Source organism: Mesorhizobium sp. M0938 (assembly GCF_040319125.1).
Lineage (GTDB): Bacteria > Pseudomonadota > Alphaproteobacteria > Rhizobiales > Rhizobiaceae > Mesorhizobium > Mesorhizobium robiniae.
In genome coordinates this window covers 57,672-115,342 of the sequence record NZ_JAMYNS010000001.1, presented here as the reverse complement: position 1 = coordinate 115,342, position 57,671 = coordinate 57,672, and the positions used below count along the sequence as shown (strand labels likewise).

The 57,671-nt window shown below is 62.9% G+C and carries 52 protein-coding genes, 1 tRNA gene and 1 pseudogene (2 of these 54 cut by a window edge); 33 read left to right on the top strand and 21 right to left on the bottom strand.

Annotated elements, in window-relative coordinates; genetic code table 11:
• Positions 1-292, top strand: the end of a protein-coding gene (locus NKH73_RS00515) for an intradiol ring-cleavage dioxygenase (RefSeq protein WP_352926548.1). 440 nt of this gene lie to the left of the window's left edge; 292 of the gene's 732 nt are visible here — the last part of the coding sequence; its start codon lies off the left edge, out of view; the stop codon is at positions 290-292.
• 220 nt (positions 293-512) lie between these two features.
• A complete protein-coding gene (locus NKH73_RS00510; RefSeq protein ID WP_095484383.1) occupies positions 513-983 on the top strand; it encodes a MarR family winged helix-turn-helix transcriptional regulator in 471 nt (156 codons plus the stop codon).
• Between the two features lie 16 nt (positions 984-999).
• Here NKH73_RS00510 and NKH73_RS00505 read toward each other — a convergent pair whose 3' ends face one another.
• A complete protein-coding gene (locus NKH73_RS00505) occupies positions 1,000-1,878 on the bottom strand; it encodes an AraC family transcriptional regulator (protein WP_352926544.1) in 879 nt (292 codons plus the stop codon).
• Positions 1,879-1,913: 35 nt separating this feature from the next.
• On the opposite strand from NKH73_RS00505, the gene NKH73_RS00500 reads away from it, so the two are divergent.
• The 5 genes from NKH73_RS00500 (at position 1,914) to NKH73_RS00480 (ending at position 6,040) form a co-directional block, all read left to right on the top strand.
• On the top strand, positions 1,914-2,321 hold the full coding sequence (locus NKH73_RS00500) for a DUF2000 family protein (RefSeq protein ID WP_352926541.1): 408 nt from the start codon (positions 1,914-1,916) through the stop codon (positions 2,319-2,321).
• A gap of 234 nt (positions 2,322-2,555) precedes the next feature.
• Positions 2,556-3,440, top strand: a complete 885-nt coding sequence (locus NKH73_RS00495; RefSeq protein WP_352926539.1) for a DMT family transporter — start codon at positions 2,556-2,558, stop codon at positions 3,438-3,440.
• A gap of 123 nt (positions 3,441-3,563) precedes the next feature.
• Positions 3,564-4,586, top strand: coding sequence for a LacI family DNA-binding transcriptional regulator (locus tag NKH73_RS00490; RefSeq protein ID WP_352927637.1), 1,023 nt, complete (start codon positions 3,564-3,566; stop codon positions 4,584-4,586).
• Positions 4,583-5,566: a 2-hydroxyacid dehydrogenase gene (locus NKH73_RS00485; protein WP_352926536.1), complete on the top strand. Its 984-nt coding sequence runs from the start codon at positions 4,583-4,585 to the stop codon at positions 5,564-5,566. Before NKH73_RS00490 ends, NKH73_RS00485 begins: the two co-directional genes overlap by 4 nt.
• 84 nt (positions 5,567-5,650) lie before the next feature.
• Positions 5,651-6,040, top strand: coding sequence for a hypothetical protein (locus NKH73_RS00480; RefSeq protein WP_352926533.1), 390 nt, complete (start codon positions 5,651-5,653; stop codon positions 6,038-6,040).
• Positions 6,041-6,059: 19 nt separating this feature from the next.
• On the opposite strand, the gene NKH73_RS00475 is transcribed toward NKH73_RS00480, so the two are convergent.
• Complete coding sequence (locus tag NKH73_RS00475) at positions 6,060-6,833, bottom strand: gamma-glutamyl-gamma-aminobutyrate hydrolase family protein (RefSeq protein ID WP_352926530.1); 774 nt, start codon at positions 6,831-6,833, stop codon at positions 6,060-6,062.
• A 289-nt stretch (positions 6,834-7,122) separates the two neighbouring features.
• On the opposite strand from NKH73_RS00475, the gene NKH73_RS00470 reads away from it, so the two are divergent.
• Complete coding sequence (locus tag NKH73_RS00470) at positions 7,123-8,232, top strand: TRAP transporter substrate-binding protein (RefSeq protein WP_352926526.1); 1,110 nt, start codon at positions 7,123-7,125, stop codon at positions 8,230-8,232.
• Between the two features lie 64 nt (positions 8,233-8,296).
• Here the strand turns inward: NKH73_RS00470 and NKH73_RS00465 are convergent, their stop codons facing one another.
• From NKH73_RS00465 to NKH73_RS00450, 4 genes and pseudogenes are all read right to left on the bottom strand, one after another.
• Complete coding sequence (locus NKH73_RS00465) at positions 8,297-9,319, bottom strand: zinc-dependent alcohol dehydrogenase family protein (RefSeq protein WP_352926523.1); 1,023 nt, start codon at positions 9,317-9,319, stop codon at positions 8,297-8,299.
• A gap of 19 nt (positions 9,320-9,338) precedes the next feature.
• Entirely contained in the window at positions 9,339-11,108 is a 1,770-nt protein-coding gene (locus tag NKH73_RS00460; protein ID WP_352926520.1) for a TRAP transporter large permease, read from the bottom strand.
• Positions 11,105-11,689 (bottom strand): TRAP transporter small permease subunit, encoded by a 585-nt coding sequence (locus tag NKH73_RS00455; RefSeq protein WP_352926518.1) that lies wholly within the window; start codon positions 11,687-11,689, stop codon positions 11,105-11,107. Before NKH73_RS00455 ends, NKH73_RS00460 begins: the two co-directional genes overlap by 4 nt.
• Before the next feature lie 240 nt (positions 11,690-11,929).
• Positions 11,930-12,836, bottom strand: a pseudogene (locus NKH73_RS00450) (branched-chain amino acid ABC transporter permease).
• A gap of 98 nt (positions 12,837-12,934) precedes the next feature.
• On the opposite strand from NKH73_RS00450, the gene NKH73_RS00445 reads away from it, so the two are divergent.
• The 11 genes from NKH73_RS00445 (at position 12,935) to NKH73_RS00395 (ending at position 26,798) form a co-directional block, all read left to right on the top strand.
• Positions 12,935-13,546: a CGNR zinc finger domain-containing protein gene (locus NKH73_RS00445; RefSeq protein WP_352926515.1), complete on the top strand. Its 612-nt coding sequence runs from the start codon at positions 12,935-12,937 to the stop codon at positions 13,544-13,546.
• The gene (locus tag NKH73_RS00440) at positions 13,539-14,078 is read left to right on the top strand and encodes a hypothetical protein (protein WP_352926513.1); all 540 of its coding nucleotides are present in this window, start codon (positions 13,539-13,541) and stop codon (positions 14,076-14,078) included. The genes NKH73_RS00445 and NKH73_RS00440 overlap by 8 nt, the downstream gene beginning before the upstream one ends.
• A gap of 219 nt (positions 14,079-14,297) precedes the next feature.
• On the top strand, positions 14,298-17,777 hold the full coding sequence (locus NKH73_RS00435) for an indolepyruvate ferredoxin oxidoreductase family protein (RefSeq protein WP_352926511.1): 3,480 nt from the start codon (positions 14,298-14,300) through the stop codon (positions 17,775-17,777).
• A 143-nt stretch (positions 17,778-17,920) separates the two neighbouring features.
• Positions 17,921-20,233 carry a putative bifunctional diguanylate cyclase/phosphodiesterase gene (locus NKH73_RS00430; protein ID WP_352926509.1) on the top strand — a complete coding sequence of 771 codons (2,313 nt, stop codon included), beginning with the start codon at positions 17,921-17,923 and terminating at the stop codon, positions 20,231-20,233.
• Positions 20,234-20,450: 217 nt separating this feature from the next.
• Positions 20,451-21,164, top strand: coding sequence for an N-acyl amino acid synthase FeeM domain-containing protein (locus NKH73_RS00425; protein WP_352926506.1), 714 nt, complete (start codon positions 20,451-20,453; stop codon positions 21,162-21,164).
• Positions 21,165-21,352: 188 nt separating this feature from the next.
• The gene (locus tag NKH73_RS00420) at positions 21,353-21,502 is read left to right on the top strand and encodes a DUF3096 domain-containing protein (protein WP_065006071.1); all 150 of its coding nucleotides are present in this window, start codon (positions 21,353-21,355) and stop codon (positions 21,500-21,502) included.
• Positions 21,503-21,705: 203 nt separating this feature from the next.
• The gene (locus tag NKH73_RS00415; RefSeq protein WP_352926501.1) at positions 21,706-21,930 is read left to right on the top strand and encodes an aa3-type cytochrome c oxidase subunit IV; all 225 of its coding nucleotides are present in this window, start codon (positions 21,706-21,708) and stop codon (positions 21,928-21,930) included.
• 85 nt (positions 21,931-22,015) lie between these two features.
• Positions 22,016-23,299, top strand: coding sequence for a Re/Si-specific NAD(P)(+) transhydrogenase subunit alpha (locus NKH73_RS00410; RefSeq protein WP_352926497.1), 1,284 nt, complete (start codon positions 22,016-22,018; stop codon positions 23,297-23,299).
• A complete protein-coding gene (locus tag NKH73_RS00405; protein ID WP_077375054.1) occupies positions 23,299-23,724 on the top strand; it encodes a proton-translocating transhydrogenase family protein in 426 nt (141 codons plus the stop codon). The genes NKH73_RS00410 and NKH73_RS00405 overlap by 1 nt, the downstream gene beginning before the upstream one ends.
• Before the next feature lie 6 nt (positions 23,725-23,730).
• Positions 23,731-25,128: an NAD(P)(+) transhydrogenase (Re/Si-specific) subunit beta gene (locus NKH73_RS00400; protein ID WP_352926494.1), complete on the top strand. Its 1,398-nt coding sequence runs from the start codon at positions 23,731-23,733 to the stop codon at positions 25,126-25,128.
• A gap of 167 nt (positions 25,129-25,295) precedes the next feature.
• A complete protein-coding gene (locus NKH73_RS00395; RefSeq protein ID WP_352926491.1) occupies positions 25,296-26,798 on the top strand; it encodes a hypothetical protein in 1,503 nt (500 codons plus the stop codon).
• 67 nt (positions 26,799-26,865) lie between these two features.
• Here the strand turns inward: NKH73_RS00395 and NKH73_RS00390 are convergent, their stop codons facing one another.
• Positions 26,866-27,783, bottom strand: coding sequence for a hypothetical protein (locus NKH73_RS00390; protein ID WP_352926488.1), 918 nt, complete (start codon positions 27,781-27,783; stop codon positions 26,866-26,868).
• Between the two features lie 208 nt (positions 27,784-27,991).
• On the bottom strand, positions 27,992-30,463 hold the full coding sequence (gene gyrB, locus NKH73_RS00385) for a DNA topoisomerase (ATP-hydrolyzing) subunit B (RefSeq protein WP_352926485.1): 2,472 nt from the start codon (positions 30,461-30,463) through the stop codon (positions 27,992-27,994).
• A gap of 342 nt (positions 30,464-30,805) precedes the next feature.
• Here gyrB and NKH73_RS00380 point away from each other — a divergent pair, with 342 nt between their 5' ends.
• Positions 30,806-32,179, top strand: coding sequence for a cytochrome P450 (locus tag NKH73_RS00380; protein WP_352926482.1), 1,374 nt, complete (start codon positions 30,806-30,808; stop codon positions 32,177-32,179).
• Positions 32,180-32,197: 18 nt separating this feature from the next.
• Here the strand turns inward: NKH73_RS00380 and NKH73_RS00375 are convergent, their stop codons facing one another.
• The 7 genes from NKH73_RS00375 to NKH73_RS00345 all read right to left on the bottom strand — a co-directional run bounded on the left by NKH73_RS00375 (position 32,198) and on the right by NKH73_RS00345 (position 38,386).
• Positions 32,198-33,172: a complex I NDUFA9 subunit family protein gene (locus tag NKH73_RS00375; RefSeq protein ID WP_352926479.1), complete on the bottom strand. Its 975-nt coding sequence runs from the start codon at positions 33,170-33,172 to the stop codon at positions 32,198-32,200.
• A gap of 134 nt (positions 33,173-33,306) precedes the next feature.
• Complete coding sequence (locus NKH73_RS00370; protein ID WP_352926476.1) at positions 33,307-33,759, bottom strand: DoxX family protein; 453 nt, start codon at positions 33,757-33,759, stop codon at positions 33,307-33,309.
• A gap of 194 nt (positions 33,760-33,953) precedes the next feature.
• Positions 33,954-34,955 (bottom strand): Ldh family oxidoreductase, encoded by a 1,002-nt coding sequence (locus NKH73_RS00365; protein ID WP_352926473.1) that lies wholly within the window; start codon positions 34,953-34,955, stop codon positions 33,954-33,956.
• An 87-nt stretch (positions 34,956-35,042) separates the two neighbouring features.
• Positions 35,043-35,849, bottom strand: a complete 807-nt coding sequence (locus tag NKH73_RS00360; protein WP_352926470.1) for an ABC transporter permease — start codon at positions 35,847-35,849, stop codon at positions 35,043-35,045.
• Positions 35,849-36,571, bottom strand: coding sequence for an ABC transporter permease (locus NKH73_RS00355; protein ID WP_352926467.1), 723 nt, complete (start codon positions 36,569-36,571; stop codon positions 35,849-35,851). The genes NKH73_RS00360 and NKH73_RS00355 overlap by 1 nt, the downstream gene beginning before the upstream one ends.
• 154 nt (positions 36,572-36,725) lie before the next feature.
• On the bottom strand, positions 36,726-37,520 hold the full coding sequence (locus NKH73_RS00350) for a transporter substrate-binding domain-containing protein (RefSeq protein WP_352926464.1): 795 nt from the start codon (positions 37,518-37,520) through the stop codon (positions 36,726-36,728).
• Positions 37,521-37,570: 50 nt separating this feature from the next.
• Positions 37,571-38,386, bottom strand: coding sequence for an ABC transporter ATP-binding protein (locus tag NKH73_RS00345; protein ID WP_352926461.1), 816 nt, complete (start codon positions 38,384-38,386; stop codon positions 37,571-37,573).
• Positions 38,387-38,599: 213 nt separating this feature from the next.
• Between NKH73_RS00345 and NKH73_RS00340 the strand changes: the two genes are divergently transcribed.
• The 3 genes from NKH73_RS00340 to NKH73_RS00330 all read left to right on the top strand — a co-directional run bounded on the left by NKH73_RS00340 (position 38,600) and on the right by NKH73_RS00330 (position 41,869).
• On the top strand, positions 38,600-39,448 hold the full coding sequence (locus tag NKH73_RS00340; RefSeq protein ID WP_352927634.1) for a dimethylarginine dimethylaminohydrolase family protein: 849 nt from the start codon (positions 38,600-38,602) through the stop codon (positions 39,446-39,448).
• On the top strand, positions 39,445-41,025 hold the full coding sequence (locus NKH73_RS00335; RefSeq protein ID WP_352926459.1) for a 5-guanidino-2-oxopentanoate decarboxylase: 1,581 nt from the start codon (positions 39,445-39,447) through the stop codon (positions 41,023-41,025). Before NKH73_RS00340 ends, NKH73_RS00335 begins: the two co-directional genes overlap by 4 nt.
• A 136-nt stretch (positions 41,026-41,161) precedes the next feature.
• A complete protein-coding gene (locus tag NKH73_RS00330; RefSeq protein WP_352926457.1) occupies positions 41,162-41,869 on the top strand; it encodes an SDR family NAD(P)-dependent oxidoreductase in 708 nt (235 codons plus the stop codon).
• 57 nt (positions 41,870-41,926) lie between these two features.
• On the opposite strand, the gene NKH73_RS00325 is transcribed toward NKH73_RS00330, so the two are convergent.
• The 5 genes from NKH73_RS00325 to aroA form a co-directional block, all read right to left on the bottom strand.
• Positions 41,927-42,196 (bottom strand): hypothetical protein, encoded by a 270-nt coding sequence (locus NKH73_RS00325; RefSeq protein ID WP_352926455.1) that lies wholly within the window; start codon positions 42,194-42,196, stop codon positions 41,927-41,929.
• Positions 42,197-42,441: 245 nt separating this feature from the next.
• Entirely contained in the window at positions 42,442-44,139 is a 1,698-nt protein-coding gene (gene rpsA, locus NKH73_RS00320; protein ID WP_352926453.1) for a 30S ribosomal protein S1, read from the bottom strand.
• Between the two features lie 208 nt (positions 44,140-44,347).
• Complete coding sequence (cmk, locus tag NKH73_RS00315; RefSeq protein WP_352926451.1) at positions 44,348-44,998, bottom strand: (d)CMP kinase; 651 nt, start codon at positions 44,996-44,998, stop codon at positions 44,348-44,350.
• Positions 44,999-45,063: 65 nt separating this feature from the next.
• Complete coding sequence (locus NKH73_RS00310; protein WP_352926449.1) at positions 45,064-45,423, bottom strand: hypothetical protein; 360 nt, start codon at positions 45,421-45,423, stop codon at positions 45,064-45,066.
• A gap of 86 nt (positions 45,424-45,509) precedes the next feature.
• On the bottom strand, positions 45,510-46,868 hold the full coding sequence (gene aroA / locus NKH73_RS00305) for a 3-phosphoshikimate 1-carboxyvinyltransferase (RefSeq protein ID WP_352926446.1): 1,359 nt from the start codon (positions 46,866-46,868) through the stop codon (positions 45,510-45,512).
• A 195-nt stretch (positions 46,869-47,063) separates the two neighbouring features.
• Between aroA and NKH73_RS00300 the strand changes: the two genes are divergently transcribed.
• From NKH73_RS00300 to NKH73_RS00285, 4 genes are all read left to right on the top strand, one after another.
• On the top strand, positions 47,064-47,450 hold the full coding sequence (locus NKH73_RS00300) for a TIGR02300 family protein (protein WP_352926443.1): 387 nt from the start codon (positions 47,064-47,066) through the stop codon (positions 47,448-47,450).
• 173 nt (positions 47,451-47,623) lie between these two features.
• Positions 47,624-47,699: transfer RNA gene (locus tag NKH73_RS00295), tRNA-Ala, on the top strand.
• A 720-nt stretch (positions 47,700-48,419) separates the two neighbouring features.
• The gene (locus tag NKH73_RS00290; protein ID WP_352926440.1) at positions 48,420-49,019 is read left to right on the top strand and encodes an ANTAR domain-containing response regulator; all 600 of its coding nucleotides are present in this window, start codon (positions 48,420-48,422) and stop codon (positions 49,017-49,019) included.
• A 2-nt stretch (positions 49,020-49,021) separates the two neighbouring features.
• On the top strand, positions 49,022-50,260 hold the full coding sequence (locus NKH73_RS00285; protein WP_352926437.1) for a CmpA/NrtA family ABC transporter substrate-binding protein: 1,239 nt from the start codon (positions 49,022-49,024) through the stop codon (positions 50,258-50,260).
• 239 nt (positions 50,261-50,499) lie between these two features.
• Here the strand turns inward: NKH73_RS00285 and NKH73_RS00280 are convergent, their stop codons facing one another.
• Positions 50,500-50,631, bottom strand: a complete 132-nt coding sequence (locus NKH73_RS00280) for a hypothetical protein (RefSeq protein WP_263781070.1) — start codon at positions 50,629-50,631, stop codon at positions 50,500-50,502.
• Between NKH73_RS00280 and NKH73_RS00275 the strand changes: the two genes are divergently transcribed.
• The 6 genes from NKH73_RS00275 to nirB form a co-directional block, all read left to right on the top strand.
• Positions 50,618-51,934 (top strand): CmpA/NrtA family ABC transporter substrate-binding protein, encoded by a 1,317-nt coding sequence (locus NKH73_RS00275; protein WP_352926434.1) that lies wholly within the window; start codon positions 50,618-50,620, stop codon positions 51,932-51,934. The genes NKH73_RS00280 and NKH73_RS00275 overlap by 14 nt on opposite strands.
• A 66-nt stretch (positions 51,935-52,000) precedes the next feature.
• On the top strand, positions 52,001-52,897 hold the full coding sequence (ntrB, locus tag NKH73_RS00270) for a nitrate ABC transporter permease (RefSeq protein ID WP_352926431.1): 897 nt from the start codon (positions 52,001-52,003) through the stop codon (positions 52,895-52,897).
• A 10-nt stretch (positions 52,898-52,907) separates the two neighbouring features.
• Positions 52,908-53,705, top strand: coding sequence for an ABC transporter ATP-binding protein (locus NKH73_RS00265; RefSeq protein ID WP_352926428.1), 798 nt, complete (start codon positions 52,908-52,910; stop codon positions 53,703-53,705).
• 399 nt (positions 53,706-54,104) lie between these two features.
• Positions 54,105-54,296 (top strand): hypothetical protein, encoded by a 192-nt coding sequence (locus NKH73_RS00260; RefSeq protein ID WP_352926425.1) that lies wholly within the window; start codon positions 54,105-54,107, stop codon positions 54,294-54,296.
• Positions 54,297-54,412: 116 nt separating this feature from the next.
• Positions 54,413-55,654 (top strand): MFS transporter, encoded by a 1,242-nt coding sequence (locus NKH73_RS00255; protein WP_502893954.1) that lies wholly within the window; start codon positions 54,413-54,415, stop codon positions 55,652-55,654.
• A gap of 19 nt (positions 55,655-55,673) precedes the next feature.
• A protein-coding gene (gene nirB, locus NKH73_RS00250; protein ID WP_352926419.1) for a nitrite reductase large subunit NirB crosses the window boundary here: on the top strand, positions 55,674-57,671 show its 5' portion. It continues 453 nt past the right edge of the window; the window shows 1,998 of its 2,451 coding nt (coding positions 1-1,998); the start codon lies at positions 55,674-55,676; its stop codon lies off the right edge, out of view.

Sequence of the window (57,671 nt, the reverse complement as noted above, 5' to 3'; positions counted from 1 at the left end):
CTCGTTCGCCACCATCTACCCCGGCTGGTATCGCGGTCGCACCACTCATATCCACTTCAAGGTCTTCCCCGATGACAATTCGGTGATGACCGGCCAGCTGTTTTTCCCCGACAGCCTGAGCGATCAGATATTCACCACTGTCGCACCCTACACCGACCGGTCCGGCAGGCGGGATACGATGAATGCCAGAGACGGTATCGCGCGGCGTGCTGGACCGCTGTCGCAGGCAGCGCTGCGCGAGGTGGCGGACGCCTACCAGGCCTTGATGATCGTCGCGGTAAAGGCTGATTGAGTTTCGTTTCATGTGTACGGCGCTCCGGCTGAAGGCTCCCACCTGCACAGATAAGTCGTTTGTCATCTAACTGAAATAAACATCTGGCATTAGCCACGGCGGACATCGCATTGCTTGCCGGCAAAGCTGTTTTGCAAAGCCGGATCTTTTTGATCGTCGATTGCCAACCGGGCGGCTGCCTCTATGCTGTCCGCACCGGTTCGGCCGAAGAGGGATGACCATGGCCAAGGCGGACAAGACTGCGACAATGAGCCGGCTGCATTCGGCGGCGCGGCTGGCACGTACTGCACTGGCGGCGCGGCTTCTAGGGCACGGCTTTTATGCCGGCCAGGACCAGATCATGCTGGCGCTCGACCGTGAAGACGGGCAGACGCCCGGCAATCTTGCAGGCCGCCTCGGCGTGCGCCCGCCGACCATCACCAAGACCATCAACCGGCTGCAGGCGCAAGGCTTCCTGGAGAAGCGCGCCTCTGCCGCCGACGCCCGCCAGGCGCATATCTTCCTGACCGACACTGGCCGCGAGATCATTCACGCGATCGAGAAATCGGTGAAGAAGACAGAGAAGCAGGCGCTGAAAGGTCTCGACAAAAAGGACCAGAAGGCGCTGTTCAAGCTGCTCGCCCGCGTTGAGGCCAATCTCTCGAACGGCGAGATGGTTCTCGTCGACGACGAGATCGACGCCGACGAATGATCTGCAGCTGACGCTGTCACGCAGCCGTTGCCGACGATCCACGGACCAGGGCCGACCAGCGGCCCGGCGTGACGCCGAACGCTTTCTTGAAGTGCCTGATAAAATGGCTTTGGTCGCTGAAGCCGGCCGCTATCGCGATCTGCGCCAATGGTTCATTCGCCTCGATCATGCGGCGTGCCCGTTGAAGCCGGCGCATCAAGAGAAAGCGATGCGGGCTGGTGGAGAAGGCAGCACGGAAATGCCGTGATAGGGCGTAGCGGTCCAGCCCCGTGATCGCCTCCAGCTCGTCGGAACGGACGATACGGAAAACATTTTCTTCCAGATAGTCGCGTGCCAGGCTGGCAGCCCGCCACGCTGTCCTTGGGATCGGTTTGGCCGGTAGGCCTGCATGCCGTGCCAGGCTTTGCATCAGCTGTGTAATGAAGTCGGCGACAAACAGATCGTCCAGCTTCTGGTCCAACGGCCCCAGCGCCGAAAGCAGCCTGGTGCGAAAGACAGGATCCGTTACCACGGCATCCCTGACGAAAGGCAGCGGTGCGCCGACCGTATCGAGGCAGTCCAGCACGATGGACGGCTCCAGATAAAGCATTCTGTAACGCAGGCCGTCTTCGGTGCCAGCACCCCCGTCGTGCAATTCGTCGGGATGCAGCACGATGATCTGGCCGGGCAGGCTGTGACGCGTCGCGCCGCGATAACGGAAGGTCTGGACGCCATGCAGCGTCACGCCGATGGCGTAGGTGTCGTGACGATGGAGATCGAAGGCGCTGCCGTGGAACCGGGCCTCGATGCGCTCCATACCGACGGAATCGGGGGCCGAGATGACGCAGTTTTCTGCCGCATCAACGCACAAACGTCCAAGACCCTGGAAGGCCTCGCCATTTAGATCGTGTGACATCGCTTCATTCGCGCCTTCGAATTGGAAAGTCTCTCATGTTAGACACGAAATTTGCAATCGTGCTGCAGGACGATCTTCCCGTCTGGCAGAAACTCAACGTCACCGCCTTCCTGACCAGCGGCATCGTCGCGCAGTATAGAGACATCATCGGCGAACCCTACCGCGACCGCGCCGGCAACATCTACAATCCGCTGTCGATCCAGCCGGTCATCGTGCTTTCGGCCGACCGCTCGACGCTCAGTGCGATCCACCGGCGGGCGCTGGAGCGTGGTGTGACGACCTCGCTCTATGTCGACGAAATGTTTTCGACCGGCCATGACGCGGCCAACCGCGCTGTCTTCGCCGAATTCGCACCCGACGACGCCAAGGTCGTCGGCATCGCGCTGCGCGCCGAAAGGAAGCTAGTCGACAAGATCACCAAGGGCGCCCGAATGCATCCCTAGCGCATCGGCCCGAAAATCTTAGTCGGGCCTGACCGGGGTGCGTACCGGTTTGGGGCGGCGACATGCAGGAACAAGACCAAGCCTGTGACGGCTGATTGTTGTGCCAGTCTCTTTTGGCTTGCCGGCAAGTGGCAATTCCCGCAAAAGTGAGCTCTATCTCACCATCCGGCCTGAAATTTGAGTCCTCCCCCAAGACAAGACGAAAGCGCGACGCCTCCGACGGCGATCCTTTGCATGCTTTCCGTCTATGTGTTTTTCACTTTCCTCGATAGCAGCAGCAAATATCTTGTCGTGGCCGGCGTCTCGGCGCTGATCGTCGCCTGGGCTCGCTTCGCCGTCCATGTCGTGCTCGTCGGTATTTTTCTGCGCGGATGGCGCGAGCCGGCGCGCTTTCGCGCCAACAATCTGCCAGCGCATATCCTGCGCGGCGCGTTCCTGTTCGGATCGACCATTTGCAATGTCATGGCGCTGCGGACCCTGCAACTGGCCGAAACCACCTCGATTTACTTCTTTGCACCGATGGTGATCACAGCACTCGCCGGTCCTTTGCTCGGTGAGTGGGCGGGCTGGCGGCGCTGGCTGGCTATCCTGAGCGGCTTCGTCGGCGTCCTCATCATCACCCGGCCGGGCGTCGGCGTCTTTGGCATCGGCCACCTCTTCGCGCTCGGCTCGATGCTATCGAATTGCTTCTATGTCATCATGACGCGGCGCATGTCGGCGACCGAAACCTCGGAGAGCCTCATCCTCTTTTCCGCGCTGGCGCCGGCCGTACTGCTGCTGCCGATGCTGCCGTTTTCGCTTTCGCTGCCACAGGATGGCTGGCACTGGTTCATCCTGCTGATGCTCGGCGTCTTCGGCGCGATCGGCCACTGGCTCCTGGTTCAGGCCTACCGTCTCGCCACCACCACCGCACTGGCCCCCTATCCCTATTCGCAGATGATCTGGATGATCATTGCCGGCTGGATTGTCTTCAACCAGTTTCCCGACCGCTGGACGCTTGTCGGAGCTGCCGTCATCGTCGCCAGCGGCCTTTATATCGTCCATCGCGAGCATCGGCTACGCGTGGGCAACCGCGCCGCTCTCGACGTCGAGGTGGAAGCGTTGGCAAAAAAACTTTGATTTGTTCCCGAAGGGTGGCATAAGGCCGCGTTTAAACTGTTTAGATCATGATCCCGCAAAGTGGAATCCGGTTTTCGCTGGAGACCATGGATCGGCTCTAGACCGTCGGGGGAGCGCAAGGCGCTGGCACAGAAGATCAAGCTTTCGACGATCGCGGATGCGCTCGGCGTGTCCACGGCCACGGTCTCGCTGGCCCTGCGCGACAGCCCGCTGGTCGCCGGAACCACCCGCGATCGCATCAAGGAACACGCCCGCGCTATCGGCTATATCTACAATCGCCGCGCCGCCAGCCTGCGCACCTCGCGTTCGGGCATCGTCGGCGTCGTTGTCCACGACATCATGAATCCCTTCTTCGCCGAGATCTTGCGCTCGATCGAGAGCGAGCTCGACCGCAGCCGGCAGACCTTCATCCTGTCGAACCATTACGACCAGCTCGAAAAGCAGCGCACCTTCATCGATACGCTGCTGCAGCTCGGCGCCGACGGCGTCATCATGTCGCCGGCCATCGGCACGCCGCCCGAAGATATCCTGATGGCCGAGGAAAACGGCCTGCCGGCGGTGCTGATCGCGCGTACCGTCGAAGGTGCCGACGTGCCGGTGTTTCGCGGCGACGATGCGTACGGCACCGGGCTTGCCACCAACCATCTGATCTCGCTCGGCCACAAGCGCATCGCCATGGTCGGTGGCACCGACCAGACCTCGACCGGCCGCGACCGCTACCAGGGCTATGTCAACGCGATGGAGGCGGCCGGGCTGGAGGTCAGGCCGTCCTGGCGCATCGCCGGCCCGCGCACCAAGCAGGCCGGTTTCGAAGCCGCCGGGCAGTTCCTGGCGCTGAAGGACAGGCCGACCGCCGCCTGCTGCTGGAACGACCTCGTTGCCATCGGCCTGATGAACGGCATCGCGCGCGCCGGGCTGGTGCCTGGCATTGACATATCCGTCACCGGCTACGACGATCTCGAGGAAGCCGCCATCGCGACGCCGGCGCTGACCACCGTCTGGAACGGCCAGCGCGAAGTTGGCCGCCGCGCCGCCAGCGCGCTGCTCGACAAGCTCAACGGGCAGGTGGTGCGGCCGTCGCAGGAACTGATCAAGCCGGAACTGCATGTGCGCCAGTCGACCGGCAAACCGGTGGAACGTGCATGACAAAAGCCGAACAGCAGCAAGCAGTCGCCATTCTGGTGCCGGGCCAATTCAACGATCATGCCGTCGGTCGCATCGACCGGACGTTCACCCGCATGGGGATCGAACGGCCTGACGCATCGCTGGTCACCGACGAGCTGCGCCGGTCGGTGCGCGGCATCGCCGCTTTCGGCGGCATAGATGCCGCACTGATGGACGCGCTGCCGAACCTCGAGATCATCGCCAATTTCGGCGTCGGCTATGATTCGGTCGATGTCCGCCACGCAGCACGGCGCGGCATTATGGTGACCAACACGCCTGACGTGCTGACCGAGGAGGTCGCCGACACCGCACTCGGCCTGCTGATCAACACCGTCCGCGATCTGCCGCGTGCCGAGACATGGCTGCGCGACGGCAGTTGGGCGCGCAAAGGCAACTATCCGCTAAGCCGGCTGACCTTGCGCGGCCGCAGCGTTGGCATTTTCGGCATGGGCCGCATCGGCCTTGCCGTTGCGCGGCGGCTGGAGGCCTTCGGGCTGCCGGTCGCCTACCACAACCGGCGCCAGGTCGAAGGCCTGCCCTACGACTATCACAAGACCCTGAAAGCGCTTGCCGAGGCGGTCGATACGCTGATCTCGGTAGCGCCCGGCGGCGCTTCGACCGAAAAGGCGGTCAACGCCGAAATCCTGTCGGCGCTGGGCCCCAACGGCGTCTTCGTCAACATCGGCCGCGGCAGCACGGTGGATGAGGCAGCACTTGCCGCAGCGCTTGCCAGCGGCACCATCGCCGCTGCTGGGCTCGACGTCTTCGCCGACGAGCCGAACGTGCCGCAGGCGCTGCTCGCCGCCCCCAACACCTCGCTTTTGCCGCATGTCGGCTCGGCATCGGAACATACCCGTCGCGCCATGGCCGATCTATGCGTCGACAATCTGGTTTCCTGGTTTTCGGAAGGGAGGGCGCTGACGCCGGTGCCGGAGACGGAAAAGGTAAAGGCGCGGAGCTGAGCGGTGACGTTTCATATTTATTAACGTCGGCTTAACGCTTTGAAATCATTCTGTATCTCTCGCCAGACGCGCGGAGAATACAGTATGAAAGCACTTCCCGCATTGATGGCGGCCGCCGTGCTATTCGGCGGCGTTCAGCTGTTTTACGGCGGCAGTGGCGGAGGAGCCAACGAGCCAACGCCGCCGTCCGGCAACTATAGGCTGGTGGCCAATGGCGACGAAGCGTCCTGCGCGGTCAAGCGCAGCACTGAGGTTTCGCACGGTCTGTCGCTGTTGACGGTCGCTGCGAATTGCCGCCGGATTTTACCCGGCATCGAGCGCGCGAAATTCTGGCGCGACCAGGACGACGGCACGGTCACCTTCAGCACGAACGGCATCGATCCGATCGTCACTTTCGCCGTCGCCGACGGCGACGGTTATGAATCCTACGCGCCGGCCCTGCCGCTGCTGTCGTTGGCGGCCAGCGGCCCCTGATTTCGGGCGATTGAGTTATCTATTCCGCGGCCGCGCGCGCGCCGGATTTCGCCGCGGCGTGCAGACGCACCGCGTCGCCGAAGGCACGGAATATCTTTACCGAGACGCTGTCCGACTTGACCCAGTATTCGGGATGCCACTGGACGCCGACGGCGAAGGCGCGGGCGTCCCGCACCGAAACCGCCTCGACGGTGCCGTCGCTGGCGACCGCCTCTATCTGCAGCTTCGGGCCGAGCCGGTCGACCGCCTGGCGATGCACCGAGTTGACCACTATGTCGCCCGCCCCGAAAACACCGGCGAGGCAGCTTCCGGGCTTGATCGAAATGGTCTGGCGGATGGCGAAACGTTCGTCCTGATTGTCGCTCGCCGGCGCGCGATGGTCCAGCGAACCCTCGCGCTCCTGGATTTCGGTCGCCAGCGTGCCGCCCAGCGCCACATTCATCTCCTGGATGCCACGGCAGATGGCGAGCAGCGGCACGCCGCGCTCTACTGCCTTGCGGATCAACGGCAGCGTCGTGGCGTCACGGGCGGGATCGTAGGGACCATTGGCCTCGCTGGCATCGCCGCCATAGAGCGAGGGATGCACATTGGACTTCGAGCCGGTGACCATGACGCCGTCGACCGATGACAGGAGTTCATCGAAATCGAGCCGGTCGCCGAAGGACGGCACCAGCAACGGGAACACGCCGGCGGCCGAAAGCGCCGCCTCCAGATATTGCTGCGGAGCGGCATGCCAAGTGTAATTGTCGAATTGGCGAACGTCAGTCGATATGGCGACGAGCGGCTGCTGCATTTTGATCCGGGTCCATTCAAGTGCAAGGATGCATTCTGCCTTTAAAATAGGCGATCCGAAGGCGCTTTGCCATGGCAAGTTTCGGTGCGTCACATGGGCCACGGAGCGGTCGTTAGACTATAGTTGCAAAGGGGGCATTCACACCGCGAATTCAGCGGAAATACTGCCAGCAAAAACCGGCTGCCATGCTGGACTCGACTTCTTGCCCGTGTATTGTTTGCCGCCAAGCCGATCCGGGAAACAGAGCATTTCCCGAACGTCGGTGTGTTGATCCAATAGGGAGGACTTCATGGATCGTCGATCATTCATCCGCAAGGCCGGCGCGACCGGTGTGGGCGCCGCCGCGGCTGCCGCAACGCTTGCCTCTCCGGCTATCGCTCAGTCCAATCCGAAAGTTACGTGGCGCCTTGCGTCGTCCTTCCCGAAATCCCTCGACACGATCTATGGCGGCGCCGAGGTTTTTTCCAAGATGCTATCTGATGCAACCGACGGTAATTTCCAGGTCCAGGTCTTTGCAGCCGGCGAACTGGTGCCCGGCCTGCAGGTCGCTGACGCTACCACCGCCGGCACCGTCGAGGCCTGCCATACGGTGGCATATTATTATTGGGGCAAGGACCCGACATGGGCGCTGGGCGCTGCGGTTCCGTTCTCGCTTAACGCGCGCGGCATCAATGCCTGGCATTACCACGGCGGCGGCATCGACCTGTTCAACGAGTTTCTCGCCACGCAGGGTCTTTTTGGCTTGCCGGGCGGCAATACGGGCGTGCAGATGGGCGGCTGGTTCCGCAAGGAAATCAATACGGTCGCCGATCTTTCGGGTCTCAAGATGCGCATCGGCGGCTTTGCCGGCAAAGTGGTGCAACGGCTCGGTGTCGTGCCGCAGCAGATCGCCGGCGGCGACATCTATCCGGCGCTGGAAAAAGGCACGATCGACGCTGCCGAGTGGGTTGGCCCTTATGACGACGAGAAGCTCGGCTTCTACAAGGTCGCGCCCAACTATTATTATCCCGGCTGGTGGGAAGGCGGGCCGACCGTCCATCTGATGTTCAACAAGGCGAAATACGAGGAGCTTTCGCCGGCCTACAAGGCGCTGGTGCACACCGCCGCACAGGCAGCCGACGCCAACATGCTGCAGAAATACGATTATCTGAATCCGGCAGCCGTGAAGCGGCTGGTGGCTGGGGGTGCCAAATTGCGCCCGTTCAGCCCGGAAATCATGGCGGCCTGCTTCGAAAAAGCGAACGAGGTCTATGCCGAGATGGAAGCCTCCAACGCGCCGTTCAAGAAGATCTGGGACTCGATCAAGGCCTTCCGCAAGGAGCACTATCTCTGGGCACAGGTGGCCGAATACAATTACGACACCTTCATGATGGTCCAGCAGCGCAACGGCAAGCTCTGACATCGGGTTACGGCGCCACCGCCTTCTTAGGACGCGTGGCGCCGTAACACTTGGATTTGCCGGATCAGCGCGGCACCACCAGCACCTTGACTTCACCTGGCGCTGGCGGATTGGCGATCACTGCGACCGCCTCTTCAAGCGTCACCTGCCGTGAGATGAGCTTGTCGATCTCGATCGCGCCCGCCGCGATGAGATCGGCGGCCCGGCGATGCGTAAACGGATTTAGGAACGACCCAAAAACCTTCAATTCTCGGAACAGCAGGTCGAAGGGTTCGAATTCTGCCTTCATGCCTTGAGGCGTCACGCCGACGACGACGATTGTGCCGCCGGCCCTGGCGAGCCGCATCGATTGCTCGACGGTTTCTCTAACGCCAGCACATTCGAACACCACATCGACGCCGCCCGGCAGCAGACCCGACGGGCCGACGACCGTGTCGATGATATCGCAAGCACTGGGGTCGACCGTCGCTGTTGCACCCAATTCTTTGGCGAGGGCACGTCGCGAGGCCTGGCGCGTCGACAGAATGATTGTGGTCGCACCGGCAAGCCTCGCCAGTTGCAGGGTGAGCAGGCCGATCACGCCGCCGCCAAGCACGGCGACCGAGGAGCCGGGCTTTATCCGGGCCAGGTCCACGCCATGCAAGCAGCAGCCAAGCGGCTCACAGAACGCGCCATGCGTCGGCTTGAGGTCTTTCGGAAGAAGGAAGGCCTGCTTCTGAGGCAGCACGACATAGTCGGCGAAGCCGCCGTCGCGGCGGATGCCGATGGCAACCAGGTTATGGCAGAGATTGACCCGGCCGGCATGGCAATGCGGGCAACGCCCGCAGACGATGTTGGGGTCGCCGGTGACGCGATCGCCGACCGAAAAGCCGGACACTGCAGTTCCAATCGCTTCGACGATCCCGGAGAATTCATGTCCGGGCGTCACCGGTGGCGTACAGGGGAATTCGCCGTGGTAAAGATGCCGATCGGTGCCGCAGACACCACACGCCTCGATCCGCACCAGGAGATCGTCCGGCCCGACGGTCGGTTTGCCGACCTCTCGTAGGGCAATGATGCCCACGCCCTCCAGCCGCACCGCTTTCATATCTGTTGCGTCTCCGGCATCAGTTGAAACTCGGTGGTTGGGACAGATCGGGTGCTGGCGCTGCCGGCTTGGCAGGCGGGGTTTCACCGAAATTCGGCGGCTGCGACAGATCCGGTGCAGGCGCAGTCGGCGCCGTGCCATCCGCCGGCGGTGCGCCAAGCGGCGACAGGCCCGGCGTTTCCGGCACCTGGTAATCGATCGTGCCCGGATCGACTGGCGTGCCCTTGTAGTGCATCACCATTTGCGGGAAGGCGATGGTCAACCCGATCATGATGACCTGGATGCAAACGAAGGGGACCGCGCCCCAATAGATCTGGCCGGTGGTCACCGGCGCGATCTGCTTGCCGGTGAGACGGTCGAGGTAAGGCACGCGGGCGGCGACCGAACGCAGGTAGAACAGCGCGAAGCCGAACGGTGGATGCATGAAACTGGTCTGCATGTTGACGCCGAGCAGTACGCCAAACCAGATCAGGTCGATGCCGAGCTTGTCGGCGGCCGGCGCCAAAAGCGGCACGATGATAAAGGCGAGTTCGAAGAAATCGAGGAAGAAGGCGAGCAGGAAGACGAGGATGTTGACGCCGATCAGGAAGCCGACTTCACCGCCCGGCAGCGATGTCAGGAGATGCTCGACCCAGATATGGCCGTTGACGCCGTAGAAGGTCAGCGAGAACACGCGCGCACCGATCAGGATGAACAGCACGAAGGACGACAGCCGCGTCGTCGACGCCAGCGCCTGCTTGATCACATCCAGTGACAGCCGCCCCTTCATCGCCGCCATGATCAGTGCGCCGACGGCGCCCATCGCGCCGCCCTCGGTCGGTGTGGCAATGCCGAGGAATATTGTGCCCAGCACCAGGAAGATCAGCGCCAGCGGCGGGATCAGCACGATGATCACCTGCTGCGCCAGCCGCGACATCATGTTGATCTTCAGGCGCTGGTCTGCGATCGCCACGACATAGATCAAGACCACGCCGATGGTGGCGCCGAGGATGTCGGCGTTTTGGCCCTGCGAGGGCGCGAGATAGCGATACGCCGCGTAGGAAATTACGACTGCCGCCAGCACCGCCGCCAGCAGCGACAGCACACCATGGCCGAGCGTGCGGGCTTCCAGCGGCAGGGCCGGCATCGACTTCGGCCGGACGATCGACATGATCACGATATACATCGTGTAAAGGCTGGTCAGAATCAGCCCTGGGATCAGCGCGCCCGCATACATGTCGCCAACCGAGCGGCCGAGCTGGTCCGCCAGAACGATCAGCACCAGCGAGGGCGGAATGATCTGGGCGAGCGTGCCCGATGCGGCGATGACACCGGACGCCACACGGCGGTCATAGCCGTAGCGCAGCATGATCGGCAGCGAGATCAGGCCCATCGCGATGACGGAAGCAGCCACAACACCGGTGGTTGCGGCAAGCAGCGCGCCGACGAAGATCACGGCATAGGCGAGGCCGCCGCGGATCGGCCCGAACAATTGGCCGATCGTATCGAGAAGGTCCTCGGCCATGCCCGATCGTTCGAGCACAATGCCCATGAAGGTGAAGAACGGGATGGCCAGCAGCGTGTCGTTCGACATCACCCGGCTGCCGTAGAAATTGTCCGGCAGCGCGTGCAGCAGCGGCCAGGCGAGATTGATCGAGCCACCTGAATAGGGCGACAGGAGGACGCCGATGAAGAAGAACACCAGGCCGTTGGCGGCGAGCGAAAACGCAACCGGGTAGCCGATCAGCAGGAAGATGATCAGCGAGGCGAACATGATGGGCGCCATGTTCTGGGCGATGAACTCGATCACGAGCGCACCTCTTCGGCGAGCGCTTTCGCCTCGATCTCGGCCTGTTCATGCACCGATATGAACGGAGTGGGATCGTCCATGTCGCCGCGCATGATGGCGATCTTCTTGATGATCTCGGAGATGCCCTGGAGCGCCAGCAGGAAAAAGCCGACCAGCAGGATCGCCTTTGCCGGCCAGATGATCAGCCCGCCGGAATTGTTCGACATTTCGCCGCTGCGAAACGACAGCGATACATAGGGAACGAAATAGATCACCATCAGTGTCACAAACGGCATCAGGAAGAAGAGGTGACCGAGAAGGTCGATCCAGTGCTGTACGCGACGCGAGAACATGCCGTAGACGATGTCGATGCGGATATGGTCGTTCTGCTTCAGCGTGTAGGCGGCGGCCAGCATGAAGGCGGCGCCGAACAAATACCACTGCAGTTCCAGCCAGGCGTTGGACGACATGTCGAACGTCTTGCGGATAACCGCATTGGCGGCGCTGACCAAGATTGCCAGCAGGATCAGCCACGACACCCATCTGCCGATGAATTCGTTCACACTGTCAATGGTTCTGGATAGAGCGAGAAGCCCTGCCATGCATTCCTCCCTTTACGCATCGGCCCCAAAATCGGTTTCGATTTTGGGAAAGCACGATGCGTGACTCAAATTGTCAGCGGCGGCCTGCTCCCGCTTGTTTTTCGTCGCGCCGCTGTGGCCCAACGGTATGCCGTGCGTGGCCCGGCGGGTCAACACAGGGCAAGCCGAGTAAAACAATCTTGTGGGATGAGGAAGGGGGGAAATAGCCGCCTGACCACGCGTCATGCAACCAAAGTCTAGTCAGACAATCTTGCTCTGGTCGCGGCCGGTGCCGATCAGCACCAGCATGGCGACCAGGAATAGATACATCCAGGCGTCGCGCCACTCGACCGGGAAATAGCCGGCCCACAGCGATTCGGCCATGCCGAAGGCGGCGGCACCAAGTGCTGCCCGCAACGGCGAGAGATAACCGCCCACCGCCAGTCACGAACAGGATTTTCAGCCCGTAGACCAGGCCGGAGCCGAAGCTGATGTTCCCATAATAGAGGCCGGCGAGGACACCGGCCAGCGCCGCGCAAAGGCCGCCGGCGAGCACCGCGTGCCGAAACACCGTACGCACGTCGACGCCGCACATGGCCGCGGCCTTGGGGTCGTCGGACACGGCGCGCCAGCGCCGGCCGAAGCTCGAATGGGCCAACGCCCAGGCGGCGAGCCCGATGGTTGCCGCGACGGTCGCACAGTCGAGCAACTGTATGAACGTCAGCGTGGCATTGAAATTATGCCCTCGCGCGAAAATGATGGGCTGGGCCAGCATTGGCGGCAACCACAGGTCGTGGGTGTTGGCGACAATGCGGCTTGCCTCCGACAGGAGCAGCAATATGCCCAGCGTCGTCACCACGATCGCATTGGGCGTGCGGTCGGCAAGTGGCTCGAAGATGCAGCGCGACAAGACATGGCTGATCAGCGCCGCATAAAGGAACGCCGCCAAAATGCCGAGCACAACGGCCGCGAACAGGGTCAGCCACAGGGCCTGGTAGCCGAAGGCGGCGGTGAGGATCATCGTCTGTCCGCAAAACGCGAACAGCGCGCCATAGGCGAGGTTCGTCCGGTGCAGGACGCCGTTGGTCAGCACATATCCGAAGGCGAGCAGCGCGTAGAGCGCGCCGGAATGCAGCCCGTTCAGGACCTGCTGGAAGAAATAGAGCATGCGAATTTCCTTGGATCGCGGAAAACCGCGCCCTGCGAGAAGATTTGCATCGGGAATCTAACTTGTCAAATGCGATTCATTGGTTAGAAATAGCGCTCATGACGGTTTCATGGACCCCGCACCGCTTCACCGGCGGCATGCTTGCGCTCGACACGGCGAATACGGTCGTGCTGCGGTGTGATCCTCAGAAAACCTTCGATCGGTTCAAGGATCCCGCCGAGATCGCCCGTTTTGCCGACGCGGCAAGCCGCTTTCGCGCCGCCGAGCTTGGCGGCAGGCGGCTCGAAGCGCCGTTGCCGGACAAAATCGCGCCGACCGTGCTGTCGATCCGCGAGACGACCGACCGGCTGTTTCGTGGTGCGGTGTTGAAAGGTGCGGTCGCCACAGCCGATCTGCCTGGCTTCCTTGAAGCCTGCGCCGCGGGTCTCGCGCACAGCCGCACCGAGATCGGTGCGCCGGGACGGCCGTTCGGCGATGCGGCGACGCCCATCGCTTTCGAGGCGGCACTGGCGATTTCCGCACTGTCGCTGCTGCAAGGCGGCACCATCGCAAGGCTGAGGATCTGCCCCAATTGCACCTGGCTGTTCGTCGACAGAAGCCGCAATTCCAGCCGTCTTTGGTGCGACATGGCGGTGTGCGGCAACCGCCAGAAGGCGAGCCGCCACTATCGACGACGCCGAACGACGGCCGGAGGGATAATCAATGTCTAGGAAAATTTTGCGCCTGGTCGTGGTCGGCGCCGCGCTCGTGGCGGCGGCAACGCTCGGCGCCTGCCGCGATACCGGCAAGGACGGCGAAGGCAGATTGTTCGAGATTTCCGGCAAGCTGTTCGTCTTCAATTACCGGCTCGCGAGGGCGACCTATGTCGTCACGCTGAGACCGTTGCGGCCGATGGAGGAAGGGCAGGTCGCCGTCGCCAGCTTTCAGAATCCGGCCGGCGGCGAGCCGCTGATTGTCGAACAGAAAATCTGGCCGAAGCTCGGCAAGGTGTCGCTGGAGAGCCCGGCACTTTTCTGCATCGTCAAGGACAAGCCCTATGCGATTGCGATCAGCATCAAGAATGGCAACGGTACGGTCCTCCAGAAGATCGACACCACGCTGATGTCGACGCAGGACCAATCGGTCCTGCCCGACCGGCCGCTGGTCATCGACCAGCTCTATACGCCCAACCCCGAGCTTGCCGGCCATCCTGACGGCAAGTTGCCGGGCGCACCTAAGCCCAACTGTTCGAAGGCCAGCTGACGCGTCACTGCCGGTATCGGCTGCGGCCGAAATTTTCGTGCGCTGTCGGGTCATCCGGTGCGCGACCTGATACGCTGCCAGCCCTTCACCGGATTGTTTGTTGCGCATCGCCTGGCATCTTCGATTTCGTTTGACCTGTCCGGCAAGGGGAGAAAGACTGATCCATCCAGCTCCGACGTTGGCCGCGCCTGAATGCGGTCTCCGCAGAGGAAGTGCCTGATGACGCTGCATGATGTCGCGCTCGACGACAAGTTCGACCTGGGAAAGGAGCGCATCTTCCTTTCCGGCGCGCAGGCGGTCATCCGCTTGCTTTTGATGCAGCGCGAGCGCGACCGCCGGGCTGGCCTGAACACCGCCGGCTTCATCTCCGGCTATCGCGGCTCGCCGCTCGGCGGCCTCGACATGCAACTTTGGAAGGCCAGGAAGCAGCTCGCCCAGTCGGACATCGTCTTCCAGCCAGGTCTCAACGAGGAACTCGCGGCCACGGCCTGCTGGGGGTCGCAGCAGGCGGAATTGCTGGGTGAGGGCACGCATGACGGCGTCTTTTCGGTCTGGTACGGCAAGGGACCGGGCGTCGACCGCTCCGGCGACGTCTTCCGCCATGCCAATCTCGCCGGCTCGTCTAGACATGGCGGCGTGCTTGCCTTGATGGGCGACGACCACATGGCCGAATCCTCGACCAACGCGCACGCAACCGAATTCCTGTTCGTCGACACGATGGTGCCGATCCTCAACCCGGCCGGTGTTCAGGAGATCATTGACTATGGGCTCTACGGCTTTGCCATGTCGCGCTTCGCCGGCACCTGGGCGGCGATCAAATGCGTCAAGGACAACATCGAATCGACGGCCTCGGTCGATGCCGCGCTCGAACGGCTTGAAATCGTCGTCCCGGACTTCGACATGCCGCCCGGCGGCCTCAACATTCGCAATGAGATCGACATGCTCGGCCAGGAGGAGCGGCTGCATGAATATAAGCGCGCCGCCGCTTCGGCCTTCATCCATGCCAACGGGCTGAACCGGATCGTCTATTCGGGTGGACGTGCCCCGAAGCTGGGCATCGTCACCATCGGCAAGAGCTATCTCGACGTTCGCCAGGCGCTGGAAGATATCGGCGTCGACGAGGCCGCCGCCAACCGCATCGGTATCAGGCTGTTCAAGATCGGCTGCCCTTGGCCGCTCGACCTGCACCACATCGCCGACTTCGCTCGCGGCCTCGACACCATCGTCGTCGTCGAGGAGAAACGTTCGCTGATCGAGGTGCAACTGCGCGAGAACCTTTACGGCACCGCCACGCAGCCGGTTATCGTCGGCAAGAAAGACGAGCGCGGCGATGGGCTGTTCCCGGCCAAGGGCGCGCTCGATCCCAATGACATCGCCATAGCGCTCGGCGAGAGAATCTTGCGAACCATCGGTCCGTCGGAAGAGATTGCCGCGCGGGTGGCGAAACTTCGCCAGTTCCAGGCAATGCTCGCCGACACGACGGACATCGCCTCGCGCACGCCCTTCTTCTGCTCCGGCTGCCCGCACAATTCCTCGACCAAGGTGCCCGACGGCTCGCTCGCCGCCGCCGGCATCGGCTGCCATTTCATGGCACTGTGGATGGACCGCAACACCGTCGGTTTCACCGCCATGGGCGGCGAGGGTGCGCAATGGGTCGGCCAGGCGCCGTTCTCGAAGCGCGACCATATCTTCCAGAATCTCGGCGACGGCACCTACAACCACTCTGGTGCGCTGGCGATCCGCTTTGCGCTGTCGACCGACGCCAACATCACCTACAAGATCCTCTACAACGACGCCGTCGCCATGACCGGCGGCCAGCCGCACGAGGGCGGCCTGACCGTGGACATGATCGCCAGGCAGGTGCGGGCCGAGGGCGTCGAGCGTATCGCCATCGTCACCGACGAGCCGGACAAATATGCCGGCAAGGTCGAATTCCCCGCTGGCGCCACCATCCATCACCGCGACGATCTCGACCTCGTCCAGCGCGAATTGCGCACGGTCAGGGGCACATCCGTGCTGATCTACGACCAGACCTGCGCCGCCGAAAAGCGCCGCCGCCGCAAGCGCGGCACCTTCCCCGATCCAGACAAGCGCGTCTTCATCAATGAACTGGTGTGCGAAGGCTGCGGCGACTGCGGGGTGCAGTCGAATTGCGTGTCGATCCAGCCGGTCGAGACCGAATTCGGCCGCAAGCGCAGAATCGACCAGTCGAGCTGCAACAAGGATTTCTCCTGTATCAACGGGTTCTGCCCGTCCTTCGTCACGGTGCATGGCGCAAAGATCAGGAAGGCCGAGGGTATTGCCGGCACGACCGACCCGCTCGATGGCGTACCAGCGCCCGCCGAATTCCCTCTCGGCGAACAAGGCTGGGCGGCGATCATCGACGGCGTCGGCGGCACCGGCGTTGTCACCATCGGCGCGGTGCTCGGCATGGCGGCCCATCTCGAAGACAAGGGCTGCGGCATGATTGACATGGCCGGCCTTGCCCAGAAGGGCGGCTCGGTGTTCACCCATGTCCGCATTGCGCGCCGCCCGGACGATATCCATGCCATCCGCGTTTCGGCTGGGAAGGCCGACCTCGTGCTTGGCTGCGATCTCGTCGTGTCGGGCGCCCAAAAGGTGCTCGCCGCGGTGCGCGAGGGCCATACGATCTTCCTCGCCAACACCGCCGAGATCATGCCCGGCGAGTTTACCCGTTCGGCGGATTTCTCGCTGCCTGTCGAGCGGCTGAAAAAGGCGATCCGCACTGCCGCGGGCGACGACAAGGCGCATTTCTTCGACGCCACCCGCACCGCCACCGCGCTGTTCGGTAGTTCGCTCGGCGCCAACATGTTCATGCTCGGCTTCGCCTTCCAGCATGGCGGCTTGCCGCTGTCGGCCGAGGCAGTCGAAAAGGCGATCGAGCTCAACGGCCAGGCCGTGGCGATGAACGTCTCAGCCTTCCGCTGGGGCCGCCGCGCCGCCCACCAGCCGGATTTCGTCCGCGGCCTCGTGGCCCAGCCAAGCAAGATTGCACAGACAGCCGCTGTCGCCGACACACTGGACGACATTGTCGCCCGCCGCGTCGCCTTCCTCACCGCCTATCAGAACGCTGCCTATGGCAAGCGCTATGCCGACAGGCTGGCCGCGCTGCGAAGGGCCGAAGCCAAGGCAGTGCCGGGTTCGACTGATGTGACCGAGGCTGCAGCGAGGAACCTGTTCAAGCTGATGGCGATCAAGGACGAATACGAGGTGGCGAGGCTCTACACCGACGGCTCCTTCGCCGCCGAGCTGGGCAAGCAGTTCCAGAGCTACGACAAACTCGAATTCCATCTCGCGCCGCCGGTCCTGGGCCGGCGCGGTAAGGACGGCAAGCCGAGGAAGTCGAGCTTCGGTCCCTGGATGATGAAGGGGTTCCGCCTGCTGGCAGCGATGAAAGCCTTGCGCGGCACGGTTTTCGATGTGTTCGGCTACAGCACGGAAAGACGCATGGAGCGACAGCTTCTTGCGCAGTACGAGGCCGATCTGGAGCTTATCGCCGGCGCGCTGGCGCCGGGCAAGGTCGAGGCCGCGGCAGCGCTTGCCTCGGTGCCGGCGCTCATTCGCGGCTATGGTCACGTCAGGCAAGCCAGTGCCGAAAAGGCGGCTGGCGAGCGGCAGAGGCTGCTCGATCGCCTGGGAAAGACGCCGGTGCGGTCGGAACTGCAGGCCGCCGAGTGAGCGATAGGCCCTGCTTACCGTGAAGAATGATCTCTTGCGTTACGCGGCTGAACTGGAATCGTGACAGGGCTCGAAACGGCCGCTCTAAACCTTTCTTAAGGCGAATGTGACACAGCTTGGCTCCCCAGGGTTGGGATTCAGGCGTGAATCTGAAGAGAAAAAACGAGATCCCGGTCGACGTCTATATCCCGTTCGTGGAAACTCTGTTTCGCGACGTGCTGACGCTGGCCATTGGATTCTCTGCCCAAACCCTGCTGGTGGTGCTGGTCTACTGGAAAACCAGGGATCCGACTTACCTCGCAGTGGCCGCCGGATTGCTGATCGTCGCCTTCCTGCGCCTGCGCAATATGAGGAAATACCGCCGCGCCCCACCACCGAAGAATTGGGAGGAGGCGCGCCGCCGCGAGAATGATTACATTCTCTACGGCTCCATGCACGGTTTCATGTTGGGTGCCTTCTGTTTCGCCGGCATCTACCTGGCGCATGACAACTATGCTGAAATAGCCGCCGTCTGCGTTACGCTGGCGTCCGCCACGGCGATAGCCGGCCGCAATTACGGCTCGCCGAGGATGGTCATGATCTTCATCATGACCATGACGTGGTCGATCTCGCTGGGCTTCATCCTGCGCGGCGATGTCTATCATGTCATACTCGGTCTGATGTCGGCTCCCTTCCTGTTCGCGATCAAGCGCTTTGCCGATGTGGTCAGGGAGGTGCTTTTCGCCGCTCTGTCAGAGGAAAAGAAGGCGAACCGCATCGCCCAGCGCTTCAATCGGGCGCTGAACACCATGTCGCATGGGCTTGTCATGCTCGGTCCCGACGGCCGGGTGGCGGTGGCCAATGCCGAAGCCGCGCATCTGATGTCGCTCAAATCGCCCGACGTGCTGCTCGGGCGGTCGATCCATGGTCTGCTGATGCGCGGCGTTGCCGGAGGCATGCTGGCGCCGAAGGACTGCCGCTACATCGAAGCCCAGCTGACACGCGCCCTGCGCGAAGGCCGCGACCGCAAGGTTCTCGTCTCGCTTGCCAACGGACAGCATTATGAGTTCTCGGCGCGCGAAGGCAGTCAGGAGCTGGGCGTCATCACCTTCGAGGATGTGACGGCCCGCGTCGAGGCGGAAGACAAGATCCGCTTCATGGCGCGTTACGACAACCTCACCGGTCTGCCCAACCGCGCGTACTTCCACGAGCTGATCGGAGAGGCGATGACCTCAGGCGATCTCGAGCGTCTGTGTGGGCTCGCCGTGCTCGACCTCGACGACTTCAAGAGCGTCAACGACACGCTTGGCCATCCGGTTGGCGACGGATTGATCTACGCCGTCGCCGAGCGGCTGGCGGCGGTCGCTGGACCAGGCATCACCGTCAGCCGTTTTGGCGGCGACGAGTTCATGATCTTCTTCGACCGCATCGAGGGCGAAAACCACCTGGTCAGCCAACTCGACGAGATTTTCGTCGGCCTGCAGGGCGAGGTCGACGTCGCCGGCCATGGACTGCGCATCCAGGCCAGCGGTGGCGCGGTGCTGTCGCGGGTCAAGGATACCGACGTCGACGCCATGATCGTCAAGGCGGATCTCGCGCTCTACAAGGCCAAGGAACTCGGCAAGAACACTTGGCGGCTGTTCGAGGCATCGATGGATGCCGCTTTCCGCAATCGCCAGCTGATGAAGGCGGATCTGCGCACCGCGGTGGAGAGCAAGGGGTTGCGGGTGGTCTATCAGCCGATCGTGGCGATGAGCACGATGCGCATAGACAGTTGCGAGGCGCTGTGCCGTTGGGACCACCCCGATCTCGGGCCGATTTCGCCCAGTGTCTTCATTCCACTGGCGGAAGAAATGGGCATTATTTCCGAGATCAGCACTTTTGTCCTGCTTGCGGCGTGCACCGAATGCGCCAAATGGCCCGCACAGACCAGTGTCTCGGTCAATCTCTCAGCCAAGGACTTCCGTAACCGCGACGTCGTCCAGAAGGTTAGCGATGCGCTCGCCAGTTCCGGTCTCGCCCCCGGTCGCCTGGAGATCGAGGTCACCGAGACGGCGCTGCTCGACGACAAGTCGCTGACGCGTCAATATATCGAGGAATTGAGGCGACTTGGCGTGCGCATCGCGCTCGACGATTTCGGCACCGGCTATTCGAGCCTGAGCTATCTCCACAAACTGCCGCTCGACAAGATCAAGATCGACCGTTCGTTCCTGATGGATGTCACCCAGAACAGCCGTTCGCTCGAACTGCTCAAAGGCATCGTCAATCTGTCACGGCCGCTGGGGCTCTCGGTCACCGTCGAAGGCGTCGAAACCTTCGAGCAGCTCAAGATTCTGGCGCTGGAGGTCAAGCCGGATCTCGTCCAGGGTTTTCTATTCGGTTCAGCGCTCAGCGCGTCCGGCATCGAGACCATGTCGAGCACGGTCTGGCCCTTCGCCAAGGACATCAAGACGGCCCGGAAGTCGACGCGTCGCTGATTTCTGCCGCTAGAAAATGTCGTACTTTAGTACAATTATCTCAATTATTAACCTTAATGACTGGTAAATGATCCCTATCTTGTTTTCATCTTTACATCGTACGACCCTGCCTTAGTGTCGGTTGCGGGGGTAGTTTGCGGGGTTCGAGTTCATGGTTGTTGAGTTGATTTCGCCTCGCCAGGCGGCGAGCGCGAACCGGAGTGATGCGTCTGACGCCATGTCTGGCTTTGCCAGGAATGTCTCGGCGATGCTCGAGCGCACCGAATACCGCCGATGTGACAAGGGCGAAGACCTCGAAGACATCTACAGGTTGCGCTACAAGTCCTATCGTCTGAGCGATATGGTCCCGGAAAATCTCGACCATATTGTGCATGATGAGCTCGACGAAGCGGCCAATTGCTCGAAATTCGGAATGTATATCGACGGCGTTCTAGTCAGCACGCTACGCATTCACCATGCCAGCGGCGCCACGCCGCAGTCGCCTTCCACGACGGTCTATGGTGACATATTGCACCCCATGCTGGCGTCTGGTGCACATTTTGTTGACCCCAGCCGCTTTGCCGCCGATCCGGACTGGTCGCGGGTCTATCCGCAGATTCCATATCTGACGCTACGCCTCGCTGGCATGGCATGTTTTTACTTCGACGCGCCTTATTGCCTCTCCACCATCCGCCCGGAACATGCAGGCTTCTACCGTCGCATTTACTGTTCCGAGCAGATCGGCGAGTTACGCGATTATCCGGGCCTGAATTACAAGGTCGTGCTCTACCGCGCCAACGTCAGCGCCATCCGCGAACGGTCTTTCTCACGGTTTCCGTTCTTCCGGTCGACACCGATGGAGCAGCGCATGCTGTTCGAAGCGCTTAGCGCCGGCGAACTCGCGCCGCTGACCATCCTGCCCACTGCCAAGTACTTTCGCGAAGCCGCCTGATGCATGCCGGCCAGAAGTGCGCAGCGACTTTCGGCCGGCGATAGGCATCAAAACAAAGACGCGATATGTAGCATCTTTAGAACCGGCTGGAGCTTTCCGGCCGCTTCGGCGTTCTGCCAAGCGCGCCGGTGGCGCATGAACGACGTCGACCCGCATAGGGTTGGCGGCAATTATCGAAAGGAACCGACATGACCATTTCCACGCTCGCACTCACACCGCTGATCTCGCTGATTGCCGGCGTGCTGATCCTGGTGATGCCGCGGCTCCTCAACTATATCGTTGCGCTCTATCTGATCGTCGTCGGCCTGCTTGGGCTGTTTCCGCAACTCGCCGGCTGAAAATGCCGGCTGGCGCGGGCGAGCGTTAGCCGGCAAGCAAACGCGAGGTGGCAGCCACTGGTCGCCCCTGGCGCGTCGTCCTGTGGCTGGCAGCTTCAACTTTTCTTTGACGCTGTTGTCTTCGACGATGCGGCAATAGCGCCATTGCCCTCAGCCTGGCTTTTCGCTATGTGCCTGAAAGATGTCTTCGAAGGGGTATTCCTATGGCTGATCATGCGCCGACCGGTCCTGTCGAACTGGGCGCGAAGATGGACTATGCCGAGCATGACCGCACCTATGCCGGCTTTGTCATGCTCGCCAAATACGGTTCGCTCTTTTGCGCCGCCGTGCTTCTGGCAATGGCTTTCGGCTTCTTTGCGGGCGGCTTCTTCTCGGCGTTCATCCTGTTCGTTCTGATCCTCGCCGTCGGCGCTTTCATTCTCAGGTAAGCTCTTCAAAACCCCTTGCCCGTGACATCGCCGGAGATCCGGCCGGCGTCCTGCGCAGACAGGTTCCAGCCGAAAGGATCATGCGGTGGGACAGACGGTTTTCATCCCTCGTGAGCTCGATGCGAACGAGCCGCGCGTAGCGGCCTCGCCCGACACGGTGAAGCGGCTGGCGGCGCTGGGGCTCGACGTGATCGTCGAAAGCGGCGCCGGCACGGCATCGCGCATTCCCGACGAGGAATTCGCCAAGGCCGGCGCTGTGATCGGTAAGGCCGGCGATGTCGCCAAGGCCGACGTGGTGCTGAAGGTGCGCCGGCCCAGCGAAGTGGAACTGAAGGCCTATCGTGCGGGCACTGCCGTCATCGCCATCATGGATCCCTACGGCAATGACGTCGCGGTCGCAGCACTTGCCAAAGCCGGTGTCACCGCCTTCTCGATGGAATTCATGCCGCGCATAACCCGCGCCCAGTCCATGGACGTCCTGTCCAGCCAGGCCAACCTTGCCGGCTACCAGGCGGTAATCGACGCAGCTGCCGAATATGACCGGGCGCTGCCGATGATGATGACGGCGGCCGGCACGGTACCGGCGGCGAAAGCCTTCATCATGGGCGTCGGCGTCGCCGGCCTGCAGGCAATCGCCACGGCAAGACGGCTCGGCGCCGTCGTCACAGCCACCGATGTGCGTCCCGCCGCCAAGGAACAGGTCGCCTCGCTGGGCGCAAAGTTCCTGGCGGTCGAGGACGAGGAGTTCAAGGCGGCCGAGACCGCTGGCGGCTATGCCAAGGAAATGTCGAAGGAGTATCAGGCCAAGCAGGCGGCGCTGACCGCCGAGCACATCGCCAAGCAGGACATCGTCATCACCACGGCGCTGATCCCCGGCCGCCCGGCGCCGAAGCTGGTCTCGGCGGCCATGGTCGCCTCGATGAAGCCCGGCTCGGTGATCGTCGACCTCGCGGTCGAGCGCGGCGGCAATGTCGAAGGCGCCGTGCCCGGGCAGGTGGTGACCACGGCCAACGGGGTAAAAATCGTCGGCCACCTCAACGTACCGGGTCGCGTCGCGGCATCCGCCTCGCTGCTCTATGCCAGGAACCTCTTCGCGTTCATCGAGACGCTTGTCGACAAGACCACGAAGCAGCTTTCCATCAACCGCGACGACGATCTGGTCAAGGCGACGATGCTGACCGATGGCGGCCAGGTCGTGCATCCGGCTTTCGTCAGGGTTGAGCAAGCGCCGCGTGTCGAACCGCCGGCGATCCCGGCCAAAACGATGGTCGCCGACGCTTCCGCGAAACCGGCTGCTGCAAAGAAGGCCTCGCCTAAAAAACCGGCCGAGCCCAAGTCGCCCGCATCGAAGTCGAAAGGGACCGCGTGATGGATCAGACCTTGCAGAAAGCTCTCGACCAGCTCGACCAGGCGACCGCTGCCGTACGGCTCGCGGTGCAGGATCTGGCCACCGCTCCAGGCGGCACCGATGCGGCAGCCGACGCTGCGCACGCGCTGTCCGGCGGGGCGATCGATCCCTTCGTCTTCCGTTTCGCCATTTTCGTGCTGGCGATCTTCGTCGGCTATTACGTCGTCTGGTCCGTCACGCCGGCTCTGCACACGCCGCTGATGGCCGTCACCAATGCCATTTCCTCGGTGATCGTCGTCGGCGCACTGCTTGCCGTCGGCATCTCGGCGTCCGGCATCGCCACCGGCTTCGGTTTCGTCGCGCTGATGCTGGTCTCGGTCAACATCTTCGGCGGCTTTCTCGTCACCCAGCGCATGCTGGCCATGTACAAGAAGAAGGACAAGTAGAGCGAGATGAACGCCAACTTCGCCTCCTTCCTCTACCTGGTCTCCGGCATCCTGTTCATCCTGGCATTGCGCGGCCTGTCGCACCCGACCACCAGCCGCCAGGGCAACATGTACGGCATGATCGGCATGGCCATTGCCATTGTCACCACGCTGGCGCTGGCGACCCCTTCGGCGGGAGGCTTCAGCCTCATCGTGCTCGGTCTCGCCATCGGCGGCTCGGTCGGCGCGGTCACCGCACGGCGAATCGCCATGACCTCGATGCCGCAGCTGGTCGCCGCCTTCCACTCGCTCGTCGGCCTTGCCGCGGTAATGGTGGCGGCTGCCGCCATCTATGCACCGGAGAGTTTTGGCATCGGCACGGTCGCCGACATCCACGCCCAGGCGCTGATCGAGATGAGCCTCGGCGTCGCCATCGGCGCCATCACCTTCACCGGCTCGGTCATCGCCTTCCTGAAGCTCGACGGCCGCATGTCGGGCAAGCCGATCATGCTGCCGATGCGTCATGTCGTGAACGCAGCACTCGGTATCGCGCTGGTCGTGCTCATCGTCCTGCTCGTCACCAGCGAGTCCAAGCTGGTGTTCTGGTTGATCGTGGCGGGATCGCTTGTTCTTGGCGTCCTGCTCATCATCCCCATCGGCGGCGCCGACATGCCGGTGGTCGTCTCGATGCTGAATTCCTATTCGGGCTGGGCGGCGGCAGCACTCGGTTTCACGCTCGGCAATCTGGCGCTGATCATCACCGGCGCGCTGGTCGGCTCGTCCGGTGCGATCCTGTCCTACATCATGTGCAAGGGCATGAACCGAAGCTTCATCTCGGTCATACTCGGCGGCTTTGGCGGCGAGACCTCCGCGGCTGCCGACGACGGCATCGAGCGCACGGTCAAGCAGGGTTCGGCCGACGACGCCGCCTATCTGATGATGAACGCGCAGAAGGTCATTATCGTGCCGGGCTACGGCATGGCTGTCGCCCAGGCGCAGCATGCGCTGCGCGAGATGGCCGACAAGCTCAAGGCCAACGGCGTCGACGTGAAATACGCCATCCATCCGGTGGCCGGCCGTATGCCCGGCCACATGAACGTTTTGCTCGCCGAAGCCAACGTGCCCTACGACGAAGTGTTCGAGCTGGAGGACATCAACTCCGAATTCGCGCAGGCCGACGTCGCCTATGTCATCGGCGCCAACGACGTCACCAACCCTTCCGCCCGCGACGACAAGTCGTCGCCGATCTACGGCATGCCGATCCTCGACGTCGACAAGGCGCGCACCTGCCTGTTCGTCAAGCGCTCACTCGGCTCCGGCTATGCCGGCATCGACAACACGCTGTTCTACAAGGACGGCACCATGATGCTGCTCGGCGACGCCAAGAAGATGACCGAAGAAATCGTCAAGGCCATGGATCACTGATCCGGGTTCGCGACCCGGCGCACCATTAATCACTTCAAGAAACCTGGCTCCGCGCCAGGTTTTTTCTTGGCCCTGAGCATCAGGTCACCGGCCTCCTTTGCTCTCATGCCGGATTCAGAGTTACCATGGGTAAATTCTGGACGGGATTTGCACCTACGGAGGTACCGGTGTCCGACCCTCATCCTGCTGCGTCGCCGGCCACAGCCAATACGCCGGCCCCGGGTAAAGCGGCGCGCAAGCTCAGCCAGGCTGTGGTCATCGTGCATGGCATGGGCGAACAGCGGCCCATGGGCACGTTGAGGGAATTTGTTCAGGCCGTTTGGAGCCATGACCCCGCCCGCGCGCCGTTTTATGCCCATGTCGCGGATCCCGCCGACCCCGCCGGCGAGAAGATCAACCAGAGCTGGATTACGCCCGACAGCCGGACCAACTCGCATGAGCTTCGCCGGATCACCACTCCTTACGATGTCGATGGCCGCCGCACCGATTTCTACGAGCTTTACTGGGCAGACATCACGCAAGGCACGACGCGGGGCCGGCTCGCAGCCTGGGTGACGAGCCTGCTCTGGCGCAAGCCTGCCGATATTCCGCGCGACGCCCGCGGGCTCTATGTCGTCACGCTTATGGCCGTGATCGTCATCCTGGCCGCAGCGCTCGTGCTCGTCACGTCGGCCTGGCAAGGGTATATTTCCTGGACTACGGGCACGCTCGTCACGATCCTGGCCTCGGTCATCCTCTGGTTGGTGGACCGGTTCGGCCTGCCTTATTTCGGCGATGTGGCCGCCTATGTGCGTGCTGAAGCGGCAACGGTCGAGAAGCGCGCGCTTGTCCGCGAGCGAGGCCTGACGCTGCTGAGGCGTCTGATGATGGACGATGCTTACGACCGGATCGTGCTGGTCTCGCACAGTTTGGGATCGATCATCGCCTATGACCTGCTGCAGATATTGTGGGCCGATTTCAGGCCCCGAAAGCTGGAAGCCGTTCGCGACAAGGCGAGAGTGAAAGCGATCCTCGCCGTCGACAAGACCCTGCTCAGCGCCGATATTTCTGCTTGGCCCGACAGCTTGGATGATTTTTCCGGATTCCGACGCGCCCAATGGGAGCTCTACCGGCAGCTCCGTGCCAGGGACGCCGATCATCCATTGCCCTGGAAGATCAGCGATTTCGTCACGCTCGGCAGTCCTCTGACCCACAGTGAGATTCTGGTGACCTACAACCTCACCGAATTCAGACGCGGCATCGCGGAGCGGCTGTTCTCGGCATGCCCGCCGATCGCCGAGACGACGGCCGGTGGAACCGTCCTCTACCAGGAAGGCCGCAGCCGTTCGGGCAAGCCACAGCGAGCGGTGCATCATGGCGCGGTGTTTGCCGCGACGCGTTGGACCAACATCTTCGACCGGGGCAATGGCTGGCTGACGGGCGACCCGATCTCGGGACCGATGACAGAAAATTTCGGTCCTGGCGTGGAGAACATTCAGGTCGAGCTGCGCAGTTCGCTTGGCCGCATCTTCACGCACAGGCTCTACTGGTCGCTAAAGGCCACCGGCGTCGAGATCGCCGCAGCCACCGGCAGGCCGCGCTCGCATATTGACGTGCTGCGCGACGCAGTCGACCTCGGCCGCCAACTGGAGCCAAGCCAGGCGGCGTCGACGGTTGCTGCCGGAAAATAGGGATCCCGCTCATCTTGGCGAGATGCCGGGCACAGTCCCAGCATCTATAGAGCTCATCAAGCACCCATCAACGGTTGGTCAGGAAGACCGCCTCCTCGTCATCGCGTTGCCTGCCGCCAAGGGCGGCCGCCGCGCTTGCGATGAAGGCGCCGACGACCAGCGACAGCGCACCAACCAGCGCAAAACTGGCACCGGCCTTCCTGGCGGTATCGGCGGCCTGCTGGGCCTGGGCCTTCGCTTCCTGTGCCCTGGCAATAACCGCATCGACACGGGCCCTGGCATCTGGTTCCGACAGCCCCGTTCGAGCAGCCACCAACTGCGACAGATAGGTCTTGTCGTCGGCCGACACTTCGCCTGCTGCCGCGCCCGCGATCAATATGCGTGAAGCCTGTGCTGTCGCCGCTGCATCGCTCTCCGGATTGGTGGCGGCAATCCTGGCCGCATCGGTCGGACGGAACAACGTATCGACGAAGTACGACGTTGCGTTGTCGGTCGAGCCGCCTCCCGCGTTTGCAGTAGCACCTGCCGAAGCGCCCATCGCCGCGCCAGACGCGACAGTCGAAGCGGCCTGGACCCCAGCTCCGATAGCCGCTGAGAGCGCCGAACCGAGCACCGCGGCAACGAGCAAGGTCGCAAGCGCCCAAGCTAGGAAGCCGTGGGCGGTGTCGCGGAAAAAGACTTCATCGGTGTGCACGCCGACCCATTTGGTGCGCAGCCGCCCGGCAAGATAGCCGCCGAGAGCCGACGACAGCCACTGCACGATGATCAGCCATGCCGCGGTGGAGGCCGCGAAGGTTGTTACCGACGTGCTCAGGCCGGACCACGGCGAAACCATGGTCAGCCCGAGCCCGGAGCCGAGCAGCATCAGGATCAATGTCAGCGTCGAGGCAGCGAACGCGCCGGCAATGATCGGCCCCCAGCTGACAGCGGTGGAGGAGGATTCCGTCGGTGCGGAAACGTCGACAGCCGTTAGGGTTGACTGCATGTCAGCCCCCTACCGTGCGAAAAGCATGATGAGAATAATGATCGGAATCGGGACTCCGAGAAGCCAGAGCAAAATGCCACGTCCCATAAGTGCCTCCTGCGGCTATTGTGATCGTTGATCGATTACAATGCCTTGGAAGCCGTTCCGTTCCGGCCGGCCCTCAGTGATCTATGTCTCAAGCATCCGAAATTGAGCACCGGATTGGGCCTCAGATATCCAGATTGGCCACCGACAGCGCGTTTTCCTGGATGAACTCGCGCCTGGGCTCGACCTCGTCGCCCATCAGCCGTGAGAACAGCGAGTCGGCGTCGGTGGCATCGTTGACCTTGACCTGCAGCAGCGAGCGCACATTCGGGTCGAGCGTGGTTTCCCAGAGCTGCTCGGCGTTCATCTCGCCGAGGCCCTTGTAACGCTGCATGGTCAGGCCCTTGCGGCCGGTGGCAAACACGGCGTTGAGCAGCGCCAGCGGTCCCGAGATGGTCTCGGACACATCCTTGCGGCGCAGCACCGGCGGCTCGCCATAGACTTCTGCAAGACGCGGCGAATAGCGGTCGAGCTGGCGGGCATCGGCAGAGTTGATCAGCGCGAGGTCGAGATGCGCGAACTCCTTGACGCTGCGCACGGTGCGCTCGAACACATAGCCGCCGATACCCTCGTTCGAGGTCGACATGCGGCCGATCCAGCCGCGTTCGGTGTCCTCGGCGATGATGTCGAGACGCCGCGCGACACGCTCGGCCATGTCGTTGGCCCGCCCGAGATCGGCGAAAACCTCCGGGTTGAGCGCGCCGGCAATCGCCGCCTGCTCGACCACGCCTCTGTTATAGCGTGTGTGCAGCCCGTTGATGAGCTGGCGCACCGCCAGCGCATCGTCGATGGCGCTGCGCAGGTCCTGTCCGGCCCGCACCTCACCCGTGCTGAGCGCGAGCGACGCCTCCTCCAGCCCCGAGCCGATCAGGAATTCCTCGAAGGCGCTTTCGTCCTTGATGTATTGGGAGCTCTTGCCGCGCGTCACTTTGTAGAGCGGCGGCTGGGCGATGTAGAGATGGCCGCGCTCGATCAGTTCCGGCATCTGGCGGAAGAAGAACGTCAGCAGCAAGGTGCGGATATGGGCGCCGTCGACATCGGCGTCGGTCATCAGGATGATCTTGTGGTAGCGCAGCTTGTCGGCGTTGAACTCGTCCTTGCCGATCGAGGTGCCGAGCGCGGTGATCAGCGTACCGATCATGTCGGAGCCGAGCATGCGGTCGAAGCGCGCCCGCTCGACATTGAGGATCTTGCCGCGCAGCGGAAGAATTGCCTGGTTCTGGCGCGAACGGCCACCCTTGGCCGAGCCGCCGGCGCTGTCGCCCTCGACGATGAAGATTTCGGACTTTGCCGGGTCGCGTTCCTGGCAGTCGGCAAGCTTGCCGGGCAGCGAGGTGACGCCGAGCGAACTCTTGCGGGTGATGTCGCGCGCCTTGCGCGCGGCTTCGCGCGCCGCTGCTGCCTGGATGACCTTGTCGATGACCACCTTGCCCTCGGACGGATGCTCTTCGAGCCAGGTTCCGAGCGCCTCGTTGACGAGCCCTTCCACCACCGGGCGGACTTCAGACGAGACCAGCTTGTCTTTGGTCTGCGAGGAGAATTTCGGGTCGGGAACCTTGACCGACAACACAGCCGTCAGCCCTTCTCGGCAATCGTCGCCGATCAGCGCCACTTTCTCCTTTTTGGTAAGACCCGAGGATTCACCATAGCCGGTTATCTGGCGGGTCAGCGCGCCGCGGAAACCGGCAAGGTGCGTGCCGCCGTCGCGCTGCGGGATGTTGTTGGTGAAGGCCAGCACGTTCTCGTGGTAGCTGTCGTTCCACCACATGGCGACTTCGACGGTGATGCCGTCACGCTCGGCCTTGATGGCAATCGGCTTGTCGATCAGCGGTTTCTTGACGCGATCGAGATATTTGACGAACTCCTCCAGTCCGCCATCATAGTGCAGCTCATGGCGCACCACGTCGGCATGGCGGGCATCGGTCAGAATGATGCGCACGCCGGAATTCAGGAAGGCGAGTTCGCGCAGCCGGTGCTCCAACGTGCCGAAGTCGAACTCGACCATGGTGAACGTCTCGGCCGACGGAAAGAAAGTGATCTCGCTGCCGCTGCGCCCTTCATAAGTGCCGGCAACCTTGCGCTGTTCGTAAGTGCCGGTGACCTTCAGTGGCGCGTCGGCATTGCCATGCGTGAAGCTCATCTCGTAGATCTGGCCGTTGCGACGGATCTTCAGCTTCAGCCACGCCGACAGCGCGTTGACCACCGAGACTCCGACGCCGTGCAGGCCGCCGGACACCTTGTAGGAGTTCTGGTCGAATTTGCCGCCGGCATGCAGCTGCGTCATGATCACTTCGGCCGCCGAAATGCCCTCGCCAGTGTGGATGTCGGTCGGAATCCCGCGGCCATTGTCGATGACCGTTACCGAACCGTCGGGGTTGAGCGTTACCGTGACGAGGTCGGCATGGCCGGCCAGCGCCTCGTCGATGGCGTTGTCGACCACCTCGTAGACCATGTGGTGCAAGCCCGAGCCGTCGTCGGTATCGCCGATATACATGCCCGGCCGCTTGCGGACGGCATCCAACCCCTTCAAAACCTTGATGGAATCGGCGCCGTACTCGGCCTCAGCGCCGCTGGCGTTGTCGATCTGATCGCTCATGAAAACCTGTCTGATTGATGCCGCATATCCAGCGCTAAAAATCTGCTCCGAATCGCGCGTCCTTGATGCCCTAGATATAGGCGCAAAAGGCGGTTTTTCCAAGGTTTGCAAGCATTTCCAAAAGGAGGAAGAGCACGCTTGGCCGGTTAAAGGCATCGGACCCCAAGCCTGCTCCGGGACTGACCCGGGATGGGCGACCGGTTTTCGGAAAATCCGATGCCCAAACAACCGCCTAGATGCACCAGGCACATTCCGGAGAGCGGAGTGCTTCGCCTTTGCCGTTCGGTCACATGGACGCCCGCCCTGCGGCCCCCTACATTGTGGTCATCAGCGGAGCACGCCATGGACAGTCAGCCCGCCCCCTTCGTCCCGCCGGCGCCGAAGCCGCGCACGTCGCCGCCTTCGACGCTGGAGATGATCCGCATCGTCTATCGCAATCCGCTCGAACTGTGGGGCGAGCCGACCTACAACCAACCGTGGATATCGGTGACCGGCATCGGTGGGCCGTTGGTCATCGCCAATGACCCCGGCCTGATCCGCCACGTGCTGGTCGACAACGCGAAGAACTACAAGATGGCGACGGTGCGCCAGATGATCCTGCGGCCGATCCTGCGCGATGGCCTGCTGACGGCTGAAGGCGAGGTATGGAGGCGTTCACGCAAGGCGATGGCGCCGGTGTTCACGCCGCGCCATATCTTCGGTTTTGCCGAGCCGATGCTGAGGCGCACGAGGGAGTTCGTCACGCGCTACGAGAGCGGTGGCACGTCGGACATCGCTCACGACATGACGCTGCTTACCTTTGACATCCTGGCCGAGACGCTGTTTTCCGGCGAGATATCAGGCGAACCGGGCAGCTTCGCCAAGGAGATCGACCGGCTGTTCGAGACGATGGGGCGCGTCGATCCACTCGACCTCTTGCGGGCACCCGAATGGCTGCCGCGCCTGACCCGCATCCGCGGCCGTAAGACCATGGCCTATTTCCGCAAGATCGTCACCGACACCGTCAAGATGCGCGAAGAGCGGGTCAAGCGCGATCCGGACAGGGTACCGCAGGATTTCCTCACGCTTTTGCTCAAGGCGGAGGGACCGGACGGGCTGACGCGCGCCGAGGTCGAAGACAACATCATCACCTTCATCGGCGCCGGCCATGAGACCACGGCGCGTGCGCTCGGCTGGACGCTCTATTGCCTGGCCGAAGCGCCTTGGGAGCGCGAAAAGATCGAACGCGAGATCGACGCCGTGCTGGCGCGCGAACCAGACCCGACGAAGTGGCTCGACGCCATGCCGTTCACCCGCGCCGCCTTCGACGAAGCGCTCAGGCTTTATCCGCCGGCGCCGTCGATCAACCGCGAGCCGATCGAGCCCGAAACCTGGAACGGCCTCACTATACCGAGGCGCGCCGCGGTGCTGGTCATGCCCTGGGTCGTCCACCGCCATCGCAAGCTGTGGGACAGGCCCGACGCCTTCATGCCCGAACGCTTCCATCCGGGAAATCGCGAGAAGATCGACCGCTTCCAGTATTTGCCGTTCGGCGCCGGACCTCGCGTCTGCATCGGCGCCAGCTTTGCCATGCAGGAGGCGATCATCGCGCTGGCCATCATGCTGTCGCGTTTCCGCTTCGATACCACCGCTGAGACTAAACCGTGGCCGGTGCAGAAACTGACGACGCAACCGCAGGGCGGCCTGCCGATGCAGGTCACACGACGCTTTTCGTGAGCGCCTGATTGCTTGGTTTTATGCCGCAGACTTGCGCTGGAACTGGCCGGCGGCACGGTAGCGCCAGAGATAGCTCGGCAGGATGCTGCCGATCGACTGCGACTGGATGCCGAGACCGGCGAGCGTCCTGTTTTCCCTGATGGCCGCATCGGACACGATGTTGTGCTCGCGCAACTGCAGGACCTGATCCTTGGTCAGCAGCGGATTGGGCAAAAGCCCGAGTATCGATGCCTGCATGTTCGCCACCCACCACGGCACCGACACCAGAAGCCGTTTGCGGTCGATCATGGCAAGCATTTCCTGCATGCATTCCTTGAAGGTCAGCACCTGCGGTCCGCCAAGCTCATAGATCCGGCCGCGCTGGACCTTGCCGTCGACCGAGCGCGCCACCGCTTCGGCGACATCGCCGACATAGACCGGCTGGAATTTGGTCTGCCCGCCGCCGATCAGCGGCAGCACCGGCGAATAGCGCGCCATGTTGGCGAAGCGGTTGAAGAAGCTGTCCTCCGGACCGAAATTGATCGACGGCCGCAAAATGACGGCATCCTCGATCGTCTCCAGGACCGCTTTTTCACCGAGCGCCTTGGTGCGCGCATAGTCCGATTGCGCGTTCAGATCGGCGCCCAGCGCCGAGATATGGGTGAGGCCGGCGCCGACGGCGCGCGCCGCTTCCGCGACCGCGCGCGCGCCGAATTCGTGGACGGACGTGAATTTCTGCCGGCCGCTCTCATGCAGGATCGCCACCAGATTGACCACATGGTCGGCGCCCTGCACAGCGCGGTCGACTGACCAGCGCGCGCGAACATTGGCCTGCACCGGCTGGATCTGGCCGACATTGCCGAGTGGCTGCAGATGGCCGGCGAGATCGGGCCGGCGGCAGGCGACCCTGATGCGATAACCGCGCCTGGCCAGTGCCCGTACCACGTGGCGGCCGACAAAGCCCGAGCCGCCGAACACGACGACGAGCTTTGGGGTCTGCAGGATTTCGGTCATGGCTGGCTCCGGCGCAGTTTCCAGATTTACTGGGGCCCAGATCTACTGGGGTTAGGCTGAAGCCGTTTCATAATCGGTTTCGCATCAAAGGCAAAGGGCGATCAATTGTCGCCGATGCCTCTGCTTCGGCTGGTTCAGAACGCCTTGCCGATGCGTGCGTCGACCGATTGGCGGTTGCCGCCGCGGATGACGAAGAAGAACAGGATCGCCGCCCACAGCAGCGACTTTTCGGCGCCCGAATAGCCTTCCCCCATGGTGACCCAATGGAACCAGACCGTGACCAGAAGCACGAACATTCCGGCGAAGGCGGCCGGGCGGGTCAGTAGGCCGATGGCGATGAGGATGCCGCCGAAGAACTCGGTGCAGGCCAGAAGCAAGGACCAAAATGCGCCGGGATAGAAGCCGAGGCCTTCCACCATCTCGGCGGCGCCGAACGGTTCGGTGATCTTTTGCGAGCCATGTATGGTGAGGAAGATGCCGGCCACGGCACGCAGGAGTGTCTCGCCGGCATCATGCAAGGCCGAATACAAGCCACCAAGGGCTGGGATGACAAGGCTTTTGCGCGGATTGTCGGTGGTTGCAGACATTGGGACTCCTCTTTTTTGCCGATGTTTGCAAACGCCCGACAGGTCCGGCCATGTCAAATGAACAAAAGTTGACTACCAACAGCATGTTTTCTGCTTTGGCTGCTGAAACGCGGAAAATCCCCGCCGAAGCGGGTTTTTCCGGGCAACATCCTTGCGGCGCCAGGTTCTGACGAGGCAGCTGACCTGAGACGGTGTCAGGAAGAATAGCGCTCGGCGAATTCCGAAATGCGTCGCACCACGGCCTTGGGCGCCGTTATGCCCCGTGCCGCCGCCTTCTCCGCTGCTTCGGCCCGGCCACGGCCGGGCACATGCACGCCGTAGCGGCGGCGCAACCGGTCGAGCTGGTCCTTCATGCGTTTCTCGAAATCCGGATCGAGCAGCTTGGGCTCGACCGCCAGTACGAAGAGGCCGGTTCCCGGGCTGTCCGGCCCGCCGCTGAACCATGGCGCATCAAGCGACCAGTTGGCGCCCGACAGGCCCGCCGCCAGCACTTCGACCATCAGCGCGATGTTGGCGCCGCGCTGGCCGCCAAAGGCAAGCATCGCGCCTTTCATGGCGGCCGCCGGGTCGGTGGTCGGGTTGCCGCTCGCATCCAGGGCCCAGCCTTCGGGAATTTTCTTGCCGTCCTCGGCCGCCTTGCGGATGTTGACGAAGGCAGTTGCGCTCGACGATTGGTCGATGACCAGCGGCGCTCCGTCGGCGGAGGGTGCGGCGAAGGACATCGGGTTGGTGCAATAGACCGGCTTGACCGAGCCCGAGCCGGCAAGCACGGCCGGCCCATTGGTCGCGGCGAAGGACACCAGACCCTGCGCGGCCAGCCGCCCGGTGAAATAGCCGAGCGCACCGCACGTATAGGCGTTCTTCTGCGAAAAAATGGCAACGCCGAACAGGCGCGCCGCCTTGGCGAGATCGTCGATCGTGCGGTCGAAGCCGGTATGCGCCAGGCCGCCGCGCGCGTCGGAGAGATAGACCGCCAAAGCCGGCCTGGTAATGACCGGCTCAGCCTTGCCGTCGATGCGGCCAGCCTCCAGCGCTTCGAGATAGTCGATGAAATGCGACAGTCCGACCGTGGACAGCCCTTCCGCCTCGGCCGCGACGATGGAAGCCGCGAGCGACTGCGCCGCTTCTTCATTGGCGCCGGCGCCGAGCGCCGCCATCCGGCACAGTCCTGTTGCCTGGTCGAGACTGAGTTGCATCGCACTAGGTTCCTAAGTGAGTAGCGAATAGGGGGTAGCGAGTAGGGGGAATCAGCGAACTATTCGCTATTTGCTACTCCCTGTTCGCTAGCCGAGCTTGTTCGGGATCCGCGTCTCGATCTTGCCGAGGGCGAAGACCAGGACGCCGGTGATCGCCATATAGATCAACGCCAGGAGCAGCAAGGGTTCATAGGTGAGGAAGGTGCTCTGCCTCACCTTGGACGAGACGGCGAATATGTCGATTACGCTGATGGTCGCCACCAGCGGCGTCGATTTCAGCTGCAGTACAGTTTCGCCGGTCAGCGTCGGCAGCGCCCGGTAGAAGGCTTGCGGCAGCCAGATCCGACGGAGGATTTTCCAGCGGCTCATGCCGAACGCGCGGGCGGCCTCGAGCTGGCCCTTCGGCACCCCGGCAAAGGCGCCTCGCATCACCTCGCCCTCATAACCGGCGAAGGACAAGGTCAGCGCCAGGACGCCGTAGGGCCACGCTTGCCTGAGATACGGCCACATCCAGGATTCGCGTATCCATGGATACTGTGGGAACAGCGAGCCGAGCCCATAGTAGAGCAGCCAGAGCTGCAGCAGCAGCGGCGTTCCCCTGATGACGGTGCAGAAAGCCTTTGCGGGCGCAGCTAACCAGAAGGGCCCGGCCGCCTGCGCCAGCCCGAGCGGCACAGCGAGCGTGAAGCCCAGTATGCAGGTCACGGCCAGGATCCAAAGCGTGCGCCAGATGCCGACAAGCGCCATTTCATAATATTGCGGCAGCCAGTCCCAGCGCATGAAGAAGGCGGCGGCCAGAACCAGAGCCAGCCCGATCAGGATCAGCACGATACGGTGCGGCTGCAGCCATAACGACGCTCGGGCAACGTTGACGATGATCGCTTCGCCAGCCATCAACGCGCCTCCTTGAGGGAGGGCATGCCGCGCCGAGCCCGGGCCTCGATGCGGCCGATGATCAGACTGGAGACCAGCGTCAACAGAAGATAGATCAGGCCTGCGGCGAGGAAGAATGTGAGATAGGCTTTGGTTACGCCCGCCGCTTGCCGCGTGGCCAATGTCAGTTCGTAGAAGCCGACGACCGCCAGCAGCGCGGTGTCCTTGGTGGCGATCAGCCAGAGATTGGCAAGGCCGGGTATGGCGAAGGGCAGCATCGCCGGCAGCGTGATACGTCGCAGCAGGAGGCCGGGAGACATGCCATAGGCGCGCGCTGCTTCGATCTGGCCTTGCGGAATGGCAAGGATCGCGCCCCGCATCACCTCGGTCGAATACGCGCCCTGGACGAAGCCAAGCACGGCAATGCCGGCCACCAGCCCGCTGATGTCGATGCGCTGATATCCCATCGCCGTCAGCAGCTGGTTGATCAAATCGGTGCCGGCATAATAGAGCAGCAGGATCAGCACCAGCTCCGGCACGGCGCGGACGATCGTCGTGTAGACCGCCAGCAGATCGCGTATCACGGGTCCGCCGTAGAGCTTGCCATACGCACCGCAAATGCCGATCACGAGGCCGAGACCGAACGCGCCGGCCGCGATCTCGACCGAGTGGAGCAGTCCGACCAGAAGCGTTCCGCCCCAGCCAGGCGGCGTCGGCGAAAGCAGTTCGATGATGCGGGCCATATAGGCCGGAAGAAATGCGTCGATCAGCGTCGCCCCCGAATTGCTGGCGCCAAACCGCCGGCGATGCCGTCAGCGGAAGGCTTGCATGGGTGGATTTCGACGAAGCCACACGGCGCGCTGTCCGCGCCGCGTGGTTATTCGCTTAGGGATGCCGTCAGTTCGACTGTGTGTCGGCGCCGTAAATGTCGAAATCGAAGTATTTCTTGCTGATTTCGTCATATTTGCCGTTGGCGCGGATCGCCTTGATGCCGGCGTTGATCTTTTCCTTCAGCTCGGTGTCTTCCTTGCGGACGCCGGCGCCGACGCCGGGCCCGAGGATTGCCAGATCCGGCGCGACCGTGCCCTTCAGGTCGCAGCATTGCTTGCCCTGATCCGATTTCAGGAAGGCATCGAGCGCGATGGAATCGGCCTGCACGGCATCAACGCGACCGGCGGCAAGATCCTGATTGGCCTCGTCCTGGGTCTGATACTCCTTGATTTCCGCGGCTTCGGTGAAGTGCTTCTTGACGTAGTCGGCATGCACGGTCGAAACTTGCACGCCGATGATCTTGCCCTTGAGATCTTCCGGGGAAGCGCCGAACTTCTGGTCCTTCGGACCGATGATGGCTGTCGGGGTGTTATAATATTTGTCGGAGAAGTCGATCGTCTTCTTGCGCTCGTCGGTGATCGACATGGAGCTGGCGATGACGTCGATCTTCTTGGTCGTCAGCGCCGGGATGATGCCGTCCCAGGCGACGGGCGTGATGACGCAGTCGAGCTTCTGCTCGGCGCAGACCGCGTCGACGAATTCGATTTCCCAGCCGACCCATTTGCCCGAGGCATCCGGCGAGGTGAATGGCGGATAGGGTTCGGCGGCGACGCCGATCTTGACTGGATCGGCCTTGGCCACGCCCATCGCGGCGACACCGAGCAGAAGCGCTGCGGCAAATGTCTTCAGAACGGTCTTCATTTCAATAACTCCCAGTTTGTTGTTGTTCCCGTTTTTCCATCCGCCTCGGCTTAACCGATGTTGCGGATGAATTGCTTCAGCCTTTCGGATTTGGGCGCGCCGAAGATCTGCTCCGGCGGCCCTTCTTCCTCGACCAGCCCGTTGTGAAGGTAGACGACATGTGACGCGACCTCGCGGGCGAACTTCATCTCGTGGGTGACCAGCACCATGGTGCGTCCTTCGCGCGCAAGATCGCCGATCACCTTCAGCACCTCGCCGATCAGTTCCGGGTCGAGCGCCGAGGTTGGCTCATCGAACAGCATGACACGCGGATTGATGGCCAGCGCGCGGGCGATGGCCGCGCGCTGCTGCTGGCCGCCGGACAGATAGGCCGGATAGACGTCGCGCTTTTCGGCCAGGCCGACACGGGCGAGCAGCTTTTCGGCTTCGGCGATAGCCACGTCGCGCTTGATGCCTAGAACATGCACCGGAACCTCGATGACGTTCTCGATCAGCGTCATGTGGCTCCACAGATTGAAGTTCTGGAAGACCATGCCGAGCTTGGAGCGGATGCGCTCGATCTGCTTGCGGTCGGCGGGAACGGTGTGGCCATGGCTGTCGGCCTTCATCCGAATCTCCTCGCCATTGACGCGGACGATCCCGCTGGTCGGATTCTCCAGGCAGTTGATGCAGCGCAGCAGCGTCGACTTGCCCGAGCCGCTGCCGCCGATGATGGCGATGACCTCGCCGTCGCGCGCCAACAGCGAAACACCCTTCAGCACATGCAGTTCGCCGAATCTTTTATGCAGGTTCTCGACATGGATGGCTTCGGCGGCATCGTTCTGCGCCGTGTGCTTCAGGGCGGGAGCCGTGCCTTGCGCTGTCACCTTTTCGGTGCCTCACGATGCGGCTGGACCCGTCGCTGGAATTTTTTACTCATTAGCATCACTGCACAGACTTCTCATTCTCAAGATGGACCGTTCCGCTTGCCGCCGTCAACCATGCTTTTTTGGACCATTGATCACGGCTCGCTGAGTAGCTATTGGCTGGATGGGATAATTCAGGAGCACTTGGTGGGCAAAGCATACGGGTCGCAGTCCATGGCCGGGCCGCTCAGGCGCGTGTTGATGCGGTCCGCCGCAAGCGCCATGCACCGCGCCGAAGCGTCGGAATGGCACTATGGTCCCGGCTTCGATTCGCAAAAAGCCGCTGCCCAGCATGAGGCGCTAACGACGCTGGTTCTGGCGTCCGGCGCCAAGATCGAATGGCTGACCGATGCCGATGACGGGCTTGCCGATTCCGTCTTCACTCACGATCCGTCGCTGATGACCGACCATGGCGCCATCATCCTCGCCATGGGCAAAGCGCTGCGCCGGGCCGAGCCCGGCCTGCACGAAGCGGCCTACAGGCGCATGGACGTGCCGATCCTCGGCCGCATCGAGCACCCCGGACAGGTCGAGGGCGGCGACTGCGTCTGGGTAGATTCGCGGACGCTGGCCGTCGGCCGCGGCATGCGCACCAACCAGGACGGCATCCAGCAACTCGCCAACCTGCTCACACCCAAGGGTATCCAGGTCTATGGTTACGACCTGCCGCTCTGGCACGGCGAGGAGGCCTGTCTGCATCTGATGTCGGTGATCAGTCCGCTCGCCGACGATCTGGCGCTGGTCTATGCACCGCTTTTGCCGGCCGCCTTTTACCAGATGCTGCGGGCGCGAGGCATTCGCCTGGTCGAAGGCGACGCGGACGAGTTCTTCGCCTCCAACGGCCTCAGCCTCAATGTGCTGCCGACCGCGCCACGCGACGTGATCGCCGTCGCCGGCTTCCCGAAGACGGCGGCGGCCATGGCGGCCGCCGGCTGCAGGGTTTCGACCTTCGAGGCGGACGCGCTGTGCATTGCCTGCGAGGGCGGTCCGACTTGCCTCACACGTCCGGTGCTCAGACAATGACGACGGTCGGCGAAGCGCTCATCACTTTACTCGAAGCCCATGACGTCGACACCGTCTTCGGCATTCCGGGTGTGCATACTGTCGAACTCTATCGCGGGCTGGCGCGCTCGAAGATCCGCCACGTCACCCCTCGCCATGAGCAGGGCGCCGGCTTCATGGCCGACGGTTATGCGCGCGCCGGCGGCAAGCCGGGCGTTGCCTTCGTGATCACCGGACCAGGGCTGACCAACACCATCACCGCCATGGGCCAGGCCCGCGCCGATTCGGTTCCTATGCTGGTGATCTCAGGCGTGAACGCCACGCCGACGCTGGGCAAAGGCCTTGGCCATTTGCACGAACTGCCCGACCAGCGTGGCATGATGGAGAAGGTCGCGCTGTTCTCGCATCGCGTCGCCGATGCCGACGAACTGCCCGGCGTTCTTGCCCGCGCTTTTGCCCTGTTTTCATCCTCGCGCCCCGGCCCGGTTCATATCGAGATCCCGACCGACGTCATGGTCAAGCCGGCCGACGGCCTCGCGGCCTTGCTGACGAACGTAGCGCCGCCCGAGCCGGAAGCGGCCGCGATAGCAGAGGCGGCAAGGCTTTGCGCTGCTGCCCGCCTCCCGCTGATCCTTGCCGGCGGCGGCGCCAAGAGAGCCGAAGCGCCGTTGCAGCGCCTCGCCGAAAGGCTGGGAGCGCCGGTCGTCCAGACGACCAATGCCCGCGGCTTACTGCATCGCCATCCACTTGGCGTGCCGGCCAGCCCCAGTCTGAAGGCGGTGCGCGCGCTGATTGCCGACGCCGACCTGGTCATCGCCGCCGGCACCGAATTCGGCCCGACCGATTATGACGGATATGGCGACGGCGGCTTTGTCCCGCCTACTAATCTGATCCGCATCGACATCGGCGCCGACCAGCTTGCGCGCCACCCGGCCACCGTCTCCATCCAGGCGGATTGTGGCGAGGCGATCGAGGCCTTGCTTGCCGCGATCGGCGGTGTTGCGGCGGCCTCGGATGCTGGCGATGGTCGTGCCGCCGCCGCACGACAGGCGGCGCTCGCCGACCTGAACCCAGCCTTCGCGGCCCAGATAAGCGCGGTGGAAGTGATCCGCGATACATTGCGGGGCTCGATCATCGTCGGCGATTCGACCCAGCCGGTCTATGCCGCCAACCTCTATTACGATCACGATCGCCCGGGCGGCTGGTTCAACGCCGCCACCGGCTTCGGCGCGCTCGGCTATGGTCCGCCGGCCGCGATCGGTGCGGCTCTTGCCGTGCCTGATGCGCCGGTCGTTTGTCTCACCGGCGACGGTGGTTTCCAGTTCACGCTGCCGGAACTGGGCGCCGCCCTCGATGCTGCGGCGCCGGTGATCTTCATCGTCTGGAACAATCGCGGCTATCGCGAAATCGAAACCTCGATGCTCGATGTCGGCGTCGAACCGGTCGGCGTCTCGCCGGCGCCGCCCGACTTCTGCAAGCTGGGCGAGGCCTATGGCATTGCCGCCGAGCGGATTGTCGGTATTGACGACCTGGCGGACGCACTCAAGCGCGCGCGGGCGACCAGACTGCCATATGTCATCGAGATAACTGTCGATTGAGCGCGGGCAGCGTCTGATGGCCGACGGCTTGACGCGCAGAAGCGACGCTGCGTCATCGAGATTTCGGTTGAGTGATCGCGCGAAAGGCGCGACCTTCGGCTGCGGCGCGGCATATGAGTGACTGGAGCGGTCGAAGATGACGGACACACTGGACGGCAGGCATATTGTGGTGACCGGCGGCACTGGAGCGCTCGGTGGCGCGGTTGTCGGAAAACTGCTGGAGCAGGGCGCGGTCTGCCATGTGCCCAATGCCCATGCTGCCGCGCCGGCGCATTTTCCTTTCCCGGCCCATGAGCGCGTCAGGCTGGCGCACAATGTCGATCTCGCCGACCCTGCCAAGGTCGATGCGTTCTACGCCAGCGTTACGGATTTATGGGCATCCATCCATCTGGCCGGCGGCTTCACCGCCGCGCCGGTCGAGAAGATCGAGCCCGCGTCCTTTGCAGAAATGATGGACACCAATGCCCGCACCACCTTCCTGTGCTGCCGCGCGGCGATACGCTCGATGCTGGAATCTTCTGTGTCGGGCCGCATCGTCAACATCACGGCGCGCGCCGGGCTGGACCTGCGGCGCGGGTCCGGCATGGTCGCCTATGCGGCCAGTAAGGCGGCGGTCGCGGCAATGACGGTGGCCATGGCGGAGGAACTCAAGGGCAAGGGCATCCTGGTCAATGCGGTCGCGCCCTCGACCCTTGACACCCCGGCCAACCGGGCTGACATGCCGACCGCCGATTTCGGCAAATGGGTCAGCCTGGAGGCGGCCGCTGAGGCCATTGCATACCTCGCTTCGCCGGCCAATCTGGCGATGAGCGGCACGCTTGTGCCGCTTTACGGCAGGGCCTGATTTGCCGGTATCGGATCGGGCGGATGGCTCGCTGGAAAATCAGCGTCATCCGGCGGCTCATTTGCAGACGAAATCGCCGAGCTTGAGCTTGAACTTGCGCGGTCCCGGCATCGCGACCGCGCTCGCATCGTCGACGATCTGCACGTCCAGCGCGCAGCCGCCGGCCCGCACCCGATAATGGTCGTTTCCGACGCGCTCGACCGCGTCGATCGGGCCGCGGTTTTCCAGCACGCCGGCCACGGCGCCGCTGTCGACTATGGCCTGGATTTCGGCTTTGCGTTGCCAGTAGGGCGGCAGGGCCGCTGACGCTGCGATCGTGCCGATCAACAGGATTGCAAGACTAAAACCGATGCGGATCATAGAGCTCGCGCCTTCGATCGTTTCGCATTGTCCCGGACCGATCTTTCGGGCCGATGCGGCAGACTACAGGCTCCATCGGACGTTTCAAGCATGACCGGCTGCCGGGCCACCCAGCGACATTGCGCGCCTCTTCGCGGCCATGAAAAACCCGCGAACCTTTCGGTCCGCGGGTTGTGTGTTCGAGCCGCGCGCGAGGCGCGGCGTTTGCAGATTTAGCTGCCCTGCTTCTTCAGCGCGGCACCCAGAATGTCGCCCAGCGAAGCGCCGGAGTCGGTCGAGCCGTATTGGGCGACCGCTTCCTTCTCTTCGGCGATTTCCAGCGCCTTGATCGAGACCTGCAGCTTGCGGGTCTTCTTGTCGAAGGCGATGACGCGGGCGTCGACCTTCTGGCCGACCGTGAAGCGCTCGGGACGCTGCTCGTCACGGTCACGGCTGAGGTCGGAGCGCTTGATGAAGGTCTCGATGCCGCTGTCGACCAGCCGCACTTCCAGACCGCCATCCTTGACGCCGGTGACCTCGCAGGTGACGACCGCGTTCTTGCGCAGTTCGCCTGAGGTCGCCGCCTCGCCGGCCGTGTCCTTGGCCAGCTGCTTGATGCCGAGCGAGATGCGCTCCTTGTCGATGTCGACGTCGAGCACCTGCGCCTTGACCATGTCGCCGCGATTGTACTCCTCGATCACCTGCTCGCCCGGACGGGTCCAGTCGAGGTCGGACAGATGGACCATGCCGTCAACGTCGCCTTCGAGGCCGATGAACAGACCGAACTCGGTCTTGTTCTTGACCTCGCCCTCGACCTGGCTGCCGACCGGATGGCTGCTGGCGAAAGCCTGCCACGGGTTCTCGAGCGTCTGCTTGAGGCCGAGCGAGATGCGGCGCTTGGCCGGATCGACTTCGAGCACCACCACGTCGACTTCCTGGGTCGTCGACAGGATCTTGCCGGGATGCACGTTCTTCTTCGTCCACGACATTTCCGAAACGTGGATGAGGCCTTCGATACCCGGCTCCAGCTCGACGAACGCGCCGTAGTCGGTGATGTTGGTGACGGTGCCCTTGATCTTCTTGCCGATCGGGAATTTCGTTCCGATCTCGGACCACGGATCGCTCTCGAGCTGCTTCATGCCGAGCGAGATGCGGTGGGTTTCCTGGTTGATGCGGATGATCTGCACCTTGACCGTCTGGCCGATGTTGAGGATTTCGGTCGGATGGTTGACGCGGCGCCATGCCATGTCAGTGACATGCAGCAGGCCGTCGATGCCGCCGAGGTCGACGAACGCACCATAGTCGGTGATGTTCTTGACGACGCCTTCGACCACCTGGCCTTCTTCGAGGTTCTGCACGATTTCCGAACGCTGTTCGGCACGGCTTTCCTCGAGAACGGTGCGGCGCGACACCACGATGTTGCCGCGGCGGCGATCCATCTTCAGGATTTCGAAGGGCTGCGGATTGTGCATCAGCGGCGACACGTCGCGGATCGGGCGGATATCGACCTGGCTGCGCGGCAGGAAGGCCACCGCGCCGTCGAGGTCGACGGTGAAGCCGCCCTTGACCTGGTTGAAGATGACGCCTTCGACGCGTTCACCCTTGGTGAACTTCTCTTCGAGGCGGACCCAGCTCTCTTCGCGGCGGGCTTTTTCGCGGGAAAGCATCGCTTCGCCAAGCGCGTTCTCGATGCGCTCGACATAGACTTCGACCGTGTCGCCGACCTTGAGCGTCGTGTCCTTGCCCTTGACGCCGAATTCCTTCAGCGGCACGCGGCCTTCGACCTTGAGGCCGACGTCGATGATGGCCATGTCCTTTTCGATCGCGGTGATCGTGCCCTTGACGACCTGGCCTTCGCCGGAGTGGCCGGCGGTAAAAGATTCTTCGAGCAGGCTCGCGAAATCATCGCGAGTGGGATTTGCAGCTGACATATTTTCTCCTGGAATGCCCCGCATCTCAAGCGGGGCGGGCGCCGTGGGTTAGCGTTGCGTTGGCCTGCCGGCGTTCCGGGCTTTCCAAAAAAGCCCTTGGCCGCTTAAGCGGCAATTCCGGCGCATGAAGAATGCTGGCAGGCTGGTTCGTGCCCGATATGGGTATCTTTTCGCCGCCGGCAATCGGCAACGGATGGAAAAACCCGGCTCAGGCTTTGTTTCTCTTGGCCAGAACGTCGTCGATGATCGCCTTGGCCGCAAGAAACGCGGCTTCTATAGCCATTTCCGACGTGTCGAGCAAGTGCGCATCGGCGGCCGGCTTCAGCGGCGAGTCGGCGCGACCCATGTCGCGCTCGTCGCGGCGCAGGATATCGGCCAGGATCTCAGCGAAATTGGCGGTGCCGCCGATGCTCTCGATCTCGGCCAGCCGCCGCTCTGCCCGCACTTCGGCGCTGGCCGTCACATAGAGTTTTATGTCGGCGTCGGGACAGACGACGGTGCCGATGTCGCGGCCATCGAGCACGGCGCCCGGCGGCGCCTTGGCGAAATCGCGCTGCTTTTCGACCAGTATGCGCCGCACCGAAGGGAACACCGCCACTTTCGAAGCCGCTTCGCCGACCGCATGCGCCGACAGCACCGACCGGTCGAGCTTGGCCAGGTCGACCTGCCGCGCCGCAGTTTCGGCAGCCGAGACATTGTCGAGCGGCAGGCCAACCCGAAGCAGCGCATGCGCCACCGCACGATAGGTGAGGCCGGTGTCGAGCAGGTTCAGCCGGTAGTGGTCGGCCAGCCGCCGGGCGAGCGTACCCTTGCCCGCGCCGGCGGGCCCGTCGATGGCGATGGTGAAGGTCGAAGTCATGGACGACCAACAAGCCGAGAACCGGCTTCAATGCAATATGTCATCGTACGGCTTGGGATGCTCTATTAACGCGAAACAGGCCGCGCAGCTACCAACAAGGAAAATACCCATCCAAGTACATGGGAGAAAAAATATACGCTAAGGATCGCGTAGGCACCGATTACGAAAAATATCGCATTTGAGGGCATGTCGGCTTTGATTAGTTCGAGCACCCAGCCGAAATGCAGGCCGTATGCGCAGCCTATCGTCCCGCATGAAGAACTTATGCTCGGGACCGTAAGTCCAATCCAAAGTGCCGCGATCAAGCCAAAGCGCACGAACGAATAGTTCCGCTCGCGGATCATCCTGGCAACAGATATCGCCTTTGCAATCGTCAGAACGACACCTGCTACGATCGCAAGCAAAATCGAGGCTAGGATGTTCATGGCTCTCCCCAATGTTCGCTCGATCCTGAAGGACTGGCCTTAAAGAACAATTGAGTTGATACCCAAATTTGACGACAATCCTGGGTTTAATAAATCTCCGCGCCCAGCTCCTTCATCAGCCCCATGAACTCCGGAAAGCTGGTCGCGATCATCGCCTGGTCATCGATGGTGACAGGCTTTTCCGTCGCCAGTCCCATGATCAAAAAGCTCATGGCAATGCGGTGGTCGAGATGGGTCTTCACCGTCGTGCCCTGTCCACTTGGATGGCCGCCGAGGCCCTTGCCGTCCGGCTTGCCACGTACGGCAAGCGTCGCCTCGCCCTCGGTGCAGTCGACGCCATTCAGCTTCAGCCCGTCGGCGACAGCTGACAGCCGGTCGGATTCCTTGACGCGCAGCTCTTCCAGTCCCTGCATCAGCGTCTCGCCCTCGGCGAAGCTGGCCGCGACGGCAAGCACCGGATATTCGTCGATCATCGTCGGCGCCCGTTCGGGCGGCACGGTGACGCCCTTCAGCTCGGAGTAACGCACGCGCAGATCGGCGACGTCCTCGCCGCCTTCGTTGCGCGTGTCGAGAATGTCGATCCGGGCGCCCATCTCCTGCAGCGTCAGCAGAAGCCCGGTGCGGGTTGGGTTCATCAGCACATTTTCGATTGTAATGTCCGAGCCCGGCACGATCAGCGCCGCCACCAGCGGGAAGCCTGCCGAGGACGGATCGCCGGGCACAGCGATCGTCTGGCCGGTGAGCTTGCCCTGGCCCTCGATGAAGATGTGGCGCACGCCGCGCTCGTCGGTCTCGACCGACAGATTGGCGCCGAATCCCTTCAGCATCTTTTCGGTATGGTCGCGCGTCATCACCGGCTCAATGACGGTGGTGACGCCGGGCGTGTTCAGCCCGGCGAGCAGCACCGCCGATTTCACCTGCGCCGAGGCCATCGGCACGCGGTAGGTGATGGGCGCGGCATGTTTGGGCCCGTGCAGCGTGATCGGCATGCGGTCGCCGGGCGTCGCCTTCAGCACCTGCACGCCCATCTGGCGCAGCGGCTCGAGCACGCGGCCCATCGGGCGGCCGGACAGCGACGCGTCGCCGATGAAAGTCGTCTCCATGTCGTAAGTACCGACCAGACCCATGGTGAGGCGTGAGCCGGTGCCGGCATTGCCGAAATCGAGCGGACCTTCCGGTTGCAGCAGCGCGCCGTTGCCGGTGCCGCGGATCACCCACTCAGTGCCGTGCTTCTCGATATGCGCGCCCATCGCCTTCATCGCGGCGCCCGTGCGCATCACATCCTCGCCTTCCAGCAGGCCGGTGATGCGGGTCTCGCCGGAGGCAAGGCCGCCGAACATGAACGAGCGGTGCGAGATCGACTTGTCGCCGGGTACCCGCGCCACGCCGGAAAGCGCCGACGATTTGCGAGCGGTGGCCGGTTTCGGGGCGGCAGTATGCGACATGGCTTTTCCCTGGATGAAAACGCCGGCAGCCGGCCTTTTTCTTTTGGTTTGGGCGGTCTCGTATCACGGCGGGCGGAAATGGTCATCCCCTTGCAAGAGGTCTCTCAATGCGGCGATTTATGACGCTGGCTTTAGGCTTTGACAGCGCCGTAAACTGTGGTTATGGGGACCAAACTTTTATCGACGAGGCTTGCTGTGGCAAAACCCGAACTTGGCACCAAACGCATCGACCCCGAGACGGGTCAAAAATTCTACGACCTGAACAAGGATCCGATCGTCTCGCCCTATACCGGCAAGAGCTATCCACGCTCCTATTTCGAGGAAGGCAAGATTGCTGCCCTCGAGGAGGAAGAGGAAGTTGCCGAGAAGGAAGTGGACGCCGAGGAGGAAGAGGGCGTCGAAGTCGTCTCGCTCGAAGAGGCGGACGAGGATGCGAAGGCCGACGATCTTCCCGATCTCGGCGATGACGAGGACGATGTGGACCTCGGCGACGACGACGATACTTTCCTCGCCGACGAAGAGGAAGAGGACGACGATGTCGCCGACATGATCGGCGTCGGCGACGACGACGACGAAGTCTGATCCGGCCCCTGACGCGAGCGTCTGCCGACTTTCGCGACATCTGGAGAAAAAGCCGCTCTTGAAGGCTTGATATTGACAGAAGGCGGGGTTAGAAGCCGCCTGCACTAACGGCGCGGTCTAGAACCCGCGCCGGATCTCTTCGCCGGCAACGGCGCCGGTAGACTGCCGGAAGTGGGGCCATAGCTCAGTTGGGAGAGCGCTTGAATGGCATTCAAGAGGTCGTCGGTTCGATTCCGATTGGCTCCACCAGTTTTCCCCTAGGAAAATCAGTCTCTTTAGGCCTGCCTATCACTGGCAGGCCTCACAAAACCGATCGGTCCCCCTGTATTTCTGTTAGCCGAAACCTTGCGGTGACATCCACCGGAGGACTACTAGCGGTCGCCTGAAGCGAAAACCCCGGCAACCACCGGGGTTTTCAGCACACTACCGCTAATAATACCAATCCCAGACCCAAACACGCCTGCGACGGCACCGGACGCGCCGATAGCCATTTCGCCAGTAACGACGGCAGGCCCTTCTCCAAGCGCGCCGCCTGCGCCGCCGCCTGCGGTGCCACGACCTATGCCGAACCGGCTCTGCTTGAATATCTTCGTCCTCGGAGGTCTCTATCTCGGGCGCGTCGAGTTCATCGAGAATGCCGCTTCTGGCGTCCGGTACACCGGCTATTGCGTCGATAGGCCGAACTGCGCTCACAAGGGCTGCTGCCCCAGCAAGGCCAAACATTCCTGTCAAAAATGATCGCCGATCCATGGAAACCTCCAATCTTCTAGCCAGCGAGACAAGGTTCGCAATCGGAAGATAGCGCAGTGGATACAAAAACAAAGTCAGACCGTGTGAACGGTATTTAAAGAAGCTTAACGGGTCGGCTCCGCGAACATGATGGCGGTCCCTCTGAATTCGAAGAGATGACTGCGTCGATTATTGCGGTGCCGCATTGCACAATCACGCAGCGTGCGCAAAAAATGCGGCATGATCCGGAAATCCCTCACCGTCCTGGTGATCGACGAAAACCACATTCGCGCCGCTATCATCGAGGCGGGATTGCGGGAGGCCGGGCATGAACAGGTCACGGTCGTTCACGACGTTGCGGGAATAGCGCGGCGCATCGCCGAGATCGAGCCGGACGTAATTGTCATCGACCTCGAGAATCCCAACCGCGACATGCTTGAGAACATGTTCCAGCTTTCGCGCGTGGTGAAGCGGCCGATCGCCATGTTCGTCGACCGGTCGGATCAGGCTTCGATCGAAGCTGCGGTGGAGGCGGGGGTCTCCGCCTATGTCGTCGACGGGCTGCGCCAGGAGCGCGTCAAGCCGATCCTCGACATGGCGATCAGCCGCTTCAACGCGTTCTCGCGAATGGCGCGCGAACTGGAAGAAGCGCGCAGTGAGTTGGAGAACCGCAAGGTCATCGACCGTGCCAAGGGCATCCTGATGAGGTCGCGCGGCCTGTCGGAGGATGCCGCCTATACGCTTCTGCGCAAGACCGCCATGAGCCAGAACCGCAAGATCAGCGAAATCGCGCAGAGCCTGGTGACGACGGCAGGTCTACTGGATCCGGGGGAGAGTTGAGCATGGCGGCCGAACACCAGATCAATGCGGGTTTCATGCCGCTCTTCGACAGCGCGGTTCTGGTCGCAGCTAGGGAGATCGGCTTTGCCGCGCGCGAAGGCATCGAGTTGACGCTCAATCGCGAAACCTCCTGGGCCAACATCCGCGACCGCATCGCGATCGGACATTTCGATCTGGCGCATATGCTGGGGCCGATGCCGATCGCCTGCAATCTGGGTCTCACCCCACTCGCCTCCGACACCATCGTGCCTTTCTCGCTGGGACTGGGCGGCAACTGCGTAACGGTTTCGAACGCGGTTTGGGCGGGCATGGCCGCGCATGGTGCCTTGCCCGACCTCGATCCGGCGCGAGCCGGCAAGGCCTTGGGGATGCTGATCCGTGAACGGTCAAATGCCGGTCGCGACCCGCTGCGCTTTGCGGTCGTGCATCCGCACTCGGGACACAATTACGAACTGCGCTACTGGCTCGCGGCCTGCGGCGTTGATCCGTCGCGCGAAATAGAAATCGTCATCGTGCCGCCGCCCTTCATGGCCGACGCACTCGCCGCCGGCAGAATCGACGGCTACTGCGTCGGTGAACCCTGGAACACCGCCTCGGTCGTCGCCGGCACCGGCCATATAGCGACAGTCAAGGCCGCCATCTGGAAGACCAGCCCCGAGAAAGTCGTCGGCGTGCGCAAGGCCTGGGCCGAAAAGCACCCGGAAGCCCTTTCGGCCCTGCTGCGCGCGCTTCATCACGCCGCGCGCTGGTGCCAGGATCCGGCAAACCGCGGCGAACTGGCCGCGCTGATGGCGCAGCCTGCCTTCCTCGGCCTGCATGCGGCAGTGCAGATGCCGATCCTGAGCGGACATCTCCAACTCGGCGGTGGCGCGGAACGAACGGTCGAGGATTTCTTCCTGCCCTTCGACAAGGCGGCCAACTTTCCCTGGAAGAGCCATGCGCTGTGGTTCTACACGCAGATGGTGCGCTGGGAACATGTGGCGCACACGCCGGAGAATCTGGCCATCGCCCGCGACTGCTACCGCCCCGATCTTTACCGGTCGGCGCTGAAGCCGCTCGGCGTCGCACTTCCCGGCGCCAATTCTAAAGTGGAGGGCGCGCTGGCGTCTGCCACACCTGTCGGCTCCGCCGGCGCCAGTCTGGTGCTCGGCCCCGATGGTTTCTTCGATGGCCAGATATTCGATCCAGACGAGGTCGACGCCTACATTGCCGGGCAGAAATTTGCGCGCGTCGAAGCCTGATCATTTTCGCGCCATTCTTGTGCATTGCACAAAAATTATGCGTGCGACTGCGCTAATGAGCAATCTTTGGCTTGCTCGCCCAGCGGGCCAGCGCGCCCACGATTGTGGCATACCGTTGATCTCATTGATGTTTGTCATCCATTCCGAAACTGGCACGGTTCCTGCTTTGCAATAGGCTGACTCTTCTTGGGGTCACGGAACAGGCGTCCAATGGCGGGCGCTACAGGCAAAGCTGCCGCTCAGGTCAACACGCGATCCCGGATGGATGGGCGCGCGGCCTGGCCGGCGGCTTTTTTGTTTTGACCGAACACGCAATCGACGGCGCTGATCCCAAGCAGTGCCCAACGGGAGACGACGATGACGAAACGCATCAAGACTGAAGCCCCTCTCGAGAGCATGACCCGCCGCAATTTTCTGATGGCAAGTGCGGCCACCGCGGCAACCCTGACGGCCGCGCGGGCGCTGCTGCCCTCTGGTGCCTATGCGGCTACTGCCGCCCCGGAAGTCGCCGGCGCCAAGCTCGGCTTCATCGCGCTGACCGATGCCGCGCCCCTCATGATCGCCAAGGAGAAGGGATTGTTCGAAAAGTTTGGCATGCCCGATGTCGAGGTGCTCAAACAGGCCTCCTGGGGCGCGACGCGCGACAATCTGATGCTCGGCGGCGAAGCCAACGGCATCGACGGCGCCCATATCCTGACGCCGATGCCTTACCTCATGCACACCGGCAAGGTGACGCAGAACAACCAGCCGATGCCGATGGCGATCGTGGCGCGGCTTAACTACGACTGCCAGGCCATTTCCGTCGCCCAGGAGTATGCCAGCACCGGCGTCGGCCTCGATGCCTCCAAGCTGAAGGACGCCTTCGCCGCCAAGAAGGCCGAAGGCAAGGAGGTGAAGGCCGCCATGACTTTCCCGGGCGGCACCCATGATTTGTGGCTGCGCTACTGGCTGGCCGCCGGCGGTATCGACCCGGACAAGGATGTCTCCACCATCGTCGTGCCGCCGCCGCAGATGGTCGCCAACATGAAGGTCGGCAACATGGACGTGTTTTGCGTCGGCGAGCCATGGAACGAGCAGCTCGTCCACCAGGGTGTCGGCTTCACGGCCGCCACGACGGGCGAATTGTGGAAGGGCCATCCGGAAAAGGCGCTCGGCCTGCGCGCCGAATTCATCGACAAATATCCGAACGCCACCAAGGCCATCCTGGTGGCCGTCATGGCAGCCCAGCAATGGTGCGAGGCCATGGAAAACAAGGACGAAATGGCTGCCATCATCGGCAAGCGGCAGTGGATGAACGTGCCGACCGCCGACATCATCGGCCGCCTCAAGGGCGACATCAATTACGGCAATGACCGCGTCGCCACCGGGACCGATCTCTACATGAAGTTCTGGAAGGGCGGCGTGTCCTATCCATTCAAGAGTCACGACAGCTGGTTCCTGGCCGAGAACATCCGCTGGGGCAAATTCGCGGCAACCACCGACATCAAGGCGCTGGTCGATCAAGTCAACCGCGAGGATCTGTGGCGCGAGGCGGCCAAGGACCTCGGCGTCGCCGCGGCCGATATCCCGGCATCTTCGTCGCGCGGCGTGGAGACCTTCTTCGACGGCAAGATCTTCGATCCGGCCAACCCGTCCGCCTATCTCGACAGCCTCAAGATCAAGGCATCGGCCTGACGTCGACGGCAAGCGCCGCCGTTGGCGCCGCCTGTCACTCCACGTGCTCAAGGAGCTCTTTGCGAAATGTCTATCCAAGCCATCGAGGACACCAAGGTGAAGGCGTTCCCCGCGCCTGCCAAGCCCGCAGAGGTCATAGCTTTCACCGCCAAGGTGAGGCGCCGCTTCGATCCCGCCGCGATCGCCGGCAAACTGGCGAGCACTCTGGTGCCGCCGGCAGTCGTCATTGCCGTCATGCTGGTCATTTGGCAGATCGCCTGCTCGTCGCCCAATGCCAGCTTGCCGCCACCTAGCCAGGTGTGGAACGAGGCCTACGATCTGATTGCCCATCCGTTCTTCGACTATGGTCCGCAGGATATCGGACTGGCCTGGCGGGTGCTGATCTCGCTGCAGCGCGTCGCCATCGGCTTCGGCCTGGCTGCAATCGTTGGCGTCGCGCTCGGCGCACTGGTCGGCCAGTCGATCTGGGCGATGCGCGGCCTCGATCCGGTGTTCCAGATCCTGCGCACGGTGCCGCCGCTGGCCTGGTTGCCGCTGTCGCTGGCGGCGTTCCGCGATTCCAGCCCGTCGGCGATCTTCGTCATCTTCATCACCTCGATCTGGCCGGTGATCATCAACACCGCCGTCGGCGTCCGCAACATTCCCGAGGATTACCGCAACGTTTCCCGAATCCTCAGGCTCAACCAGCTCGAATTCTTCGTGAAGATCATGGTGCCGGCCGCGGCGCCTTACATCTTCACCGGCCTGCGCATCGGCATCGGCCTGTCCTGGCTTGCGATCGTCGCGGCCGAAATGCTGACAGGCGGCGTCGGTATCGGCTTCTTCATCTGGGATGCCTGGAATTCGTCGCGGCTGCCCGACATCATCGTCGCGCTCGCCTATATCGGCGTCACCGGCTTCTGCCTCGACCGCCTGGTTGCGGCGGTCGGCGCCTTCGTCACCCGCGGCACAACGGCAAAGTGAGGAAAGCGCCATGACGGCCTACCTGAAACTCGACCATATCGACAAATCCTTCGCCCGCGGCGGCCAGGTCAGCGAGGTGCTGAAAGACATCAGGCTCACCATCGATAAGGGCGAATTCGTCTCGATCATCGGCCATTCCGGCTGCGGCAAGTCGACCTTGCTCAACCTGATCGCCGGGCTGACCAGAGTCTCCGCCGGCGCTGTGCTGCTCGAGGACAAGGAGATCGACAGCCCCGGACCCGAGCGCGCCGTGGTGTTCCAGAACCACAGCCTTTTGCCGTGGCTCACCGTCTACGAGAACATCAATCTGGCGGTGTCGAAAGTGTTCGGTTCGACCAGGAGCCGGGCCGAGCGGCATGATTGGATCATGCGCAATCTCGAGCTCGTGCAGATGGCGCATGCCAGGGACAAGCGGCCCGCCGAGATATCGGGCGGCATGAAGCAGCGCGTCGGCATCGCCCGCGCTCTGGCCATGGAACCGAAGATCCTGCTGCTCGACGAGCCGTTCGGCGCGCTCGACGCGCTGACGCGCGCCCATCTGCAGGACGCAGTGATGGATATCCATTCGAGGCTTGGCTCGACGACGATCATGATCACCCACGATGTCGACGAGGCGGTGCTGTTGTCCGACCGCATCGTCATGATGACCAACGGCCCGGCGGCGACCATCGGCGAGGTGCTTGCCGTGCCGCTGGCCCGGCCGCGCCGGCGCATCGAGCTTTCCTCCGACCGGACCTTCCTGCGCTGCCGCGAGGCGGTGCTGAAGTTCCTCTACGAACGCCACCGCTTCGTCGAAGCCGCGGAGTAAGGCGATGACCGAAAAACGCGTCATCATCGGCAATTGGCAATCTGCGTCGGCAATGGGCAATCTATCGCATTGCACAAATATTATGCTGCTGCGCAAGGCATTCTGACTAAGCTTTGATCCGCTGCCGGGCTTGGTCAAAAATCGCTCGGCGGCGGTTCACATTGATTTTATTCGGTAATTTAGAGCGCTGTCGAATTGGCACGCTTCCTGCTTTCTAAAATGTAGGCCCGCAAAGGGCCAAGTGACACGGCGTCCAATGGCGGGCGCCACAGGCAAAGCTGCCGCTCAGGTCAATACGCGATCCCGGATGGACGGACGCGCGAAGACCTGGCCGGCGGCTTTTTTGTTTTTACACGATCGACGGCGCTGGTCCCAAGCGGCGCCCAACCGGAGACGACGATGACGAAACGGATCGGAACTGGCGCGTCCCTCGCGGACTTCACGCGCCGCGATTTTCTGGCCAGCAGCGCGCTGACGGCGGCGCTGTTCACCGCCGCGCTCCTGCTGTTTCCCGTTGGCGCCAAGACGGAAAGCAACGACCTGACCGTGGCGAGCCCGGTCTCGTTGCACGGGCCGATGCCGCGTCGCTGATCACTCACCTACAAAACATCCGCGGTGCCTCCCACGCCGCAAACCGGAGCCAGACGTTGACCGCAAATCTCCCAGCCGCGCCCAGCCAGGACAGTGCTCCCCAGCAGGCGCTTGTAATGTCCACCATCGCCTTCACCGTCTGCTTCGCGGTGTGGACGATCTTTTCAATCATCGGCGTGCGCATAAAGCAGGACCTTGGGTTGAACGAGACGGAGTTCGGCCTGCTGGTCGGCACCCCGATCCTCACCGGTTCGCTCGTGCGCATGGTGCTCGGTGTCTGGACCGACCGGTTTGGCGGACGGCTGGTATACACCGCGACCATGCTTGCGGCGGCGGTCGCGACCTTCCTGCTCGCTTTTGCGCAAACCTACGCACAGATGCTGGTCGCCGCGTTAGGCGTTGGGCTCGCCGGTGGTTCCTTCGCCGTCGGTGTCGCCTATGTCTCGCGCTTCTTCCCGGCTGGCAAGCAGGGCACGGCGCTTGGCATTTTCGGTGTAGGCAATGTCGGCGCCGCGGTTACCAAGTTCCTGGCACCGTTCGTGCTTCTCTCCTGGGGCTGGCAATCGGTCGCGCTGATCTGGGCGGCAGCACTCGTCGTCATGGCCGCCGTCTTCTGGTTCACGACCGGCGACGATCCGGTTATCCGCGAGCGCCGCGCCGGCAAGGCAGCGCCCGCGAGAAGCTTCTTGCAGGAATTCGCGCCGCTAAAGAACCTGCAGGTCTGGCGCTTCGCCTTCTATTATTTCTTCGCCTTCGGTGCATTCGTCGCGCTGTCGCTGTGGCTGCCCCGCTACCTGATCGGCGTCTACGGCTTCGGGCTTGCGACCGCCGGCATGATCGGCGCGGCCTATTCAATTCCGGCAAGTATTTTCCGCGCCTATGGTGGCGTGCTTTCCGACCGCATCGGCGCCCGCACCGTGCTCTACTGGACCTTCGCTGTCAGTGCCGTCGCGACTCTCGTTCTGTCTCTCCCCTCGGCAGACTACGTCGTGCACGGCATCAGCGGGCCGATCGCCTTCCATTTCGAGATCGGCCCGCTCGCCTTCATAGCCGTTGCCTGCGTGCTCGGCTTCTTCATGAGCCTTGGCAAGGCCGCCGTCTACAAGCACATCCCGGCTTACTACCCGCAGAATGTCGGCGCGGTCGGCGGCGTTGTCGGCATGATTGGCGGGCTCGGCGGCTTTATCCTGCCAATCGCCTTCGGCGCACTGAACGACCTCACCGGCGTCTGGTCGAGCTGCTTCATGTTGCTCTTCGTCATCGTCGCCACCTGCTTTGCCTGGATGCACTTCAGCATCCGGCGGATGGAGCGCGCGGCCGCCGCCGAAGCTTCAGGCCTTTCCTACGCGGCTGAGTGAGACCGGAGTGAATCAGGACATGACCGAAAAACTCGTCATCATCGGCAACGGCATGGCCCCCGGGCGCATGCTGGAGCATCTGCTGGAAAAGGCGCCGGACCTCTACCAGGTCACCATCTTCAACGCCGAGCCGCGCGTGAACTACGACCGCATCATGCTGTCGCCGGTTCTGTCAGGCGAAAAGGATTATGAGGAGATCATCATCCATGGCGATGGCTGGTACATCAAGCACGGGATCACCCTCTACAAGGGCCACAAGATCGTCGCCATCGACAGGGCAGCAAAAACAGTCACCTCCGATCATGGCGTGACCGAGCCCTACGACAAGCTCGTCATCGCCACCGGCTCGGTGCCGTTTATCATCCCGGTGCCCGGCCATGATCTGCCGGGCGTGCTCACCTATCGCGATCTCGACGACGTTCGGGCGATGATGCTGGCCGCGCAGTCACGGGCCAAGGCCGTGGTTATCGGCGGGGGCCTGCTCGGGCTGGAGGCGGCTGCGGGCCTGAACGCGCAGGGCATGGACGTCACCGTGCTGCATGTCATGCCGACGCTGATGGAGCGCCAGCTCGATCCTGCCGCCGGCTACCTCCTGCAGCGCGCTGTCGAGCAGCGCGGCATCAAGGTCATCACCAAGGCCAACACCCAGGCGATCACAGGCAAGGGCAAGGTCGAGCAGGTGGAACTCGCCGACGGAACCATCATTCCGGCGACGCTCGTCGTCATGGCGGTGGGCATCAGGCCGAATGCGGCGCTGGCGAAGGAAGCCGGCATTGCCGTCAATCGCGGCATCGTCGTCGACGCCGGCATGCGCAGCAACGATCCTGACATCTACGCGCTCGGCGAATGCGCGGAGGTCAACGGCCAGGTCTATGGTTTGGTGGCGCCGCTCTACGAGATGGCGCGCGTCGCGGCCAGCCAGCTTGCCGGCGACGAGAAGGCGGCATTCGTCCATTCGGACACGCCGACCAAGCTCAAGGTCACGGGCATCGAGCTGTTCTCGCTCGGCGATTTCGCCGAGGGCGACGACCGCCAGGAAATCGTGCTGCGCGATGCTTCGGCCGGTGTCTACAAGCGGCTGGTGCTGAAGGACGACCGTATCATAGGCACCGTGCTTTATGGCGAGACGGCGGACGGCGCCTGGTTTAACGACCTCAAGAAGAAACAGACCGACATATCGGAAATGCGTGACACGCTTATCTTCGGCCAGTCATACCAGGGAGGCGCCTCCCTGGACCCTATGGCGGCCGTTGCAGCCTTGCCGGATGATGCGGAAATCTGCGGCTGCAACGGCGTTTGCAAGGGAAAGATAACAGGCGCGATCACGGACAAGGGCCTGACCTCGCTCGACGACGTGCGTGCCCACACCAAGGCTTCCGCTTCCTGCGGCTCCTGCACCGGTCTGGTCGAGAAGCTGATGGTGCTGACCATCGGCGACAAGTACAATCCGGCGGCTGTGCAACCGATGTGCGGCTGCACCACGCTCGGCCACGACGAGGTCCGCCGGCTGATCAAGGCCAAGGGCCTGAAGACCATTCCCGCCGTCATGCAGGAGCTGGAATGGACGACCTCCTGCGGCTGCGCCAAATGCCGGCCAGCGCTCAACTACTATCTCGTCTGCGACTGGCCGGACGAATATGCCGACGACTACCAGTCGCGCTTCATCAACGAGCGCGTTCACGCCAACATCCAGAAGGACGGCACCTATTCGGTGGTGCCGCGCATGTGGGGCGGGGTCACCAATGCCGCCGAACTGCGTGCCATCGCTGACGTCGTCGACAAGTTCGAGATTCCAATGGTCAAGGTCACCGGCGGACAGCGCATCGACATGCTCGGCATCCGCAAAGAAGACCTGCCGGCGGTGTGGGCCGATCTCGGCCAGGCCGGCTTCGTCTCCGGCCACGCCTACGCCAAAGGACTGCGCACCGTGAAGACCTGCGTCGGCTCGGACTGGTGCCGCTTCGGCACCCAGGATTCGACGGGATTCGGTGTCCGCATCGAGAAATTCATGTGGGGC

Bases quoted from the DNA above. Each gene is read 5' to 3' on its own strand.
- NKH73_RS00500 (WP_352926541.1), top strand. From the start codon at position 1,914: ATGTTAGACACGAAATTTGCAATCGTGCTGCAGGACGATCTTCCCGTC.
- NKH73_RS00365 (WP_352926473.1), bottom strand. From the start codon at position 34,955: ATGCAACTCAGTCTCGACCAGGCAACAGGACTGTGCCGGATGGCGGCG.
- NKH73_RS00445 (WP_352926515.1), top strand. From the start codon at position 12,935: ATGACGGTTTCATGGACCCCGCACCGCTTCACCGGCGGCATGCTTGCG.
- NKH73_RS00360 (WP_352926470.1), bottom strand. From the start codon at position 35,849: ATGGCTGGCGAAGCGATCATCGTCAACGTTGCCCGAGCGTCGTTATGG.
- NKH73_RS00440 (WP_352926513.1), top strand. From the start codon at position 13,539: ATGTCTAGGAAAATTTTGCGCCTGGTCGTGGTCGGCGCCGCGCTCGTG.
- NKH73_RS00335 (WP_352926459.1), top strand. From the start codon at position 39,445: ATGACGACGGTCGGCGAAGCGCTCATCACTTTACTCGAAGCCCATGAC.
- NKH73_RS00280 (WP_263781070.1), bottom strand. From the start codon at position 50,631: ATGCGTTTCGTCATCGTCGTCTCCCGTTGGGCACTGCTTGGGATCAGC.
- NKH73_RS00350 (WP_352926464.1), bottom strand. From the start codon at position 37,520: ATGAAGACCGTTCTGAAGACATTTGCCGCAGCGCTTCTGCTCGGTGTC.
- NKH73_RS00375 (WP_352926479.1), bottom strand. From the start codon at position 33,172: ATGACCGAAATCCTGCAGACCCCAAAGCTCGTCGTCGTGTTCGGCGGC.
- NKH73_RS00465 (WP_352926523.1), bottom strand. From the start codon at position 9,319: ATGAAAGCGGTGCGGCTGGAGGGCGTGGGCATCATTGCCCTACGAGAG.
- ntrB (WP_352926431.1), top strand. From the start codon at position 52,001: ATGTCTATCCAAGCCATCGAGGACACCAAGGTGAAGGCGTTCCCCGCG.
- NKH73_RS00435 (WP_352926511.1), top strand. From the start codon at position 14,298: ATGACGCTGCATGATGTCGCGCTCGACGACAAGTTCGACCTGGGAAAG.
- NKH73_RS00370 (WP_352926476.1), bottom strand. From the start codon at position 33,759: ATGTCTGCAACCACCGACAATCCGCGCAAAAGCCTTGTCATCCCAGCC.
- NKH73_RS00405 (WP_077375054.1), top strand. From the start codon at position 23,299: ATGGATCAGACCTTGCAGAAAGCTCTCGACCAGCTCGACCAGGCGACC.
- NKH73_RS00485 (WP_352926536.1), top strand. From the start codon at position 4,583: ATGACAAAAGCCGAACAGCAGCAAGCAGTCGCCATTCTGGTGCCGGGC.
- NKH73_RS00255 (WP_502893954.1), top strand. From the start codon at position 54,413: ATGTCCACCATCGCCTTCACCGTCTGCTTCGCGGTGTGGACGATCTTT.
- NKH73_RS00475 (WP_352926530.1), bottom strand. From the start codon at position 6,833: ATGCAGCAGCCGCTCGTCGCCATATCGACTGACGTTCGCCAATTCGAC.
- cmk (WP_352926451.1), bottom strand. From the start codon at position 44,998: ATGACTTCGACCTTCACCATCGCCATCGACGGGCCCGCCGGCGCGGGC.
- NKH73_RS00420 (WP_065006071.1), top strand. From the start codon at position 21,353: ATGACCATTTCCACGCTCGCACTCACACCGCTGATCTCGCTGATTGCC.
- NKH73_RS00380 (WP_352926482.1), top strand. From the start codon at position 30,806: ATGGACAGTCAGCCCGCCCCCTTCGTCCCGCCGGCGCCGAAGCCGCGC.
- NKH73_RS00265 (WP_352926428.1), top strand. From the start codon at position 52,908: ATGACGGCCTACCTGAAACTCGACCATATCGACAAATCCTTCGCCCGC.
- NKH73_RS00340 (WP_352927634.1), top strand. From the start codon at position 38,600: ATGGCCGGGCCGCTCAGGCGCGTGTTGATGCGGTCCGCCGCAAGCGCC.
- aroA (WP_352926446.1), bottom strand. From the start codon at position 46,868: ATGTCGCATACTGCCGCCCCGAAACCGGCCACCGCTCGCAAATCGTCG.
- NKH73_RS00470 (WP_352926526.1), top strand. From the start codon at position 7,123: ATGGATCGTCGATCATTCATCCGCAAGGCCGGCGCGACCGGTGTGGGC.
- NKH73_RS00425 (WP_352926506.1), top strand. From the start codon at position 20,451: ATGTCTGGCTTTGCCAGGAATGTCTCGGCGATGCTCGAGCGCACCGAA.
- NKH73_RS00505 (WP_352926544.1), bottom strand. From the start codon at position 1,878: ATGTCACACGATCTAAATGGCGAGGCCTTCCAGGGTCTTGGACGTTTG.
- NKH73_RS00495 (WP_352926539.1), top strand. From the start codon at position 2,556: ATGCTTTCCGTCTATGTGTTTTTCACTTTCCTCGATAGCAGCAGCAAA.
- NKH73_RS00290 (WP_352926440.1), top strand. From the start codon at position 48,420: ATGATCCGGAAATCCCTCACCGTCCTGGTGATCGACGAAAACCACATT.
- NKH73_RS00285 (WP_352926437.1), top strand. From the start codon at position 49,022: ATGGCGGCCGAACACCAGATCAATGCGGGTTTCATGCCGCTCTTCGAC.
- NKH73_RS00390 (WP_352926488.1), bottom strand. From the start codon at position 27,783: ATGCAGTCAACCCTAACGGCTGTCGACGTTTCCGCACCGACGGAATCC.
- NKH73_RS00480 (WP_352926533.1), top strand. From the start codon at position 5,651: ATGAAAGCACTTCCCGCATTGATGGCGGCCGCCGTGCTATTCGGCGGC.
- rpsA (WP_352926453.1), bottom strand. From the start codon at position 44,139: ATGTCAGCTGCAAATCCCACTCGCGATGATTTCGCGAGCCTGCTCGAA.
- NKH73_RS00455 (WP_352926518.1), bottom strand. From the start codon at position 11,689: ATGGCAGGGCTTCTCGCTCTATCCAGAACCATTGACAGTGTGAACGAA.
- gyrB (WP_352926485.1), bottom strand. From the start codon at position 30,463: ATGAGCGATCAGATCGACAACGCCAGCGGCGCTGAGGCCGAGTACGGC.
- NKH73_RS00510 (WP_095484383.1), top strand. From the start codon at position 513: ATGGCCAAGGCGGACAAGACTGCGACAATGAGCCGGCTGCATTCGGCG.
- NKH73_RS00415 (WP_352926501.1), top strand. From the start codon at position 21,706: ATGGCTGATCATGCGCCGACCGGTCCTGTCGAACTGGGCGCGAAGATG.
- NKH73_RS00275 (WP_352926434.1), top strand. From the start codon at position 50,618: ATGACGAAACGCATCAAGACTGAAGCCCCTCTCGAGAGCATGACCCGC.
- NKH73_RS00400 (WP_352926494.1), top strand. From the start codon at position 23,731: ATGAACGCCAACTTCGCCTCCTTCCTCTACCTGGTCTCCGGCATCCTG.
- NKH73_RS00355 (WP_352926467.1), bottom strand. From the start codon at position 36,571: ATGGCCCGCATCATCGAACTGCTTTCGCCGACGCCGCCTGGCTGGGGC.
- NKH73_RS00330 (WP_352926457.1), top strand. From the start codon at position 41,162: ATGACGGACACACTGGACGGCAGGCATATTGTGGTGACCGGCGGCACT.
- NKH73_RS00260 (WP_352926425.1), top strand. From the start codon at position 54,105: ATGACGAAACGGATCGGAACTGGCGCGTCCCTCGCGGACTTCACGCGC.
- NKH73_RS00310 (WP_352926449.1), bottom strand. From the start codon at position 45,423: ATGAACATCCTAGCCTCGATTTTGCTTGCGATCGTAGCAGGTGTCGTT.